The 57,671-nt window shown below is 70.4% G+C and carries 45 protein-coding genes and 3 pseudogenes (1 of these 48 running past the window's edge); 27 read left to right on the top strand and 21 right to left on the bottom strand.

Features of this window, described 5'->3' with window-relative positions; translation table 11 throughout:
- Positions 1-270: 270 nt before the first annotated feature.
- Positions 271-501 carry a hypothetical protein gene (locus AC4IHM_RS00005; protein ID WP_490864998.1) on the bottom strand — a complete coding sequence of 77 codons (231 nt, stop codon included), beginning with the start codon at positions 499-501 and terminating at the stop codon, positions 271-273.
- Positions 502-504: 3 nt separating this feature from the next.
- On the opposite strand from AC4IHM_RS00005, the gene AC4IHM_RS00010 reads away from it, so the two are divergent.
- The 6 genes from AC4IHM_RS00010 (at position 505) to AC4IHM_RS00035 (ending at position 7,067) form a co-directional block, all read left to right on the top strand.
- Entirely contained in the window at positions 505-1,917 is a 1,413-nt protein-coding gene (locus tag AC4IHM_RS00010; protein WP_490864999.1) for a hypothetical protein, read from the top strand.
- A gap of 14 nt (positions 1,918-1,931) precedes the next feature.
- Positions 1,932-2,141 carry a hypothetical protein gene (locus AC4IHM_RS00015; protein WP_490865000.1) on the top strand — a complete coding sequence of 70 codons (210 nt, stop codon included), beginning with the start codon at positions 1,932-1,934 and terminating at the stop codon, positions 2,139-2,141.
- Between the two features lie 19 nt (positions 2,142-2,160).
- Positions 2,161-2,922 carry a hypothetical protein gene (locus AC4IHM_RS00020; RefSeq protein WP_490865001.1) on the top strand — a complete coding sequence of 254 codons (762 nt, stop codon included), beginning with the start codon at positions 2,161-2,163 and terminating at the stop codon, positions 2,920-2,922.
- The gene (locus AC4IHM_RS00025) at positions 2,922-3,371 is read left to right on the top strand and encodes a hypothetical protein (protein ID WP_490865002.1); all 450 of its coding nucleotides are present in this window, start codon (positions 2,922-2,924) and stop codon (positions 3,369-3,371) included. The genes AC4IHM_RS00020 and AC4IHM_RS00025 overlap by 1 nt, the downstream gene beginning before the upstream one ends.
- Positions 3,372-3,660: 289 nt before the next feature.
- The gene (locus tag AC4IHM_RS00030) at positions 3,661-5,604 is read left to right on the top strand and encodes a hypothetical protein (protein WP_490865003.1); all 1,944 of its coding nucleotides are present in this window, start codon (positions 3,661-3,663) and stop codon (positions 5,602-5,604) included.
- A gap of 623 nt (positions 5,605-6,227) precedes the next feature.
- The gene (locus AC4IHM_RS00035) at positions 6,228-7,067 is read left to right on the top strand and encodes a DUF8608 domain-containing protein (RefSeq protein WP_490865004.1); all 840 of its coding nucleotides are present in this window, start codon (positions 6,228-6,230) and stop codon (positions 7,065-7,067) included.
- 603 nt (positions 7,068-7,670) lie between these two features.
- Here the strand turns inward: AC4IHM_RS00035 and AC4IHM_RS00040 are convergent.
- Both AC4IHM_RS00040 and AC4IHM_RS00045 read right to left on the bottom strand, forming a co-directional pair.
- Complete coding sequence (locus AC4IHM_RS00040; RefSeq protein WP_490865005.1) at positions 7,671-9,707, bottom strand: SsgA family sporulation/cell division regulator; 2,037 nt, start codon at positions 9,705-9,707, stop codon at positions 7,671-7,673.
- A complete protein-coding gene (locus AC4IHM_RS00045; RefSeq protein WP_490865006.1) occupies positions 9,704-10,531 on the bottom strand; it encodes a hypothetical protein in 828 nt (275 codons plus the stop codon). Before AC4IHM_RS00045 ends, AC4IHM_RS00040 begins: the two co-directional genes overlap by 4 nt.
- Before the next feature lie 216 nt (positions 10,532-10,747).
- On the opposite strand from AC4IHM_RS00045, the gene AC4IHM_RS00050 reads away from it, so the two are divergent.
- Positions 10,748-10,936, top strand: coding sequence for a hypothetical protein (locus tag AC4IHM_RS00050; RefSeq protein ID WP_406490310.1), 189 nt, complete (start codon positions 10,748-10,750; stop codon positions 10,934-10,936).
- Between the two features lie 356 nt (positions 10,937-11,292).
- Here the strand turns inward: AC4IHM_RS00050 and AC4IHM_RS00055 are convergent.
- Together AC4IHM_RS00055 and AC4IHM_RS00060 are read right to left on the bottom strand one after the other, a co-directional pair.
- A pseudogene (locus AC4IHM_RS00055) lies at positions 11,293-11,415 on the bottom strand (DUF6207 family protein); the annotation flags it as partial.
- Positions 11,416-11,685: 270 nt separating this feature from the next.
- Positions 11,686-11,838: a hypothetical protein gene (locus AC4IHM_RS00060; protein ID WP_490865007.1), complete on the bottom strand. Its 153-nt coding sequence runs from the start codon at positions 11,836-11,838 to the stop codon at positions 11,686-11,688.
- A gap of 13 nt (positions 11,839-11,851) precedes the next feature.
- On the opposite strand from AC4IHM_RS00060, the pseudogene AC4IHM_RS00065 reads away from it, so the two are divergent.
- Positions 11,852-12,297 (top strand): annotated as a pseudogene (locus AC4IHM_RS00065) (RraA family protein); the annotation flags it as partial.
- A gap of 156 nt (positions 12,298-12,453) precedes the next feature.
- On the opposite strand, the gene AC4IHM_RS00070 reads toward AC4IHM_RS00065, so the two are convergent.
- Complete coding sequence (locus AC4IHM_RS00070; protein WP_490865008.1) at positions 12,454-13,848, bottom strand: pyridoxal phosphate-dependent aminotransferase; 1,395 nt, start codon at positions 13,846-13,848, stop codon at positions 12,454-12,456.
- A gap of 523 nt (positions 13,849-14,371) precedes the next feature.
- On the opposite strand from AC4IHM_RS00070, the pseudogene AC4IHM_RS00075 reads away from it, so the two are divergent.
- Positions 14,372-14,712: pseudogene (locus tag AC4IHM_RS00075) on the top strand (DUF6417 family protein).
- Positions 14,713-14,749: 37 nt separating this feature from the next.
- Here the strand turns inward: AC4IHM_RS00075 and AC4IHM_RS00080 are convergent.
- The 4 genes from AC4IHM_RS00080 to AC4IHM_RS00095 all read right to left on the bottom strand — a co-directional run bounded on the left by AC4IHM_RS00080 (position 14,750) and on the right by AC4IHM_RS00095 (position 18,011).
- Complete coding sequence (locus tag AC4IHM_RS00080) at positions 14,750-16,243, bottom strand: UvrD-helicase domain-containing protein (RefSeq protein WP_490865009.1); 1,494 nt, start codon at positions 16,241-16,243, stop codon at positions 14,750-14,752.
- Positions 16,240-16,716, bottom strand: a complete 477-nt coding sequence (locus AC4IHM_RS00085) for a hypothetical protein (RefSeq protein ID WP_490865010.1) — start codon at positions 16,714-16,716, stop codon at positions 16,240-16,242. Before AC4IHM_RS00085 ends, AC4IHM_RS00080 begins: the two co-directional genes overlap by 4 nt.
- Before the next feature lie 2 nt (positions 16,717-16,718).
- Positions 16,719-17,579 carry a DUF6083 domain-containing protein gene (locus AC4IHM_RS00090; protein WP_490865011.1) on the bottom strand — a complete coding sequence of 287 codons (861 nt, stop codon included), beginning with the start codon at positions 17,577-17,579 and terminating at the stop codon, positions 16,719-16,721.
- 168 nt (positions 17,580-17,747) lie between these two features.
- The gene (locus AC4IHM_RS00095) at positions 17,748-18,011 is read right to left on the bottom strand and encodes a helix-turn-helix transcriptional regulator (protein ID WP_490865012.1); all 264 of its coding nucleotides are present in this window, start codon (positions 18,009-18,011) and stop codon (positions 17,748-17,750) included.
- 180 nt (positions 18,012-18,191) lie between these two features.
- Here AC4IHM_RS00095 and AC4IHM_RS00100 point away from each other — a divergent pair, with 180 nt between their 5' ends.
- Entirely contained in the window at positions 18,192-19,325 is a 1,134-nt protein-coding gene (locus AC4IHM_RS00100) for a hypothetical protein (RefSeq protein ID WP_490865013.1), read from the top strand.
- A 165-nt stretch (positions 19,326-19,490) separates the two neighbouring features.
- Positions 19,491-20,084 carry a BlaI/MecI/CopY family transcriptional regulator gene (locus tag AC4IHM_RS00105; RefSeq protein WP_490865014.1) on the top strand — a complete coding sequence of 198 codons (594 nt, stop codon included), beginning with the start codon at positions 19,491-19,493 and terminating at the stop codon, positions 20,082-20,084.
- 710 nt (positions 20,085-20,794) lie between these two features.
- Here the strand turns inward: AC4IHM_RS00105 and AC4IHM_RS00110 are convergent.
- The 6 genes from AC4IHM_RS00110 to tpg form a co-directional block, all read right to left on the bottom strand.
- Positions 20,795-21,064: a helix-turn-helix domain-containing protein gene (locus AC4IHM_RS00110; RefSeq protein ID WP_490865015.1), complete on the bottom strand. Its 270-nt coding sequence runs from the start codon at positions 21,062-21,064 to the stop codon at positions 20,795-20,797.
- A 73-nt stretch (positions 21,065-21,137) separates the two neighbouring features.
- Entirely contained in the window at positions 21,138-21,860 is a 723-nt protein-coding gene (locus tag AC4IHM_RS00115; protein WP_490865016.1) for a helix-turn-helix domain containing protein, read from the bottom strand.
- The gene (locus AC4IHM_RS00120) at positions 21,860-23,947 is read right to left on the bottom strand and encodes a hypothetical protein (RefSeq protein ID WP_490865017.1); all 2,088 of its coding nucleotides are present in this window, start codon (positions 23,945-23,947) and stop codon (positions 21,860-21,862) included. Before AC4IHM_RS00120 ends, AC4IHM_RS00115 begins: the two co-directional genes overlap by 1 nt.
- Positions 23,948-23,969: 22 nt before the next feature.
- Positions 23,970-24,566, bottom strand: coding sequence for a helix-turn-helix domain-containing protein (locus AC4IHM_RS00125; protein ID WP_490865018.1), 597 nt, complete (start codon positions 24,564-24,566; stop codon positions 23,970-23,972).
- A gap of 134 nt (positions 24,567-24,700) precedes the next feature.
- The gene (locus AC4IHM_RS00130; RefSeq protein WP_490865019.1) at positions 24,701-25,675 is read right to left on the bottom strand and encodes a hypothetical protein; all 975 of its coding nucleotides are present in this window, start codon (positions 25,673-25,675) and stop codon (positions 24,701-24,703) included.
- A gap of 43 nt (positions 25,676-25,718) precedes the next feature.
- Positions 25,719-26,288 (bottom strand): telomere-protecting terminal protein Tpg, encoded by a 570-nt coding sequence (gene tpg, locus AC4IHM_RS00135; protein WP_490865020.1) that lies wholly within the window; start codon positions 26,286-26,288, stop codon positions 25,719-25,721.
- A 102-nt stretch (positions 26,289-26,390) separates the two neighbouring features.
- Here tpg and AC4IHM_RS00140 point away from each other — a divergent pair, with 102 nt between their 5' ends.
- Entirely contained in the window at positions 26,391-27,440 is a 1,050-nt protein-coding gene (locus AC4IHM_RS00140; protein ID WP_490865021.1) for a TniQ family protein, read from the top strand.
- A 59-nt stretch (positions 27,441-27,499) separates the two neighbouring features.
- On the opposite strand, the gene AC4IHM_RS00145 is transcribed toward AC4IHM_RS00140, so the two are convergent.
- A complete protein-coding gene (locus tag AC4IHM_RS00145) occupies positions 27,500-29,665 on the bottom strand; it encodes a helix-turn-helix domain-containing protein (RefSeq protein WP_490865022.1) in 2,166 nt (721 codons plus the stop codon).
- Positions 29,666-30,140: 475 nt separating this feature from the next.
- Here AC4IHM_RS00145 and AC4IHM_RS00150 point away from each other — a divergent pair, with 475 nt between their 5' ends.
- From AC4IHM_RS00150 to AC4IHM_RS00205, 12 genes are all read left to right on the top strand, one after another.
- On the top strand, positions 30,141-30,857 hold the full coding sequence (locus AC4IHM_RS00150; protein ID WP_490865023.1) for a TnsA-like heteromeric transposase endonuclease subunit: 717 nt from the start codon (positions 30,141-30,143) through the stop codon (positions 30,855-30,857).
- A complete protein-coding gene (locus AC4IHM_RS00155) occupies positions 30,857-33,082 on the top strand; it encodes a transposase (RefSeq protein ID WP_490865024.1) in 2,226 nt (741 codons plus the stop codon). The genes AC4IHM_RS00150 and AC4IHM_RS00155 overlap by 1 nt, the downstream gene beginning before the upstream one ends.
- Positions 33,083-33,172: 90 nt before the next feature.
- Positions 33,173-34,201 carry an ATP/GTP-binding protein gene (locus AC4IHM_RS00160; protein WP_490865025.1) on the top strand — a complete coding sequence of 343 codons (1,029 nt, stop codon included), beginning with the start codon at positions 33,173-33,175 and terminating at the stop codon, positions 34,199-34,201.
- Positions 34,202-34,414: 213 nt separating this feature from the next.
- Positions 34,415-35,272, top strand: coding sequence for a hypothetical protein (locus tag AC4IHM_RS00165; protein ID WP_490865026.1), 858 nt, complete (start codon positions 34,415-34,417; stop codon positions 35,270-35,272).
- Entirely contained in the window at positions 35,269-35,985 is a 717-nt protein-coding gene (locus AC4IHM_RS00170; protein WP_490865027.1) for a hypothetical protein, read from the top strand. The genes AC4IHM_RS00165 and AC4IHM_RS00170 overlap by 4 nt, the downstream gene beginning before the upstream one ends.
- Positions 35,986-36,368: 383 nt before the next feature.
- Complete coding sequence (locus AC4IHM_RS00175; RefSeq protein ID WP_490865028.1) at positions 36,369-37,970, top strand: hypothetical protein; 1,602 nt, start codon at positions 36,369-36,371, stop codon at positions 37,968-37,970.
- Positions 37,967-38,722, top strand: a complete 756-nt coding sequence (locus AC4IHM_RS00180) for a hypothetical protein (protein WP_490865029.1) — start codon at positions 37,967-37,969, stop codon at positions 38,720-38,722. Before AC4IHM_RS00175 ends, AC4IHM_RS00180 begins: the two co-directional genes overlap by 4 nt.
- Position 38,723: 1 nt before the next feature.
- On the top strand, positions 38,724-39,227 hold the full coding sequence (locus tag AC4IHM_RS00185; RefSeq protein WP_490865030.1) for a hypothetical protein: 504 nt from the start codon (positions 38,724-38,726) through the stop codon (positions 39,225-39,227).
- Entirely contained in the window at positions 39,121-43,398 is a 4,278-nt protein-coding gene (locus AC4IHM_RS00190; RefSeq protein ID WP_490865031.1) for a coiled-coil domain-containing protein, read from the top strand. The genes AC4IHM_RS00185 and AC4IHM_RS00190 overlap by 107 nt, the downstream gene beginning before the upstream one ends.
- Positions 43,395-44,585 (top strand): hypothetical protein, encoded by a 1,191-nt coding sequence (locus tag AC4IHM_RS00195; RefSeq protein ID WP_490865032.1) that lies wholly within the window; start codon positions 43,395-43,397, stop codon positions 44,583-44,585. The genes AC4IHM_RS00190 and AC4IHM_RS00195 overlap by 4 nt, the downstream gene beginning before the upstream one ends.
- 15 nt (positions 44,586-44,600) lie before the next feature.
- On the top strand, positions 44,601-44,993 hold the full coding sequence (locus AC4IHM_RS00200) for a hypothetical protein (protein ID WP_490865033.1): 393 nt from the start codon (positions 44,601-44,603) through the stop codon (positions 44,991-44,993).
- A gap of 179 nt (positions 44,994-45,172) precedes the next feature.
- Positions 45,173-45,451 (top strand): hypothetical protein, encoded by a 279-nt coding sequence (locus tag AC4IHM_RS00205; RefSeq protein WP_490865034.1) that lies wholly within the window; start codon positions 45,173-45,175, stop codon positions 45,449-45,451.
- A gap of 417 nt (positions 45,452-45,868) precedes the next feature.
- Here the strand turns inward: AC4IHM_RS00205 and AC4IHM_RS00210 are convergent, their stop codons facing one another.
- Positions 45,869-47,221, bottom strand: a complete 1,353-nt coding sequence (locus AC4IHM_RS00210) for a hypothetical protein (RefSeq protein WP_490865035.1) — start codon at positions 47,219-47,221, stop codon at positions 45,869-45,871.
- A 289-nt stretch (positions 47,222-47,510) separates the two neighbouring features.
- On the opposite strand from AC4IHM_RS00210, the gene AC4IHM_RS00215 reads away from it, so the two are divergent.
- The 3 genes from AC4IHM_RS00215 to AC4IHM_RS00225 all read left to right on the top strand — a co-directional run bounded on the left by AC4IHM_RS00215 (position 47,511) and on the right by AC4IHM_RS00225 (position 53,771).
- Positions 47,511-48,473: a YecA family protein gene (locus AC4IHM_RS00215; protein ID WP_490865036.1), complete on the top strand. Its 963-nt coding sequence runs from the start codon at positions 47,511-47,513 to the stop codon at positions 48,471-48,473.
- 582 nt (positions 48,474-49,055) lie between these two features.
- Complete coding sequence (locus AC4IHM_RS00220) at positions 49,056-50,492, top strand: hypothetical protein (RefSeq protein WP_490865037.1); 1,437 nt, start codon at positions 49,056-49,058, stop codon at positions 50,490-50,492.
- A gap of 114 nt (positions 50,493-50,606) precedes the next feature.
- Positions 50,607-53,771 carry a DEAD/DEAH box helicase gene (locus tag AC4IHM_RS00225; RefSeq protein WP_490865038.1) on the top strand — a complete coding sequence of 1,055 codons (3,165 nt, stop codon included), beginning with the start codon at positions 50,607-50,609 and terminating at the stop codon, positions 53,769-53,771.
- Positions 53,772-53,974: 203 nt separating this feature from the next.
- Here the strand turns inward: AC4IHM_RS00225 and AC4IHM_RS00230 are convergent, their stop codons facing one another.
- The 3 genes in view from AC4IHM_RS00230 to AC4IHM_RS00240 are tightly spaced (at most 40 nt apart) and all read right to left on the bottom strand, a layout consistent with a single transcriptional unit that may run on beyond the window.
- On the bottom strand, positions 53,975-55,933 hold the full coding sequence (locus AC4IHM_RS00230; RefSeq protein WP_490865039.1) for a DUF3732 domain-containing protein: 1,959 nt from the start codon (positions 55,931-55,933) through the stop codon (positions 53,975-53,977).
- Between the two features lie 40 nt (positions 55,934-55,973).
- Positions 55,974-56,453: a three component ABC system middle component gene (locus AC4IHM_RS00235; RefSeq protein WP_364986982.1), complete on the bottom strand. Its 480-nt coding sequence runs from the start codon at positions 56,451-56,453 to the stop codon at positions 55,974-55,976.
- A 2-nt stretch (positions 56,454-56,455) separates the two neighbouring features.
- A protein-coding gene (locus AC4IHM_RS00240) for an ABC-three component system protein (RefSeq protein ID WP_490865040.1) crosses the window boundary here: on the bottom strand, positions 56,456-57,671 show its 3' portion. The gene runs 41 nt beyond the window's last position; the window shows 1,216 of its 1,257 coding nt (coding positions 42-1,257); the start codon falls outside the window, past its right edge — the gene reads right to left on this strand; the stop codon is at positions 56,456-56,458.

Consider the following 57,671-nt stretch of genomic DNA (forward strand, 5'->3'; position numbering starts at 1 on the left):
CATGTGGTGGTGCCAGCGGCCGTGTCTGGCGCCGTCCCAGCTGGGGGTGGGCGTTGTGGGAGAGCTGGGCGGCTACGGTGAGCCGGTGTCCGATCCTCTCTCTGCGGTGAACAGGCCGAGTCGTCGGCGGTGTGCGGGGTGTGTCCGAGCTCGTCTCGGCGTTGCAGGCTCAAGGCAGCAACGGGCAGCGGGCGTTAGTTGAGGTTGCTGGATGCCTCTCACGTCCTGAACCATCCTGCGGAGTTCCGGGCGCCTTATGAGGTGGCGCAGTCATGTCTGCGGGGTGCGCTGGACGGTGTTCTCAGCATCGCGGGTGAGGACTTCCCTGGGCTGCGGAGCGCCACCAAGGCGGTCACTGAGGCGGCTCGGGCCGTGGCTGATGCCTGACGGCAGCAGGGCGGGGTAGGTGCCGGGGATCTTGATGTCCTCGTGGGGGCGGTCGAGGGGCTGCGTGCCGAGCAGGCGGACCGCGGCGGGTTCCGTACCCGGCAGATCGGGCATCTGGTGGTCGAGCAGACCCGGCAGGAGATGGGGCTGGCCGAGATGGAGGCGGCCCGCAGTTGGAGCGCTTTCTACAGCAGCGCCTCGGGTGTGCTGCATGGTTCCAGCAGTGATGCCGATGAGGCGCGCCGCCAGTTCCACGATGTCGCGGCCGCCATGGAGCGGCTGTTTTTGGGTCTGCCGGAGCGGGCGGACGGACGGTTGCGGGAGCTGGCCCGGCTGCAGGTGCCGGTGCAGCAGGACCCGGATGAGGTTGCGCGGATGACCGACCCGCGGGCGGGAGCGTACTTCTTCAGTGCTGCGGTGAGCGGGCGCTGGCTTGAGCTGCTGCCGCTGTACCGGCTGCTGCCCGAGGGAGAGCGCTGGCCGACCGGGCCGTATCTGCGGCGGCTGCTGGTCCAGGAGCCTGAGCGGGTGTGTGCCTGGGTGGAGGAGCACCTGGACGCGATCCGTGCGCAGGGGCCCGGTGCGCTGTCGCAGGCGGTCGCCGTGGTAAGCGAGGCGGGCATGGCGGCGTGCGCACTGCTGACGAGGATTGTGCGGGCGCAGCCGGACTGGTTCGTCCTGCTGCGTGTCGCGTACTGGGCCGTGGACATTCCTGTCGCCGAGCGCACCGGGCCGTGGGTTGTCGTGCTCGTAAGCATCTTGCGGGCGCGGGAGTTCACGTCGTGCGAGTCGTGGGAGAGCGGGCTGGTGCTGCGGGTGCTCGTGGATACCGCCCACCCCGGCGGTCGGCTGCGCAGCGGTGAGGATCGGCTCGGCGTGATCATCCGCTTCGCGCTCGCCGGCGTGCTGGCCGATCATCTCGGCGATGAGGACGTGCGTTTTCAGGTCGAGATCGTCAACGATCTCGGTGAGGTCGCGTTGGCCGACCCGCCGCATGTTGTCGTCGTGACACTGATGCGGGCCGTGCTCGATCTCGCCCTGAGTGAGGCGCGGCTGGGCGTGCCGGTCGTGCAGCGGCTGCGGGGCGTGTACGGCAAGCTGCCTGCCACCGAGCACCGGGCGCGGTTGGTGGCCGTGCACCTGGCCGAGTCCTGGCTCTTCGACGGCGAACATCCCGAGGCTGCGGCTGGATGGTGGCAGGTGGCGATCGATGCCGCGCGGGAGGTGGGTGGCGGGACGTGGCCGAGCGCGGACGTTGCTGACTTCCTCGCGCTGCTTGACGCCCGCTGCCCCCAGGAGCTGCGGGCTGAGCTTGAGGCGGCGCTCACCGAGGGCCTGGGCGCACCGCCTCTGCGGAAGAGATGGGTGCGTGGGCTGACGCCTTCCCTGGGCCGGTGCCCCGCCGGTGGCGCATCGTGCGGGGTCTGTCTCCCGTGCTGCCCGAGGCCGTGCGCGCGCCCTGGCAACCGGTCCTGGCCCTGCTGGAGGAGAAGTACGGGCTGCCCGCTGAGCGGCCCGAGCCCGTTGTGAAGATCACCAGTTAGGTGGAGTCCTATGGCGGGTTGTCCCCGGAGGTCTTCGCCGCGCGTGTGCAGGCCGATGGAGTGGTGGCAGCCGTCGCCGAACTCGCCGCTACTCCCGTGCCCCGGGACAACGAAGACGATGACGGGGATGGCGGGGATGGCGGGAATGGTGCGCGCGCCGGGCTGCTCGGCGAGTTCGTCGCCCAGGACCCCGGATGCCTGGGCCGCTGACCCGGCCGCGGTAGCCGCGGTGGCCGCGCGCCCGGCCCTGCAGAGTGCCTACTTCAACGCCCTTCACCACGCCGCCGCGAGCAACCGCCTCGGCCCTGGTGTGCTGGGCCCTCTCGCCGCGGCCGCCTTCGCGGTACGCCCGCAGGAGGCCGGCGTGCCGCAGGCGGCTCGGCTGCAGCTGGTCATCTCCAATCTCCTGCACCGGCTCTGGGACAGCGGCGCATCTCTGGGGGCGGCGGAGGCGGACGCCGTGGCCTGGCTGCGTGCTCTCATCAGCGGCTGGTCCATGCCTCGTCTGGACACCTCCTCGCCGCTGGGCGCGGCCACGACGGCGCCCGGTGGCAGTGCCCTGCTGTCTTTGACCGCCTGGGGCATCCAGCACGCGGCGCGCACCGGAGAGGGTCTGCCCGGGCGGCTGACGGCGGTACTGGAGGAGTTGCTGGGCGCCGAGCCGGACGACCAGGCCCTCGCTGTCATCGGGTTCGGCCTTGGCCAGCTGCATCACTGCGACCCCGGCTGGGTCACCGACCATGCCGACGCGCTGCTGTCCCTGGATCCGGCGTGGCGCCCCGCGCGCAGCTGGCTCACCCGCGGCCGACCCGTCCCGGTCCTGCTGGCCCGGCTGGACAGGGCCGGTCTGTGGCAGGCCTTGTGCACGCCGAGGGCGCTCTCGACCGGGTCTTTCTGGCCTTCCTGGATGAGGCCGAACCCCTCGGCCCTGCTGGTGAGTTCCTCGCCGGGCTCGCCGGCTGCCCGGGCGGAGGCGAAGCCGTCTCGGTGATGCTGTCCCGGCTTGCCACCTACACCGCCCGCGCCGACAGCGGCGAGGTGGCCGAGCGGGCCGCCGTCATCTGGCGCGCCACTCTCGATGCCGGTGTGCCGGCTGCCGCGCTGCGCGGGGTGGGGCACTTCGCCTTCGCCGACGGCCTCGCCCAGGACACCTGGCTGGAGCTCACCGCCGCCACCATCGCCCGGCAACCGGACCTGGAAGACGCCGACCACGTCGCCGAACGTGCCGCCTGCACCCCCGCGTCCCCTGCCGCCCAGCTCATCGCCGCCGCCGCTCTCGACCACGGACCAACCGCCGGTTACCGCCGCACCGAGACGATCCGCCACGCAGCCAGCCTCTACGCCCACGCCCACGCCCCCGCCGAGAACACCCCCGCGCGCGAAGCACTACGCGTCGCTTTGATCAACGCCGGCGCCATCGAGGACGCCTACGGAAACTGACCCCTCGCCTGGCGTCGTCGAGCGAGCCTCGACCATGAGCAGGGGCTGTGTACTGTGCTGTGGCCAGCGCTCGTCTGCGTCTGCACCGGCCGGGTGTCCCGGCGGAAGGGAAGGGCACATGGCTGCGGCAGGTCCTCGATCCTCCGGCCGGCGTGCAGCAGCGGATCGGATGGAGCCCTACCTCGGGGCTGGGACATCTTTCATGGCCCCGGTCGTCGACGGAGGTCTTCGTCGCTTCCGGCGGCCCGAGGGACCGTCCGGGACCGGTCTCCGGCAAGCGTGGCAGGAGATGGAGGCAGCCAAACAGCGGCTGCCTCAGCTGCTCTCCGAAATCTCCACGACAGCGCTGACAGCCGATCCGCTCATGCTCTACAACAGCCTCCATGTGCTGGATGCGATGCGCCGGTCGTCTCTGGCGGCCAGTGTGGTGTTCGGGAGCGATGCGCTGGTGGAGTTCTACGGAGGTCTGGTCACCGCGATGCCGACGGAGCAGGTTCTCCAGCGGCTCGGTGCCGACGTTCACCCGCACGTGCTGTTCGACATGGACCGGTTGCTGCGCGAGTACGCAAGAGCGGAGAACCTGGCGCATCAGGCCAAGGTACTCAGCGAAGGCGCCATGGACCAGCAGACGAGTGTTCTGCACATGCTGCAGCTCGAGCAGCGCTTTGACCGGATGCAGGGTTACGCGGCGCAACTGCGCCCGATCTTCGAGGAGATCACGACTCCGCTGGCCGACCAGTCCAGAGCGGTCCTCGGTTTCGCGCTGCACCAGGCCCTGGAGGCCGCTGATGCCTATCAGGCCCTGATGGCCACGCGGATGAACGAGGCCATGGATGCATTCGCGGAAGCCTCCGCAGCCTTCCCCCCGTCCACGGACAGGGGACACCACCTGCAGGTTGCCGCCGTCCTTGCTGCTGGTGTGGCAAAGTTCGGGGCCGCCCCCGTCGAGGACGACCTGCCCGGTGTGCTGGCCGAGCGCCTTGGGGCTCCCCGCGATGAGATGGTCCGCTTGGTCGCTGCGCTGACGACACCACTGGGTGGCCAACCGGCGCTGAGTGAACTGGGCGACACCAACACACTGCGCCGTCGTCCGGTCATCGGCCTGAACGGCACGCGCGGTCTGTGGGCACGTCCCGGCGACTTCATCCACGAGGCGCTCGACTGGGCCGCAGACGCCTGCCGCGAGCATCCGGACTTGCTGAAGCGCTTCGACAAACGCCGCCAGGACCTCTGCGAAGAACACGCCCAGTGCACCCTGGCCACGGTGTTCGGGGACGCCTGTGTCCACGTCGGCGCCACCTATCCGGAGCCAGGCAATCCAGACATCGACGTTCTCGTCGCCATGCCCGGCGCCGTCCTCACCGTCGAAGCCAAGGGCGGTCGTTTCACCGACCCTGCCCGCAGAGCTGCGCCGGACCGGGTGACCAGGAAGACGCGCGAGTTCGTCGACAAGGCCCTGGAACAGAACGCGCGCGCCATCACCTACCTCGACGGCGGCGGAAGAGACCTGCGAGAGCGCAATAGGCGCCGTCTGGTCCTGCCGGACCACCTCCCGCCCGCCGTGTCAGTGATCGTCACACTCGACCGCGTGGACCCATTCGCCACGCACCTTCCCGACAGCGGCAAACGCCGCGCACAACCGCAGGACGGCACCTGGCTGGTCACGCTGGCCGACCTGGTGATGGTGGGCGACATCCTGCGCCACCCGGCCGAGTTCTACGCCTACGCCCGCACCCGCGCCGCCACCGCCAAGGCCGGGGGACCCCGGGTGTTCGTCGAAGCTGACGCACTGGCGGGCTGGCTCGAACACCGCATCCAACCCGTCCCACCCCCACCGGGCGAGCTCGTCTTCCTCGACACCAGCAACGAGGCTGTCAACAGCTACTACACGCACACTGCCACACCAGACTCCCCCTCCCCCGCCCGTCCCACCTCCGGCGTCCTTCCCGAGGTCCTGCACGCCCTCGACCTCGTCCAACAAGACCGTCCGCAGGACTGGCACGACGTGGCGATCGCCGCGCTGGCAGTGAAGCCCGCAGACTGGCGGCCCGTCCGCAAGGCACTGCAGCCCGCCCGGCCGGGCGCCAGCACCCGCCGCGACCGCAAACGGGCCCGCCGTGCGACGGACGGCATCCGCCTCTCCCCCCACCTCACCGTCTACATCCGCGACAGCGCGCATGAGACCTCTCCCCCGCCCCTGGGGCCGACAACTCTCCTGCTCCGCACCCCGTAAGGCCCCGCACCACCTCCGGAGCGGCCCAAGGCACTCCTGTCGTTGCGCAGGTCCTGGTGCAGTCGTGTGCGAGCGGCCGTGATGTCGAAGACGTCCTTGCCCAGATGCAGGGATGTGACGGGCAGCCCGGCCTCGAGGAGTCGGGTGTGTTCTTGCTCCAGAGCGACGGACTTGCCGCATCCCCGCTCCCCCAGAACCACGACCGGTTCTGTTCACGAGTTCCGACGGCAGATGTGCACGACTTCGGGAGGCGCCCCGCCCGGGCCGTGGTCGATGTTCACGAGAACGGGAGGCACCTCGTCGTCGCTCCCCCGACCGGGCAGAGGTGGGTGTCGGCCGGGCCACGCGCCGACTTCAGCGCGCCCCATAGGGTGGGAGATCCAGGTATCGCCGCCGGGACCCCGGCTCGCTGCCCAGTTGCGTTCTGGGTCAACGGCGAGGACGTGATCGAAGGGGCGGCCGACGAGGACAGCCGTGGGCCGTTCGCGGCTGACGTGCTGCCTGCTGGCCGGCCCCGGGCGTGAGTAGTTCCGGTACAGAAATTGCCAGTGAGAACGATCATGCCCTTGCGGCTCAGCTACCACCCTGCGAGTCGCTTTCGACCTACTCAAGAATCTTTCCCCGTGGCGTCGTTGACGCTGGCAAGATTCGACACCATGGCAAACTTCTTGATTAAGGATCTACGGGAAATCGCCAAGGGCTTCCCCGAGAACCTGGATGACTGGCCCCACATCCCGTGCCCCACGTGCACGCGAGGAGCCTTGCTCCCGGTCCCCGACTCGTTCGTGGCAGAGGAGTCGGTCACCAGTAGGTCCATGCACAACCATGATGCGTGGGAACCCGAGTGGATTCAGGGTGCCTTCCACTGCGTGCTCACGTGCAGGAAAGAGACCTGCGACCACGTGCGCGTCATCGGGGAGATGACCGTCGGCTGGACAGGCCGGGACGACGTCCAGTACGAGCAGTACCTGACGCCGACCATGTTCTTCCCGGCGCTGCCCCTGCTCGAAAGCCGCGGCCTCTGCCCCCCGGAGGTCGGGGAGCGAGTGGACGCCGCAGCCAAGATCCTTTGGCTCGACCCCAACGCTGCCGCGAACAGGATCCGGGCGGCGGTCGAGGCCCTGATGGACGACCGGGGAGTCATCCGTACGAAGCTCAATCGCGCGGGGAAAGCCGTCAGGCTTAGCCTCGACAACCGGATCGCAACTTTCAAGACAGCGCTGCCGCAGCACGCGGACGCCGCTGACCTGCTCCTGGCCGTCAAGTGGATCGGAAACGTGGGCAGCCACGAGGACGTTCTCCGCATCCCTGACGTTCCTGGAGGGAGTCGAGTTCTTGGACCACGCCCTGTCCTTGATCTACGACACAAACCGCGACGACATGAAGAAGAGGGCATCCGAAGTCACAGCCCGGCAAGGACGGCCCGGCACCTTCTCCATCAAGGTCCCGTTCTGAATCAGTGACCGAGTACAAGCACGAGGCGTGTGGGCTTCTGCCGTTCCTGTGCCGGCCGCCCGCGCTATACCTTCGCCGAGGGGTGGAACAGGACTGGGGGTGTGATCACGGGCGGATGTTCAACCGCCCATGATCAACTCCGGTGGCACTCCGGGCCTCGCGTGCGACGCACCCGTGCGATTCGTCAGCCTGCGAGTCAAGCCCCTGCCTGGCTGCGGACTCTTACCGTCGCCGAGTCCCTGGCCAAAGGGGAACGCCTCCAGCCGGCCGGGCGCTGTCGAAACTCGTGAACATTCCGACCAGGCCGAGGCGGCCAACCGCCTCCTGAACCGACGTTGAAGTGCTGTCCGTTCTCGTGAACAGAGCCACACGACGGCAGGCGTGTGCCGCATGTCGTCCAGGTGGGGCAGGCGGGTCCGGTGCGGCCTGCCTTCGAAACGTTCACGAACCTGCCTGCCGTCGGCGGCCACCGGCAGCAAGGACCGTCCAGGCGTATCGCACCATCTCATTCTCGCCCGGCGATTGAGGATGCCCGCACGTGTGGCTCCTTGCGGCTGCGTGTCCGGCCAGGTCTTGAGTCTTGCAATATTCCGCCGGGTGCCACAGTCAGATCAGTGTCGGTGGGCATCGCTCAGCCGTTCCTCAAAGGGGGCGTCACGGGTGGACGGCATACGGTGAAGTTCGTTTTGGCTGTCGTTGTTCTCCCGCGTGTTGTCCAGGAACCGAGAGAGGTGTGTCTGCTTCAGCTGCAGCACAGCTTCGCCCTCAGTCGTGTTCCCCTGAATGTCCATGCAGGTATCTACCTGATCGCCGAGCCGTCTGTCCGCCGTCCCTGCACATGCGTTGCTGTGGCCCGAGGAGCCCTGCTGCATCCCTGCAACAAGCAGGTCGCGGGCAAAAGTCCATACGGTCTGTTCTCTTGGCGGCTCTTCAGAGACCGCATGCACGGCGTATGGATCGCCGCAGTGGCTGGCGAGAGTCGCGGGGATGGCAATCCGGCAATTGTCTGCCAGGAGGATCAGTCTGGTTTCCCATGTAGTTGTTGCTTCCTGTGTTGTCTCGATGCGGCAGGCTCTACTCGTCAAGTCTGTGCTGCCATCGGCGGGGAGCAGTAGTTCCAGTGTCAGGGGAAGCAGGAGGGTCACCTGTTCCCGGCAGGTCCAGCTCAGACCGGTCCGCAGAAGTTCTGTCGTACGCGTGGCCATGACGAATTCCGGAGGGAGTGCGAGCATACGGTCATCCGGCCGGGGATACGTGCTGTCAGTCATTCTTCCCAGTGGCCGGTACTGGTGAGCGGGACAGCGTTCGCTGAACCCATGAACTCGGCCGGCTGCAGCGCCGGTTGTTTCCGGTGCCTGTCGCTCTTCCAACGAGGCACGCATGCCACGCCAATAGTTTTGCGCTGTCAGGAAGCCGTGCGGTCCAGGAGCCGGCCGCTCAAGGAGCCCGTACACGAGTTGTTCCCGCGCGGTCTGCGGCACAGCGTGGGATCGCGCCTGTGCTCCCGACCCGGACACGACGAGGAAGCAGTCCAGCCAGGGGCGCCTGTCGTTCCCGCTGTTGGTCCTCTGCCTGCCAAAGCTGCGACTGCTTTCTTGGCTGCCCCGGCCAGAGAGCCAGACGGCAGCCAGCCAGTCGCGCAACCCGGCATCAGCGTCAGTCTCCGACGGCCACCACTGATCGCGTCGTTGTGTCCGCTGCGCAGTGGCCGTGCCGAACAGATGACTCGTTGCCCAGGCGCTGCCTTGCCCCATCTGCGTGCTCATACCGCGTGCGCTGGGGTCGGATGCATACGGCCACAGAACGAGCCAGTACCCAAGGCCCCCCGGCAGGACTGCACTGGAAACCGCGGCAGCGACATGTTGTGCCGCATCGGGATCCCGTAGCCTCCAGACTTCATGGGGCACGTTGTGGCCATAGCCGTGCGGCCATCCTGCGCGCACCCGACGATTCCCGTCCGTGCGCCCGCATTGCCCCTTGTCGAGGTCTCCGGACGAAGTGCCGGAATGCCACATCTCCTCACGGATGAGGGCGGAGGCCAGCGCGATCTTCGCTCCCATGCCGTAGCGCCCGATCTGGCTATACCTGCCGTCCTGTTCAGCGAAAAAGAGTTGCTTGAGCAACGTCGTTTCCGTTGGCACCTCGGTAGCTTTTAGAGCTTCCTTCGAACAGCTCAAAAAGCTGTCAACAAACACGTGCGCAAGAATTCTTTCCGTCCGATCCCCAAAGCCCTCCGCCAGACGATTGACGTGATTCAGAATGTTCTCGTACGGGGTGGGATAAAATTCCAAAAGACGTTTTCCGACTGTGCCAGAATCGCTTTTAATATGCGTTTGATGGTATGACCCGCTGCCATATTGTGGCGCGTGCTGAGGCTCCTGTTCTTCCCTGGAGTGCTGCAACAGGGACTGTGTGCACTCCGTGACCTGCTCAGGCCGCGGGGCGGGCTGCGCTGGGGCGTCTGCGGCCGGGAGGTTGCGGCGGGTGAGGCGGGAGGCGAGCAGGTCACGGACAGCCGCAGGCGTGTGGCGGCGCACCGCCCGCACGCGCGGAGCTCCCAGGCTGGAGGCGTCCAGCAGGGCGTCGAAGGCGTCGTGGCTGCTGGCCACCGGGTTGGCATCCATGGCTCCTCCTGTCTGGGTGGTCATCGCGCTCCCCCTTCGCTGTGCTGCTCGCGGGCCTTGGTGCGTACGCGGGCGAGGCGGCCCTCCAGCGCCTTCACGCTCAGTCCCGCGAGCTCGGCGGCTTCCTCCTGGGTACAGCCCGCCCCGCGCCAGGCGACGGCCACGCGCAGTTCGGGGGCGGTCAGCAGCGGCAGGACGCGGTCGATCGTGTCGTGGACGACGGCGGTGTGGCAGGGATCCGCGGCACGCTGGTCGGGAAGGGCGACGACGGGATCGCCGTCGAGCCCGGTATAGGTCTGCGCGGCCCGGGCTGCGGCGTACTGCCTGCTCCAGGCCTCGTAGACCTTGCGGAAGGCGAAGACGCAGGCGCCCACGTAGTAGGTCGTCAGCGCCGCGCCTTTGGCGGGGTTCCATCTGCCGCCCGCCAGGGCGTTGTCGCGGAAGGCGTCCAGGCCGTCCAGGACCGAGTCGGCCACCACCTCGTAGCGGTCGTCCTGGCTCCACTGCGGGATGATCAGACGGGCGGGGACGGGGCATCCGACCCGGCGGGTCTGGCGGAAGATCTCCCCGGTGCCGGTCCAGTCGAGCAGGACGGGCCAGGCGTACTCCATCAGCCGGCCGGCGAACTTCTCGAACAGCGGGCCGACGAAGTCCTGCCCGCGCAGGATCTCCACCACCTCGGCGTCCCTGGCACGGCGGGCGGCACGCTCGGTTGCGCTCTCGTCGGGGACACCGGGCGCCAGCAGCCGTTCGAGCCGGGCGAGTTCACCGTCCAACAGGAGCAGTGCGGCTCCACCGGCCGGGGGCGAGTCGGGGTGCCGGGGAGTGCCCGCTGCCTCGTCAGACATGTGCACTCCTTTGCGCTGCGGCCGGCTCGTCGGTTGCCTGGTTTTGCCTCACACCCACCTCATAGGACCGCGCTGCACCTCTCCCCTCGCCTTCCACACGGACTTCTCTTGTGACATGGATCACGCGAGGGCATCGCGGGGCACACCGGCTACAGCATCAGCGACCAGACCGGCAGCGTCCGAGCCGCCGGCCCTCTTATTTTTCGCGGAGCTGATGTGCGCAACAACGACCGTGACCCTCTGCTCGACCAACGCGCCGCTCTCATCCTCCTGTTCGGCGCGCTGAGCGCGATCGGCGCCGGCGCGCTGACCGTCCTCAACGGCGGCGCTCTCGCTGGAGCCGGCCTCGCCGGGGGCGGAGCCTTCGCGGCCGCGGTGTACTTCTTCCACAAGATCATCCGCTGACGCACCGCCTACCCGGCCGCGCATGGGCGCCGGCCGGCATCCGGCATAGCGGATCCGCGTCTGGGCCGGCAGGGCTGCCGTGCGCGCCATGGCCCGGCTCGACCGCAGCCTCTTGGCCAGGGTGGCCAGCGAGCGGACCTTCCCGCTCTCGGGGTCCTGGCGCGGTGTGTACCGGAGTTGAGGGTTCTCCTCGCTGGCCGGGGCGGGCTCCGTCCGTCTCTCCGGCCGCCCCGGCAAAAGCGCCGGCGCACATGCCGACGGACAGGACGTCACCCCAGGGCGCGCCCCACGGCCGTGCGGTGCATCCCGCCCCCGGGGCGGGCCGTCACGGCCCGCCCCGGGGCATGGCCGACGGTCTATGAACCGAGCGGCTGGTGCAGATCCAGGTAGCAGCGCGTCCGTACGCCTGGTTGGCCCGGATCGCGCGTGACACGGTCTGCTGTCGCCGTAACCCACTGCGCAGCGAGAGCCTCCTGGAGGGCGAGCCTCGTGACAGTCCCGGGATCGACCTCGTCGCGACCGAATACGGGTTCACCGCAGTGCCCCCGATGGGCACCAGGTCGGTGCGCGTGGCGCCGACAGCCGTACCCGGGGGACGGGGTGGCCGTGTCCGCGGACGTGCTCCATCACCTCCCCCTCTGCAGCCGCGTCCCCGTGCCGCGCACAACGTCCGCGACGTCCCCTCGCCGCGATCGTGCTCGTCCTAGGCGGCTTCGCCCTCTACACGTGGCGGCACGCGCGAGGGGGGTCTACGTGGCGACCGAGCACGCCCGCTTCATCTTCGCCACCAGCGCGGCCACCATCACCGGCATCGTCTTGCTGATCGGCGCCATCGGGGCCCGTGACCTGCGGCGTCCCCGGGAGCGGGCGGCTCCCCGGCTGTCGCGGTTCGGCCGCTTCACCTTCGGCGTCTACATGTACCAGTGGCCCCTGCTGTTGGCGTCGGGATCCATCCGCTGCCCCGGCCGGTCCCGGCCTGATCGAACCGTTGCGTGCTCTGGCCGTCTCGCTGCTCAGCGACGACATGTCGGCCTACGCCCATGGCACGAGAGCGCGCCGATAACCGGGACCGCCGTCACCGTGCGCACCCGCGCCGGGGACAACCTCGCGATCTACCGGGCGTTCGACTACTGCCGGCCTGGCGACGTGCTGGTCGTCGACGGTGGCGGCGCTCTCGACCAGGCTCTGATGGGCGACATCATGACGAGTTACGCGGAACACCTCGGCCTGGCCGGTGTCGTGGTCGATGGTGCGATCCGTGACGTGTCCGCCATTCGGCGGCGGCGCTTCCCGGTCTATGCCGCGGCGTGACGCACCGTGGGCCACACAAGAACGGCCCAGGCGAGATCAACGTTCCGGTGTCGATCGGCGGCATGGTCGTCAGTCCTGGCGACATCGTCGTCGGCGACGACGACGGCCTGCTGGCCATACCGGTCGCCGACGCTCCCGGCGTGATCACGGGGGCCCAGGCGCAGCGGGGAAGGAAGCCAAGTTGCTCGCCGCCATCGCCGAGGCGGCTACGACCTTTCGTGGGTGATCCCGCACGAGGATCGCGCGATGAAAGGCTGACGACCCGAACATCCGCAAACCCGCCGGACCGCCGCCCGCCCACGCCGCCTTCCTGCGGCGTGGGACCAGCGAACGCCGCGCCGTCGGGCGCCCGGGCAGCTGCCCACGTAGGCGACGTGCGCGACGACCTCCTGCTGCCTCGTACGTGTCGCGGCTGTGTGTCCGCGGGCGAGCCCGCTCACCGGCACACCACCTTCTCGACGACGTCGGCAAACCGTCGGAGGCCTTCGAAGGAGAGATGCCTCGTCGGTGGCGAACGAGATGCGGACGTGTCCGGCTCCCGACGGCCCGAACTCACCTCCGGCCCGGACGAGGACACCCCCCTCTTGGAACCGGGCGGCGAGTTCCTCGGACGACAGGTTCGTGTCAATGCGCGGGAAGGCATAGAACGCCCCCTGCGGAGTGTCGACGGTGACGCCCCGCATGGCCGCGAACGCCTCGACGACGAGGTCGCGTCGGCGCTGGTAACCGGCGGTCTGTGCGTCGAGTGCGGCGGCCATCGTGTCGAGCGCGGCGAGTCCGGCGTCCTGGACGAAGGTGTTGAGAGCGCCGTTGAGCGTGCGGTGCACGAGGTTGATCTCGTCGGCGGGTCCGGCCGTCACGGCATATCCGAGTCGCCACCCGGTCATGGCGTAGCCCTTCGAGAACGTGCCGACGACGATCACCTGCTTCTGCACGGCGTGGAGCGCGAGCGCCGAGCGGAAGGGGCGGTCGACGAACACGATGTCGCAGTACGCCTCGTCCGAGAGCATATACAGGTCGGGGTTCGCCAAAAGCAGCTGCCCGAGTCCGTCGAGCTCTTCGTCGCAGAGGACGAGGCCGGTCGGGTTCGCCGGGTTGCACGTGATGGCCATCCCTGCACCCGGCGCGAGTTCCGCAAGTGCTTCGAGGTCGAGGCGGCCGTCGGGACGCGGGGGGACCCAGACGGTCTCGGCGCCGACCATGGCGATGTGGTCGGCGTAGAGCGAGTAGGTCGGCTCCGGGACGAGGACGCGATCGCCGGGCTGCACGAGGGCGAGGACGGTGGCGGCGACGGCGGCGCTGGCACCATGGGTCAGCACAACGTCGCGGGCCGGCGTGACCCTGCCGGTCGTGGACTCGAGGTGGTCCGCAAGGCGCGAGCGGAGGTTCGGCGCGCCGGTGAGGGGCGCGTAGCGGGTCCGGCCTGCGTGGAGCGCGGCGACCGCAGCGTCGACAACGTGCCGCGGGGTGCCGTCGTCCGGTTCCCCCATCGCGAGGGAGATCGCGCCGTCGACGGTGGCACCGAGTCCGGCGGGGCGTCGTGAGGCGGCAGTGATCCGGCCCGGCAGAGCCAGGGTCCGCGTGGTGTCCGGGATAGGCATCGTGAGGCTTTCCTGTTCGTCGTGCTGGATGGTGGTGATCGAGGTGGTGGTGCCGCTCGGGCGGTGGCGTCTGTGGACCCGGGCATGGGCAGGCGATACCGGGTCGGGCCGGGGTGAGTTCTCGTCCGAACGGCGGCGTGCGAACTCCCGCGCGGCCGGCCCGGAGCTGGCTCGGCTGCCTTCGTCACCCCCGAGGGGATCGACGGCGTCGCGCGCCGCTGTTGCCGGGGCGGTGGGCAGGAGGTTTCTTTCGTGGTGGGTGGTGCGGAGCGATCACCCGAGGAGAACCGAGACCGCCATGAGGACGGGAATGGAGACGACAGTGGTCACGAGGGCGATGTCGCGGGCGATGCTCTCGCCGCGCACGTACCAGTTGGCGTAGGTCATGACGTTCTGCGCGGTGGGCTCGCCTCATCACACATGGCGGCGACGCCCCGGTGTACACGAAAGCCCGTCCAATGGACTAACCAGGTCGGGAAGAGCCGGCCTCCGGAGCGCAGTTGGTGAATCTGCGGCCCGCCAGATGGCCGCGCTGCGCGTCTTCGTCAGCATCGCCGAAGAGCTGGCTGCTCCACCGGCAGAAGGACTCGCCGCGCATGTACGCACTGCGGGCTTCACCTGCGTGGACACCCGTTGGTGCCTGTACCTGACCGAAGACAGATCGAGTCAGTGGCATACGGGCTCTATCTGCACACACAGGAGGCGTCCTCTGCCGAAGTCAACAGCTTCGCCCGCGACTACGGCGTGACTTACCGGCCCACTCCAGTGGCAAGCACACCGGTAGTCACCCGTGCGCTGTGGGGTCGGCTCAACCCATGCGCGAGAATTGATCAGGCCAGTGCCAGAGACCGAGGTTCGGGATAGCACGGCCGAAGCTCTGAGCTTGTCCTACCCCGTTTTCCTACGTGTGCCCGTGCTGTGCCGACGGTGACGGTGACAGTGATGCGGCGGGGTGATCCTCGATCCAGGACAGGCCTCCGATGTCGAGGCGGTGGCGGGTGCGGGTGACGGCGACGTAGGCGAGGCGGGCTTCGCCGTCGTCGATCGGGCCGGGCACCGCGCGGCCGGTGTCGTCCAGCTGGTCACTGTCTTTGGGCGGGGTGAAATCGTCGGCGATTCTCACGCGAGGCCATTCGCGGCCCTTGGCCTTGTGGGCGGTGGAGACGGTGACCTCGGCCTGTTGCTCGGGGATGAGTTGAGCAACGGCGGACAGGATGGCGTCGGTGCCGTGGGTGTCGACGAGGTCGACGAGTGGCTGCAGGTCACGGCCGGCCGGGTCGTGGGCGGCGTAGTCCTGCAGGTCGCCCCAGGAGGGGAACAGGACCAGTTCGGGGTGGGTGGTGCGGCGGCCTTCCTTCAGGTCGTGCGCGGCCAGGGCCAGGGCGCGCAAGTTGTCTCCTCCCCCGACCAGGGCCACGCGGTGTCCGGTGGTCAGCAGGTGCATGACCTGGGCCATGGCGCCGACGTTGGTGCGGCACAGCACCGCGTCGGGCCGGGTGACGGGGCCGAGTTCGGTGGGCACGCTCTCGGTGCCGGTGAGGCGGATCGGGGCGTCGGCGATGGCCAGCCACCGGTTGGCCTCGTCGGCGAGGTGGGGGCCGAAGCGGAAGGACTGAGACAAAGCGAGCTGGGTGCCGTCGAAGCCGGTCATGACGTCTTTGGCGCCGCGCCAGTCGTAGATGGCCTGGGCGGAGTCGCCGACCATGACCAGCTGGGCGTGGTCGCGCTGGTCGAGAAAGATCTGTTCGACGACGGGGTTGGTGTCCTGGGCCTCGTCGAGCAGGAGGAAGTCGGTGTCGATCTTCGGCTGGCTGAGGGCCCAGATCTTCAGGTAGTGGTCGTGGTCGAAGCGCACGACGCCGTCGTCCGGGTGTTGCAGGTCGGTCCACGCCTTGCGGGCGAACGGCACGACGTGGGAGGCGAGTTGGGCGTGCAGGTCACGCTCTTCCAGGCCGCGCAGGCGCGGGACGTGGTGGCGGGTGATCGCCGGGTCGGCAGTGTGGCAGAAGCGGGCCACGGTGCGCAGAGTGGCGTTGGACAGGGTCCTTTGGGACAGGTCGCGTTCGCCGATGCGGACGGCTTTGGTGATGCCGAGGGATTGCCCGGTCTGCCAGGCCGGGCGGCGGGGCGCGTTGAGGCGTTGGGTGTAGCGGTGGCCGACGGCGGCGTAGGCCAGGGCGTGGGCGGTCTTGCAGATGACGTTGCGGGGGAAGCGGGTGGTGGCGTCCTGGGCGATGGCCCGGTTGAAGGCGAGGTAGCGGCCACGGCGCTTGGTGGCCTGGGCGAGCAGGGCCAGCGTGGTGGTCTTCCCGGTGCCGGCGCCTGCCTGCAGGGCGAGGTGGTTTCCGGCGTGGAAGGCGTCGGCTGCTGCCGCCTGTTCGTCGGTCGGTTTCATGGCGTGGGCCTTTCGGGAAGCCGGGTGAGCGCGTGCCCGACGGCGGACAGCAGGTAGGCGGGGGTGGTGTGGGCCAGCAGCTGGCCTACCGCCCGGTCGAGGCGGTCGGTCTCCTGGTCGGCGTGCTCGGCCAGGGCCCGGTGCAGGGCCAGTTCCACGAAGCGCTCCGGGGCCTGCTGCGCACGGCGGGCGGCGGCCTTGAGGACAGCGTGCGTGGTCGGCGGGAAGGCGACATTGAGCAGCACCTTGTGGTCTGCGTCCGGGTAGTGCGTGGTGATCACGTCGATCGGCAGCCGTCCGCCCATCTGGCGGCGCAGCCGTTTGAGGGCCTTGCCCGGGGTCCGGGCGCCCACGACAGCCATGAGATGGGTGGCGTCGTGGTTGGCCGCGAGCGGCATCGTGCGGGTGGCCCGGTGGAGTTCGGCCGGGGTGAGGGGCCGGGTCAGGGTGATGTCCAGGGCGTGGTGCGGCATCGTCACGCCTTCCCGCGACGGCGTGGCGTGGGGTGCGGCAGACGGGTGTGGATGTGTGCCGTGTGCAGGAGGGGGTCGAAGACCTGCCATCCGGCCAAGGCGAGATCGGCGGCGCCCGGAGTGGCGGCATGGCCGGTACAGCGCTGGGTGCGCCAGCGCAACTGCTCGGCGTAGGGCAGGCGGCTGAGGTCGTAGACGGCCATCAGAGCGGCGGGCAGAGCGAGTTGGCCGCGTTGCGGGCTCGCGGGCAGCAGCGTCCACACGCCGTGAGGGGTGTTGGGGGCGAGCACGGGATGCGGACAGCGGCGGCGCTGACGGGTCTGGGCCACACACCGGAGTTCCTCAATGGCGGTCTCGGCAAGGTAGCGGCCCAGCAGCAGTTGCACGACCGCGCGAGCGGGGCGGCCGGTGTCGGTGGGCGGCTCACAGGCGGCGGCCGGGGCGGGGGTGAAGACGCCGGTGTCGATGAGGCGGCGGGTGCGGACGGCGAGTTGGCGGCGTACCCCTTCGAGGTGTCGGCCGACCGGGGCGGCGGGAGTGCGCTCCGGGCAGAGCACGGTGTGCGGGATGCGGCACCAAGCACTGCCGTCACCGTGCGGGTGGGCGATACCGCAGCTCAGGTGCCAGCGACAGGACGCCGGGACCTGGGTGACGGCCAGTTCCGCCGGGTGCAGGGCGATGGGCCGCTGGTTAGCGCGCGGGTAGAAGTCGATGCGGTTGCCGCACCCGCGGCAGCGGCCGCTCTGCCCGGTGCGCAGCAGGCGGCTGGGGTTGGCGGCGGCCACCCGCAGTGGGCGGCGGGGGTACGTGGTGCAGGGGCTGCCGTCCCAGTGGCAGCCGGTGGAGAGGGTGTTGGAGTGCATAGCGGGGACCGTGCCAGGCGACATGCCGCGATGACGGGGACCGGCCGGGTGGTGTCCCACGGACAGCCCAGCGGCCTCGAACGCACGTCCGCTCAGGCGGGCGTGCGTTCTACGCCTGCTCGCCGGTTCGGGTGATTTGTGCGGCGCGCCAGGCCGGGTGCGACCGGGTCAGGAGTCCGTGGATCCGGGCGGAGTGTGGTCGTTGCAGAGCGGGCCCAGCAGGTGCTCGATGGGGACGTCGAAGGCGTGGGCGAGGGCGTGCCAGGTGGTGACGCTGCCGGTGGTGCGGCCGTGTTCGAGGTCGATGAGGGTGCGCCGGGCCAGACCGCTGCGGCGGGCGAGTTCGTCGAAGGTCCATCCGCGTCCGTTCCTCAGCCGTGCGAGCGTCAGGCGCAGCGCGGTGAGGTCGGGGTCGGGCGGCAAGATCGTCACCCCACCATCCGACGGTGCAGGACCCTGCCCCGTCAGTGCAGACATCTGCACTATTTGCTAGGGAAGGGGTGACATCGAGCGGTGCAGGATCAGCGCCGCAGGGTGCCTGGCTCCCGTTTCCAGATCTCTGGGACCCCGGGGGCTCAGCGGTATGGACCAGATCGGAGGACGACGAGCCGGATGAGGCTCTCCACGCATGACACGGTGCAGCGCATCTGGACCGTACGGCTGGACTCGCAGCCGGGTGGACCGCTGTTGAGCTGCCCTCACTGCACGCTGCCCGGCTACCGGGTGCAGGCCTCCTCCGCGCGCTCGGCCGCGCTGACCCATCTGGCCCGCCATGCCCAACGCGACGCACTGCCGGGGCATTTGCGGACCTGCCAGTGCCGGGCGCGGGGCTGCTCCTGGCATCCGCGCCGCCGCGGCTGCGCCGGCCCGGTGCTGCTGGCGCTGACCTGTGACCGCAGCGGGCGCATGTGGCGTCTTGCGGATGCCTGTGCCGCCTGCGCGGCCGCCACCCGTTACACCGCCGTCGTGCCCGACACACTGCCCGGTCCGGCGCCCGCACAGGCGGCGAGCCGGACAGCCCGGCGCAGCCATCGCCCGCACGGGCCGGGCGAGCGGCTGCGCGTGAGGGAAACGCTCACCTACCTTGCGGTGGCCCTGCCTCGCTATTCCTCCCCCGCTGCCCGCCTGCTGGCCCTGCAGTGCGCGCTGCGCGCTGACCATCAGGGGCATGTCCGGCTCGCCCACGGCTTTCTGCGCGGCATGCGGCTGCGGGGTCGTACCGAACTGTGGAGCGAACTCGAACACGCCGGATGGCTGGCCTGCCCTGCTCCGCGGAACTCCCCCTTGCAGGCCCGCCTGCTCGATGCGGCTATGCAGAGCCAAACGTCCGGCCGCAGCGCCCGCGCTCGCGCGGCCCACTGGGCACTGCGCCCCACTCCCTTGGCCACGCCGCGCGGAATGGCTCCCTCGGTGCAGCTCACCGCGCTCACCCTCGCGGCCCACACCTGTGACGGCACCGGGGGCGCGGAACTCGACGTACTCACCCGCCTGTGCAGCCAGTCCCCGCAGCAGCTGGAGGATCTCCTCGACCAACTGGTCCGCTCCCGCCTCCTGGCCGACTGGCGGCACATCAGCGACGAAGAGATCTCCTGGCGCCTGTCACCTCAGATCGGGAGTGGGCCGAGGGCCGGTTCAACAGCGCCGGCACGACTGCCCGCTAACGGGTGGTGCACCCCGTATCTGCTGACTGCCTTGCCTTCACACTCAGCAGGAACAACTGATTCCACCCGTGCGTACTATCTCTAAACTCCTGCAGGCTGCCGCAGCGGCGTCCCACAGGCCATCCGGTCACCACAGACGGGATACCTCCCCCCATCGACTGGCGCATACGGTTCCTGCATATCCACCGCCGTGCTCACGCACTGCAGAAAGGCCCATCTCATGCCTCAAAGCCAGGCCAGCGGTACAGAATTGACGTCGCAGTACGTCACGCAGATCACGGGTGATCTGGAGCGCAACGCCAAGGAGCAGGAACGCATCGGAGCGGAAGCCGAAGCCCTGCAGGAGCAGCTGCGTGCTCTGCAGCATGACCACACCGTCTTGGTGAGTATGCAGCAGGCGCTCGGCAACGCGGGTCCCGCCGCCGAGGCGGACACCAAGGCCACTGCGTCCGTGCCCCGCCAAGCTGCCGCCGAGCCCAAGCGCAGCAGGCCGAAGAAGACAGCCGCCGCGGGTGCGGGCAAGGCGACGCCCAAGAAGCCCGCCGCCACGGCCGCCTCCGCACAGACATCCAAGGCAGCCGGCAAACCGTCCCTCGTCGAGCTGGTCCGTAACCACCTGGAACAGCAGAACGAGCCGCGGTCGGCTGCCGAGATTTCCTCTGCACTCACCCAGGACCACCCTGACCGCGCCATCAAGACGACCGTGGTGCGGACCACGGTCGAAGGGCTGGTCGCCAAGGGCCACGTCCACCGCACCAAGCAGGGCTCATCCGTCTTCTACACCGCCGCAGCCGCCCCGCAGTCCGCTGAGGCCGTGCCGCAGCCGGAGACAGCCGCCAGCTGAGCAGGCGCGGGAGCACCCACGGCACGACCACTGGGCCCGGTTCGGGTTCCCGCCGGGCCGCAGCGTGCAGGGGCCAGGAGGCGGTCCGACTGGCTAACGGCCCGGCCGGGACGTGCTGCCCGCGGTGGTGGCGTCGGTACGGGCCACCGCGGCGGAGTTGTCGGGCTGACGTGCGGTGCGATCGGCGAGTGGGACGGCACGCCGGCCGCATTCCCTCCCCGTTCGAGTACTCTCACCAGTCCTGCTTGACGGCCGTCACCGGTACGCCTGGTCCAGCGGCTGGAAGAACGCGTTCGGCCGTCGTTCCGGTCCAACACCGCAAGACGCAGCTGAGGTGAGGGCCGAGCAGGATCGTCTCATCGGATCACGTGGAACCGGTCGACCAAGAACCCCAGTTCCCCTCCCGAGAAAGGACCGGAACACACCCTGACAGCAACGGTCCTCCCGGCACACAGCAGACCACCGCATCCGTCCTTGGCGCTCACTCACACTCACCGGAAGTCACTCCTGCTCGGTACACCGGCAGCAGTTCCAAACCCCTCTCGTCGGCCTCCGGCACGTAGCAGGTATGCGGCCGGTGGCCGGATGGAAAGACCACCGCAGCGCCCGGCGCCGCGTTCAAAGTCTTGAGGACGCTCGGGAACTCGCCCCCGCAGAGGGTGCGCGGCACATGCGGCCGCGGATATCGCATCGATTGGGGAACAGAGGGGCTACTGGCGTTGAGGTGTGCGTCGGCGCGCCGGCGGGAGACCTTCACACGCACGCGCGGGGCCGGCCAGGAGATCGAGGACGTCGATTTTGTAGTGCGCGGCCACGCGGTCGCAGTCGTTCAGGGGCCATGCCGCGCTTCCGGACTGGCGACGGCTGACCTGTGCCTGGCTCACACCCAGCGCTACCGCGAGGTCGGCTTGCGACTCGCCCGTCAATTGCATGAGCGCGGCAATCGCCGCCCGCACCCGGTCCCCCAACGACAGCACCATGGGATTCAACCTACCGCTCCGCCTGCGGGACTTGACGCTTATGGACTGCGCGGGGAGCTGCGTGCGCGTGTGATCAGCGCGGCCGCCAGGTGCGCACCTCGAGGTGGGTGATCTGGGCGTCCGGGCGGATGCGGCCGGTTTCCACCAGCCATTGGTGCACGGCCGCGGTGACGTCGCCGCCTGCGGCATCGACGCGGCGGGCGAAGCCGACGGCGTCGTGGCCGCCGGTGGCGGAGGAGCCGTAGGAGCGTTCTTCGGTGTGGTCGGCGCGCTGGATGACGTTGCGGCGGATGCCGGGTGAGTCGGTGCGGCTGCCGGAGGGGTGCAGGTAGCCGGTCTTGGCGAGGCGGACGGTGAAGGCCAGGCGCAGCCTGCGGCGGGCGGCTTCGGCGATCAGGGGGCGCAGGCGGGAGGAGCCGGAGGCGATCGCCTGGGCGCCGACGCGGCCGGTGCCGGAGCCGACGGGGGTGATGAGGACGGCTTTGCCGCGCACGCGGGCTTGTGCGCCGGAGGCGGTGGTGCGGCGGGTGGTGTGCCGGCTTGCGAGGGCGGCCAGTTCGGTCGGGTCGGTGATACCGCCGCTCTGGACGGCGGCCAGGACGTGTTGGAGGGCGGGGACGAAGGCGGCGCCTTTGTTCTTTGTGTAGAACTGGGAGACGAGGGAGGGGTCGCGGTTGATGATGCGGGCGATGTCGCGCTTGGTGTAGCCGGCTGCCTGGAGTTGGTCGGCCAGTTGGGCTGCTTCGTTCCGCTCGCCCTGGTCGCCGGGGCTGGTGCGGCGGTTGCGGGGTGGCATCAGGCTTCCCTGGCAGGCTGGGTGAGGGCGGTGCGTCCGGTATCGCGCAGCGCGAGGAGTTCTTCCTCGGTGGTGGGTGCGGGGATGGGGCCGGTGAGGTGGCCGCGCAGGAGGTAGTCGCCGGGCTGGTTGTGGTGGGGCCAGTTCTGCGGCTGGGTGAGGTAGAGGGCGTCGGTGCGGAAGGCGACGACGCTTCCGGGTTCGGTGTGCAGGGCTCCGGCGTAGGTGTCCTCGTCGCGGTGGCGCTGGGTGAGCAGGGCGGCGCGGGCGCCGGACCAGATGGTAGCGGCCCATTCGGGGTGGGCGTGGGGGTCGCGGCTGAAGCCTCGGGGCCGCTGCCAGGTGATCAGTTCGTCGTCGAAGCCGATGATTTCGGCATCCGGTGGCACATCGCGCTCCAGGGTGCGGGGGGTGGTGCCGGTGACCATGCGGGGGCGCTGGGCGAAGGAACCGATGCCGTACAGGAGGATGGCGCGCACGGCGCGGGAGGCGAGGTGGGCGGCCCTGGCTTGTTGGGCGTCGCCCTGGAAGTGGGCCTGGGTGCAGAGGTTGGTCCAGGTGTCTTTGAGTTTCTTGGCCCAGTCGTCGAGGGGTTTTCCGCTGTCCCACAGGATGCCGTCGAGGATTTCGATCTTCCATGGGTTGACGGGGTTGGTCAGGGCGGTGTGGACCTCGGGGCCGCCGGCCCAGGTGGTGAAGGTGGTGCCGGGGTTGGCCGGGTAGTGCCAGGCGCGCTCGCCCGGGGCGGGCGCCGGGAGGAGGCCGACGTGGTTCCAGGTGTCGGGGACCGTCACGCGGACCTGCCAGTGCCCGCAGCCGTAGAGGGCCTGCTGCTGTTCCTTCTGCGGCCAGGAGGCGAAGGTGGCGGCGGTGACGCGGCGGGGGGTGCCGACCGGGGACTTCCAGGTGTGTTTGGCGTAGGCGAAGGTGCGGTCGTACTCGACGAGTTGGGGCAGTTGTTCGGGCACCCGCGGAGGGGTGAGCAGTTCGTTGCGGCCCTGCCCGGCGGTGGCGTGGAGCAGGCCGCGCAGTTCTTCGGACAGGACCGGGAAGCCCTCGGCGTGGTGGCCGCGTTGCGGGATGGTGCGGGTCCACAGGTCGCGGCCGGTCTGGGAGGGGGAGCCCATGAGGACCGCGTCGTTCCAGTGGTGGCGCAGTGCCTGCCACAGCAGGACGAAAGCGTCGCGGATGGTGGCCGGGGCGTCGCCGTCGAGGTCGAACCATTCGCCCACCGAGCGGATCTCGACATGCTGGTCGCCGTTCTCGCGCTGGTAGCGGCCGACGGGGTTGCGGACGTGGACGAAGTGTCCGGCCATCCGGTCCTTGCCGCGGCCGGTGTCGGTGCGCCAGCCCGGGGTGGGGGCGTTGAGCCAGGCGGCGACGGCGTCGCGCAGGTAGGGGTAGCGGTCGGCGCCTGCGTGCCAGGGGTCGCCGGCGGTGATGTAGATCCGTTCCACGCCCTCGGGGACCGCATGGAAGACAGCGGTGAGGAGGTCGTGGGCCGACCGGTTGCCGAGGTCCAGGCGGTGGGTCTGGCTGCGGTGGACCAGGACGCCGGTGGTGGTGTCGAGGAAGACGGTGGAGCGGGCCTGCTGGGTGAAGTTCGGGCGTTGCGAGGCGAGGGCTCGGGTGTGCGTGAACCAGGCGTCGCCGGTGTTTCCCTGGGGGATGGAGGGCAGGGTCCGGGGTGCCTGCGTGGGCGTCGCGGGTGTGGCCCCGGCCGGGCCCGGGGCGGGTGAGGGAACGGCCGGCCCGGGGGCGGCGGCTTCCGGGTGGGTGTCCGGTGCGGACTCGGCCGTGCCGGTGGTGGGCGGCCCGGTCGTCTCTGGGGGTGCGGGCTGCGGCGGGGCCTCGCCTGCGGTCAGGCTGTGGGGGGCCAGGCCGGGGGCCAGGGCGACGATGTCCGCCACGCTCAGTCCGGCGGCCGGGGCGATCCGTTCTGCCTTCGCCTTCTCGTGGCGGGCCAGTTGGGTGATGCGCTGGTCGCGGTCGGCCTCGAGCTTCGCCAGCGCGGCACGGGCCTTCTTGATGTCGTCCCGCACGCCGCGCAGTTCGGTGAGAGCGGTGTTGTAGCTCTGTGCGTCCATCGGGGTTCCTTCTGCGGGCGGTTCAGTTGGCGGAGTTCGTGGGGACGTAGGCGATGGCTCCGCCGGAGTGGGAGGGGAGCCGGGTGCCCAGCAGCAGTTCGGCGAGGTGCCGGTCTTGGTCCGTGCGGGAGGTCAGGGTGATCTGGGGGGTGATCAGGTCGGTGACGTAGCCGGCCAGGCGGGCGTCGGGGAAGGCGTGGCGACCCTCGGTGTTCTTCTCCCATCGCTGAAGGCCGGTCAGTACGGCCACCACGTAGCCGGACAGGGTCACGGGCAGGACTCCCCCGGTGGCGACGCTGGCCGCGTCGCATCGCCACCAGCCGCGCAGTGCCTTGAGGAGTTCGTCGGGCGCGAGCGAGGCGGCGAAACCGATCCAGTGGCGGTCCGGCTCGTCGACTCGCTGGGCGGTGTCTACCCGCAGGACGGCGATCTCTTCGGCGTCGAGCCCCTCCAGCGCTGCGTGCCGGCGCCCGCCGAGGGCCTGCACGCTGTCGAGGGGGATCATGACGCGCACGCCGCGGCGGGAGGTGTCGGGGAGGAGTCCGGCGTGCACCAGGCGCCTGAACGTGGTGACGGCGCAGCCGAGTTCTCCGGCTGCCTGGCCGGTTGTCAGCAGCACCGTCGCGCCCCCTTCGTACATGCGAACTCTGATATCTGATTTGGCATTGATTCTAGGGTATGTCGGTGGGCACGTCAAAGAGCGCCGCCGGTTCGGCCCTGCGGGGCCGGACCGGGGCATCGGGGGCGGGGTGATCACAGGATGGCGAGCCGGGCCTCGTCCGCGGCGGGGCCGGTGGCATCGATCTTCAGCAGCCGTGCTTCGATGGCTGTCTTGCTGCGGCCGAACTCCTCGGAGAGCTCGGCGCTCGTGGCGCCTTCGGCGCAGCGCTGGGACAGCTGCTGGTCGTCTTCGTCGGTCCAGCGGGCGTGCGAGTTGCGGTGGATGAGTCGGCGCTCCTTGAGGATCGGTGAGGTGGTGGGGGCCGGCTCCTGGTGGGGGACGGCGCTGCGCTGCTGGTAGGGGGCGCAGACCAGTTGCTGGCGTTTGAGTTCGTCGAAGACCTCGCCGCGGCGGCGGCCGAACTCGACGGACAGGACGCCGAAGTCGCGTTCCTGGCGGAAGCGGGCGGCAAGCCGGGCGCTGTCCTCGGGTGTCCATGGGGCACCGGTGCGCGGTGAGGGGACGGAGGCGGTGTGCGCGCTCAGGGCGCGGGAGGCGGCGTCCAGGAGGCGTGCCAGGTGCTGGAGGTCGTTGTCGCTCACCGCGCCGCAGAGTTCCGCGCGGACCTCGCCCTGGTCGCCGCTGACGGTGACTTCCACGGCGAGCTGTCCGTTGTCGCAGCGGACGCCGGTCAGGACGTAGCGGCTGTTGTTGTCCGTGAACGCGGTTTCCAGACAGGGAGTCTGCTCGCGCGTGTCGGGAAGGTCCTGGTGCGCGAGGGCCGCCCCGCGGGGGGCTGCGAGCAGGGTGTGGACGTGCCAGGAGGCCGGGAAGCGTCCGCCGGTGTCGAGTTGGTAGGTGACGGGGCCCGTTTCGAGGTCGACGACGCCGTACAGGACTGTGAGGGTCTGTCCGGCGAACGGGCTGCTCGTTTCGGGGGTGCCGGGCACGGGGTGATAGGTGAGCTGTCCGAGCCCTGGCTCTTCGGCGGGGTTGAGCAGGGGGACGTCGGCGTCGCCGTGCCAGCGGCCGTTGTTGTCCCGGAAGGCGTAGATGAGAAGGGCCATGAGGAGTTCCTGGAAGGGCGGTGGTGGTCGGGGGCAGGGGCGGTCAGTAGTGGAAGTGGACGTGGTGGAGGTCGGTGAGGGTCACGGCGGCCTGCTGCTGGTCGGGGGGCAGGGCGCGGAAGAAATAGGCTTCGCCGATGCCGTCGGCGAGGATGCGGCGCAGGTCCGCCTCGTCGGCGTCGCGGTGGCGGGCCTTGAAGAGGCGCCAGGCGTGCAGGGTGGGCAGGTCCTCGGTCAGGCGGTACAGGCGGGGGTCGTGGAACTCGCCGCTGGCGGTGGTGAAGCTGAAGCGGGCGTGGAGTTGGACGGTGACGCAGCCGTCGTGCTCGACGATCTGCTGGTGGGCCCGGCGGCGTACCTCGGGCTGCCAGGTGCGGTAGATCTCGTGCTCGATCAGGGTGGCGTGGGCGGGGGTGAGGTCGCTGGTGTCGCCGTCGGCCCAGCGGGTGAGGGCCTGTGGGTAGGCGAACAGGCTGGGGGCCAGGAGTGGGGCCGCTTGCGTCTGCAGGAGGTGGCGCAGGCGGGCGGCGGGGCGGGCCGGCGGGCGGCGGGTCCAGTGCCGCTCGTCGGCGAGGTCGAGTGCATGGGCGACCGCGGTGTTCGTCGGGGGCACGGCGGTGGGGGTCTCCTGGGAGGTGGGTCCGCGTTGCCGGCGGGGTTCCTGTGTCGTTGTCCTGGCGGGAGACGGGTGTACGCGGGTGGGAAGGGGCGAGGGGTGGAGGACGCAGCGCCGAGGCCGGTGGGGCTGGAGCCGGTGCCGGGCGAGTCGACGGGGTCGTTCGTCCGGCGGCTGGCGCAGGTCAACGCGGCGGCGGTGGCCGACGTGCTGGGCGAGGCGGGGGGACGGGCGCGGCCGCAGGAGCTGGATCCGTGCGTGCAGGAGGTGTTCTTGCACGAGCAGGCGGTGGACCGGCTGGCTGTCATGGCGTGGCAGACGCCGCAGGATCTGCGCCGGGCGCTGCCCACGCTGGCGTGGTCGACAGGCTGCAGCACGCGGCAGTTGGTACGGGTCGCTGCGTGGGACGGGCCGTGGACGGTGCTGGAGCCGTGTGCGTTGTGCCTGGCACGCCGCGACGATGTGGTGGCGCCCGTGTGGCTGGCCAGCGGCGAGCGCTGGCAGGTGTGTGTGCGCCACGGGCGCTGGCTGCGTGATGCCTCCGGCGGCGGCCCGGCGCAGGTTTCTCTGGCCGGGCTGGAGCCGGTGGTGCGGGCGCACCGGCGGTGGGTGCGCCTGCGGCAGGGGGTGGGCCCCTACGCGCGGGCGCTGCTGGCCGACGCCATGCAGGTGAGCGCCTGCTGGTGGCAGAGCCGCCGGATGGGGGCGGAAACCGTGTGGGCGCAGCGCGAGGACATCCTCGGGCAGGGGCGTCAGCTGTGGTCGGTCCCGCTGGTGGTCTACCCGGAGGCCGTCGTCGTCGCCGAGGCGATGGCCGTGTACGAGCGGCAGCGGCGGTGGGGCCGGGACTTCGGCAACGGCGCGCCGGGCTGGGTGTCGCGGCACTGGATTTCCTTCGTCGGTGAGCGGCTGGGCATGCCGGAGGAGATGCAGCAGGGCGGCTACCGGATGCTGCGCGAGTGGACGCTGCTGCACCGCGTCAGCGCGCCGGTGGTGGCCCGGCTCGCGCAGCAGCCCCCGCCGCCCGACTACCTCTCGCAGCAGCTGCCTGCCCTGCCGCCGCACCGTGCGCTGCCCGCGCAGGGAACCCTGGAGGACGCCTCGTGTCTGCAGTGGAGGCTGGGGCAGGCGGTGACCGCTGTGGAGTGAGCGGCCAGGCGGCCGCGGCCGGGGTCCGCTCGGGCGCGGGGGCGCGGGGCGGACGAGGGTCACCATGACGGGCAGGTGTCCTTCAGCAGCTGGGCGGCGTTGATGCCTTCGGCGCAGCGGTCCGTCAGCCACTGCACGGGGTGGGCGGCGACAGGCCTCACATGGCCGGGGGCGATGCCGATCGTGAAACCGCTGTTGGGCTGTTCGGTGATCTCGCTGAGGTGCGGGGTGTGGGTGGCGTACAGGACGTGGTCGCCGGCGACGGCGAGCGGGAAGTAGCCGTCCCGGGCGGTGAGAGCCAGCTTGCGGTGCAGGTTGGCGCGGGCGTTGGCGACGACGGCGGCGCGCAGGTCGGGGCGCCAGGTGGGCAGATCGGGGGTGGTCCAGGAGGCCGGGGCCAGCTGGTCGGGCTGGGTGGGGGGCTGGGCCAGTGCGGTGAAGGCGTCTTCGGCGGTGGCGTGGAGGGCGTGCAGCAGGGCCCGCTGGCCGGCATCGGCGTGCGGCAGGTCGCGCAGGGCCGCCAGGAGGTCGGGGGTGTCCATGTGCTCGGTGATGCCCAGGCGTTCGAGGGCGGCGAGCCGGGCCAGCCGGATGCGCTTGTACCAGGGGTCGAGGTAGGGGACGGCCGGAGCGGGGCGCAGCCAGCCTTCCAGGGGACGGAACTGCACTTTGCGGTCGTCGGCGTAGGCGAGCGCGGCGGTGGTGTGCCAGGCCGGGCCTTTGCCGGCGAAGGGCGGGGGCAGCAGCCGGTGGTGAGGCGCGGCGGAGAGGTCGACGAGCCAGCTGCCGGGCATTTTACGGTCGAACGCGGGATAACTCATCTGTTCTGCAGGCCCGTTGGCGACGCGGATCGAGTTGCTGCCAGCCAGGTGCAGCAGGTTCACGGCCAGGCACACCACGTACCCGCGTTCGGCTTCCTGTTCGGTGGGCGGCCGCCACCAGTGGATGTCGCTGTCGGCGGGCGGATCCTGCGCGGCGCCGTCGGCGAGGTGGTGGCCGGGCGGGGCTTCGCAGGGGGCCGGGTCGACGACCTGGGTCAGTGCACCGCGGACGCCCGAGGCCACCAGGGCGCGGGTGGCGGTGTGGCGGTGCGGGGCCGGGCGCAGGTCGCTCATGAGCTGGTGCCCGCAGGCACCCGGCGGGCCCAGCGGGGTGCGCAGCAGGGAGGTGTACTGGCCCAGTAGCCGGGCGAGTTGGCCGGCGTCCAGGCCGGTGGGCAGGTTCCAGGCGTCGTGGTGGAGAGCGCCCCAGCCGGTGAGGGCGAGGTGGATGCTGTCGCAGGCCGGGTCGCCGGCGCTGGGGTGCAGGCGCATCCAGGGGCCCAGCCCCTCCTGGTCGCTCTGCCAGCCGACGGTACGGACCTGGCGCAGGAGCGGGTGGTCGCTGCGGGGGTGGCGTTGCGGGGCGCTCGGTGCGGCGGCGGGCAGGCCCAGGTGGGCCAGGGCCGAGGGCGTGAGGACCAGCAGCGGTCCGGCGGGCAGGGCTTCGGGGCGCAGGGGTGCTGCGCCCAGGTTCTGGCTCAGGGTCCAGGCCAGCAGGGCGGGCAGGTCACCGGCCGCGCAGGAGCGGGTGTTGCCGTCGGCGAGATGTGCCGTCAGCCCCTGGGGGGCGGCTTCGAGCACCGTGAGGGGGCCGTCGGTGGTGCTCCGGCGGCTCGGGGGCGGGTACACCAGGCGCGCCCGAGCCGGGGCCGGGGCCGGCGGCTGCGGGCTGCGGGGCCCGGGCAGCGGGAGGGACGGCCGGGCCGCGGGCGCTGCGGCCGGCTGCGGGGCTGCGGCCGGCGCGGGCCGAGGTGTGGCGGGGGCCGGGCAGCGGGTGCCCAGATGCTGGGGGCGCTCTCCCACGCGTTGGGCCGTGGGCTGCCGGCAGCGCCAGCACTCGGCCTCGTCCGCCGCCTGGGTGGGCAGCTCGTGCCGCAGGGCGCCCAGGGCCGCCCAGTCGGGCGCCTCGGCGACCGGCGGCCGGGGCATCGGCGTGGCGGTCAGCCGTCCGCTCAGGGCGGTGAGGAGGTGGCAGTAGGTGACGGCGTTCGGTCCGCGCGGTGTGCTGCTGCCCTGCTCCCAGGCCCGGACCGTGGCTTCGCTGACACCGCAGGAATCAGCGACCTGGTGCAGGGAGAGCTTGGATCTGCGCCGCAGCCTGCCCCGTTCGGCGGGATCCGGCAGGCCTCCGGAGGGCTGCCCTGTGCCGCCGGTGAGGTCGTTGAGATCGAACAGCCCGTCCACGTGCCTGGCTCCCCCGGTGGTTTGTGTTCTGCCATGGGATGCGCCCTGCTCGACTCCTGGCGGGTGCGCTTGACAGCGCAGCATGCCTTAAGCGTGAGTCCCTTTCGGATAGCGCAGTAGCGTTTCGCCGGTGCGTCACAGGGAGTTGACCTGCTGCGATATGACCGGCGACACGCACAGATGTGCAGCCGTTCGAGGGAGGCGCACGCGGGGTGTTGTCTTACGCCCCTGCACACACCTCTCCGGTCACCCATTGACACAGGTGGAGTGGCTGCCGGAGCGCTCTTCGCTCTGACGATCGAGGGGCGCGCGGACCCGTGTCGCGCTCACTCGTTCGAGCGCGTTCGACGTGAATCGCTTCTCCGGATGAGGGCCGGCCCGCCAGGGTGTTCGGACATCGCCTGCATCGTCCGTGCTTCAGCTGCATGAGGCCGGAGGAGGCGGTGTCCGTGCTGTCCTGAGATGGGTTGTTGTCGTGAGTGATCGTGTGTGGGCGCAGGTGCGTTCCCGGGCCGGCCGGCTGCTGGAACGGCCGGTGGGTGCGCTGCGCGGGGAACGGCTGGAGGACCTCGAGCCGGTGTGGCAGCCGCAGCGCTATCAGGGCAGGCAGGCGATCGCCACCTGGTGGCGGCCGGCCGGTCAGGCCCGGCATGCCGGGTGCGCCACCCTGGGCGCCCTGGAAGCGGCGCTGGCGCTGGAGGCCGACCCGGAGGTGGTGACCTTCGCGGCCTGGCCGGTGCGGCTGGGCCGGCCGGACGCTGAGGGCTATGTGCCGGACTTCTTCGCCCGGCTCGGCGACGGGCAGGGCCGGCTGGTGGTGTGCCGGCCCGGCGAGGGCACCTCGCACCGGTGGGCGGCGACGCTGCAGCTGCTGGAGGCGGCCGGGCAGCAGGCGGGCTGGCAGGTGCGGGTGCACGAGAGCCCGGCGGATGCGGTGGCGGCCCGCAATCTCCAGCGGCTGTCGCGCTGGCGGCATACCCGGCTGGCCGACGCGGACACCGCGCAGCTGCTGCGCCAGGTGTTCGCCCGGCCGCGGCCGCTGACGGCCGGGGTGAGGGCCAGCGGGCTGCCCGAACTGCCCACCGTGGCCCGGGCACTCCATCTGGTCTGGACGCGCGAGCTGCTCATCGACTGGACCAGGCCGTTCATCCCCGCCCGCTCCCCGGTGTGGTCGCCTGAGGAGGCGTGCTGATGGCGGGACACGCACCAGCACGGCCGGCCGTCGTGGCCGTGGGCAACGCCGTGCACTGGCGCGGTGAGACCTACCTGGTCACGGCGCTGCAGGGCACCAGCGTGCACCTGCTCAGCCAGCACGCCGACGGCGAGGACGCCGTCGTGTTCCTGGACACGCTGTCCCGCTCCCCCGGCTTCGCGGTGCTGGGCACGCCTCACGCCGCGTCGGATGACACCGCTTTGGCCGCACCGCAGGCGGCCGGGCACCAGGGCCTGGGCGGCGCGGCGCTGCTGGAGGGACTGCCCGAATCGGCCCGCGAGAAGGCCGAGTTCTGGCTGGACCACGTGCTGGAAGTGCACACCGGGCTGCCCGGCTTCGCCGCGCCCGGCACCGCGCCGCGCGCGTGCTACGACCCCGCGCGCACCACCTTGCGGCAGCGCTACCAGACCAAGGCCGCCGAGCTGTGCGCGGCGCATCACCGGGTGTCGGCCGCCACGGTGGAGCGCAAGCGGCTGGCCTGGCTCGCACAGGGCGTGTGGGGGCTGGTCGACAAGCGGCGGGTGCGCGGCCCCAGTACGCGCGGCCGCGTCGACGAACAGGTGGTGAAGCTGCTGCGGAAGATCCATCAGCGGCACAAGAAGCGGTCCGTGGGAACCAGATCACGGTTGTTTGAGCTGCTGAGGAGAGCGTGCGTGCGCAAGTTCAAAAAGAAGAAGACAGCACAGCTGATGCCTTCCCGGGCGACGTTCTACCGGCTGCTGGACCGGCTGGGGATCCTGTGCGGGAAGGAGACCGCCCACCGCGACGGCAGCCATCGTCCCGAGCCGCCGTTCACCCTGGCCATGGCGACCACACCGGGCGAGCAGGTGCAGATCGACACCACCGCGCTGGACGTGCTCGCGCTGGATGAGACCGGACGCGTCGCCTCACTGGAACTGACCGCGGCCATCGACGTGGTCAGCCGTTCCGTTCTCGCCGCGGTCGTCCGCCCCAAGTCCAGCGGCACCAAGACCGGGCGCAGCTCCCGCCGCCACGGCGGGCGGGCCACCAAGGCCGTGGACGCGCTGCTGCTGCTCGCCGAGATGTGCACGCCGCAGCCGATGCGCCCGCACTGGTCGCCCAAGGCCGCCGCGGAGGGATCCGACCTGCCGTACGCGCAGCTCGTCGAGGCCGACGAGCGCATGCAGGGCGCGGCGGCCCGGCCGGTGATCATTCCGGAGATGATCGTCATGGACAACGGCAAGGTGTTCGCCGGGCGAGCCTTCATGGACGCCTGCGCCCAGCTGGGCATCTCCGTGCGCCCGGCCTGCGCCAACTCCCCCACCCACAAGGCGATCATCGAGCGGACCTTCGGGTCGGTCAAAAGCCTCTTCAGCCAGTTCCTGCCCGGCTACACCGGCAAGGATCTTCAGCAGCGCGGCAAGAACGTCGCCGCCGAGCGGCTGTGGCGGGTGGACCAGATCAACGACTTCCTGCAGCAGTGGCTCGCCCTGGGCTGGCAACAGCGCCCGCACAGCGAACTGCGCAACCCGTTCCTGCCATCGATGCCGCCGCGCACCCCCAACCAGGTGTTCGCCGCCCACGTCGCCAACAGCGGCTACGTTCCCGTCCGCCTGAGCGCCGAGGACCGGCTACGGCTGCTGCCCACCGCCTGGGTGAAGGTCACCGAGAAGGGGATCCGGCTCAACAACCGCACCTACGACAGCCGCGCCCTCAACGGCTACCGCAACACCCGCTCGAGCTGGCCCGGCAAGGGACAGCGCTGGCCCGTGCGCTACCACCCCCACCAGCCGGAGAAGGTGTGGCTTGAGGACCACCGCAACGGCACCTGGGCGGAGGCGGATTACGTCTACCAGCGGCTGATCGGCGACGCGTGGAGCGAGCACGTCTGGGACCAGGCCACCGCCGCCCATCTGGAGAAGGGCGGCAGCACCCGGGACGAGGCCGCCATCGCCCGCACGGTGCGCTCCCTGCTGGAGCACGCCGGCCGCGGCCCCTCCCGTACCGCGGCGCCCGAGCCGGCGCCCGTCGACCGCGGGATGAGCGTCGGCCCGCTGCCCGCCGAGGACCCCTACCGCGGCATCCCTGCACCCGACTACCAGCACATCGCAAGCCTGCCCAGCATGGACACCGGCCTGCACCAGCTGTGCCTGCCGCCCGCCCGTCCCCGGCAGGCAGATGTCACCGGGCCGGGCACCGGTGCCCGGCCCGGTGACATCTGCGGTCCGCAGACGGCCACCTGACCCTCGCCATCTCTCTCTTTTTCCGTTTCTCCTGTCCGCCGACGAAGCCCCCTCTCGTCGGCGGACAGCATCCCGCCAAGGACACCGCCTATGTACCCGCCTGTCGGCCCCGACCCCGACCTGATCTTTCTGCCAGCAACGACCCGTATCGGCTGGCAGGTTCAGCTGGACCGTGTCGTCGTGCCGCCCGACCTGGCCGCCTGCCCTCCGGCCGGCGCTGAGCCTGACCAAAACGATCCACGCATCTGCTACCACGCCACCATGCACACCGTGCAGACCCCGGCCCTGAAGAAGGCCGTCGCCGTCGCCCGACGCCTGTGGCTGGCCGGCAGTCGGCGCAGCGAAGGCCCTCTGCACCTGGCCATCGACGGGCCGGGCGAGACCGGGATGACCACCGTCCTGCGCCAGATCGGCCGCATCTTCGAAGGCATCCTCCGCGACCAACTGCCGTACGACCCAAAGCGGATCCCGGTCATCCACATCAACACCCCGCTGGCCCCGAGCAGCAAGCTGGACATGTCGATCCCGTTCGCCGAGTTCCTGGGCCACAAGCACACCAAAGACCCCGAGAGCGGCCAGCGCAGCATCGACATGAGCGGGCCCATCTGCCACGTCATGAAGACCTGCGGCACCCGGCTGGTCCTGGTCGACGGCATCGACCGGCTGGACACCTCCGAACTCAAAACGGCCTTCGACTACTTCGGCTACCTCGCCGCCGAGTGCAACGTCTCCTTCGTCTACTGCGGGCCCGGCTCCCGCGAACTCGTCAACGAGGCCCGGCGGGGAAAACGACCCGTCCCGCCCGGCCAGGGATCCGGCGGCATCCCCACCCTCGCGGTCCTGCCGATCCCCTACAGCGCCGACGACTACGGCCTGTTCCACGAAGTGGTCAAGTCCTTCGACGACGGGCTGCGCCTGCACCAGCACACACCGGGCGACCTCCTCAAACTCGCCACGCACCTGCACCGGCGCACCGGCGGCTACATGAAACCGCTGTCCTACCTCGTCTGCCAGAGCGCCCAGGAAGCCATCGAAACCGGCACCGAAGCCATCACCCCCGAACTCCTCGACAGCCAGCTGGTGGGCTGCTTCGACGACGATCCGCTGCTGGGCGGCTGACCCGCCCCCCTATGCACCAGCTGGCCGCCGCGCGCGGCGCGCCCGGCCCCGCGGCCGGACTCAACGGACAGACCCGGCTCCCTGCCGCAGTCCCTCACCCGCCCGCCGCCCGCGCCCACCCGAAACCCTCCCGAAAGCCGCATGGATGCCGCAGCTGCGCGGCTCATATGCCTGTTCACGGAAAGAGAGCCCATGCCTGATTACGCATGCTGGATGGAGACCAGAACGGCGCCCGACGCCGAGTGGCAGCCGTGGGAGCACCTGGACCCGGACGCTGAGCCGCCAGGCGTCTTCCTCGACTACGGCGAGACACCCGAGGACGCCGACCGCCTCGCGCAGAACATGCTGGACGACCATCTCCCCTCCGTGCTGCGCGAGAACGCCGACCAGCCGGCCCTGCAGGTCCGCGCCTGGCTCCAGATCGACGACCAGACCGCCGTCAGCCCGGCAACAGCCCGCGAAGCATCGTGTGAGGAGCTCACCGAAGCCCGTGAAGCGCTGCGCCGGCAGGCGGCTGCCGGCGCCCTGTGGGCTGCCAGCTGCGGCATGTGGAACGCCCACGCGGGGCTCCGCAAGGCCGTCGTGAAGGCCTACGACGACGGACTGGACCTGGCCACCATCACCGGCGCCGTGGCCTCGCATCTGGACGCACCAACCGTCACCCGGTTCATCGACTCCCACCTGCTTCAAGGGGAGCTGCACGGCCTCCTTCGCACCCACCCGGACCTGGCCCGGCGCACCAAGGTCCGCACCCACAAATCCGGCACGGCCCAGGTCGAACTCCTATGGACGCACGCCGAACACGATGCCGAACAGCGGCGGGAGAGCGGCTGGAACGAAACCATCGAAGACTACGACCGCAACCTCGCTTCGGCTCTGCTCACACAGGCCCACGACGCCGCCACCCAGCTCCTGGCTCTCCTGCCCGCCCACCTCGAGGCGCTCACCGCCGGTGGCAGGCCCGCCACCGCCGAGCACATGGCGCCGCGGGCCCTTGAGTACCAGCCCGTCACCGTACGACGCCTGGCACCGTCCGCCCTCAGGACCGAGGAAGCAGGAACAGCCGCATGAGCAAGCGCAAAAAGACCAGCCCCCGCTCGCGCGCCGGCGCTGCCGGGCGCCGTACCGTCGTCGTGAGCACGCTTGAGATCGGTTCGTCCCACGGCAACCTGACGCTGCGGGCCGGACATGGCACCGGACAGCTCCTCTGTATCGCGCTGCCCGCCGCGGTGCTTTCGAGCTTTGTCACCAACCTCGAACAGGCCCGACTGGACGCCGAGGAGGACTACTGGAGCGTGATCCACCACGTGGTGAGCACCGCCTCCGGCAACAACCCCGTGGACGTGCCGCAGGCCATGGAACGGTGGCTGCTCGCACAGAACTGGAGCAAGGTGCTCGGCGCCGTCCCCGACGACCACGCGCACTCCCTGCCCTTGCTCAGCTATGCCGGACACATCGGTTTTCGTCTGGCACCCCCGTACACCACGGGCCGGGTACTGGCCATCTTCGACCCCCAGCAACTCCACCGCCTGCAACCGGCGTTGCTGCACCACTGCGCTGCAGCCCAGCACCAAGCGGCGAACTCCCCCGTGCACCCACGCGACGCCGTCGCCCTCGCACTGCACCACCTCTCCCGCCAGGCCTGGCCGCCGACTTCTCCTCCCGAGCCGTCCTCCGAGGAAGCCGTCCGCTACATGCAAGCCCGCTACGAGACGTTCCAACGCCGCTCCCCCTACATCCGTGCGGACGAGAACACCCTCGACCTGGGGCCGGCCGTGTCCTGAGCCCGCGCCACCACCGCTCCGCCGGCCGCCCCTTCCACCCGGCTGGCATCACATCCACCACCAGCCGGTGCCCAGGCACCGGCTGGTGGTGCCGCGAAGCGGCGGAAGGCCGCTGCCTGCACGTGAACCGCCCGCCGCCTGGCCACGGGCGGGCGCAGTCCGAACCTGGAGCGACACGCCGAGGAGCGGACCCGTCCGAGGCATCGCCGCCCGCTTTTCGCAGCAGACGGTAAAACGCCTGGTGAAAGCGGGTGCCCGGTGGCAGGTTTCACTCGCCCGGCGGTCGGCCGACCTGATGAACATATGAACCGGCAGGCGGCCTGATTGTCGGAGCGGGGTGCTGCACTCCGTGCATGACAAAAGATCACGAAGCGCCCGTTTCCGTGGCGGAGCTTCCGGATGCCGGCGACCCGGCGGTGCTGGCGCTCCTGGACAGTGAGGAGCGTCGGCTCCTGGCGGAGGCTCCCGAGCAGGAGGCCGGGGCCGGCACCTGGCTCACGCTGGTCGCCGATCCCGGGTTCGTCCGGCGTAGCACGGTTTTGGCCCGCTCCAGTCCCCTGCACCGGCTCGATCTGCGGCAGGCCTGGCAGCAGTTCCCCGCCGGGGTGTACGACCCGCGGACCCTGGCACTGGCAGCCCTGGAAGCGGTGATGCATCACCAGGGTCTGGAGCAGGAGGCCACGACCGAGGCGGTGGTGGAGTTCCTCAGCGGTCTGGCCCGGATGGCGGCACCCCGGCGGGATGCGGACGAGCACCTGGCCGTGGCGCGGTTCGTCCTGCGGGAGCTGCTCAACGACCAGGACGGGGGCACCGAGTTCGCCATCGCCTACAGCGACTACCGGGACGGTCACAGCCGGCAGGAACTGCCGTTGCGGCTGCTGAGCGAGGAGATCGGCCGGAGCGGGCAGGCGGTGCTGACGGCAAGCGTGCCGGCGATCAACTTGCTGCTGGCCGGGATGGACCACGATGTGGAGGACCAGCAGGCGGCCCGGGACGAACTGCTGCGCCGTCAGGTGCGCTCGGGGCGATGGGGGCGGGCCGAGGAGAGTGCTGGGGAGAGCCTGAAGCTGTCCCTGGCGTACGCCGAGCAGATCCGGGCTCTGCTGCGGGAGACCGAACGCGATGTACGCGCGGTCGACTGGGCCAGGCAGGTTCCGGGCCTGCTGACGTCCTCCCGCGGCCACCTCGTCGAGCGGCAACGGGTGGAGCTCGACCTGCTCGAGCTGATGCGGCAGACCCGCAACGGCATGGACGACGTCGATGTGCGCCGTACCTGTGTACGCATCCTGCATCTGCTGGAGCGGGCCCACCATCGGCACACGCAGCTGCTGCAGCAGGTCATCGGTGCCCGCTCCACCTTCTTGCGTTCCCAGGCTCAGCAGCGCTTTCGGCCGATGGCCAGCCTGGCCTTGGTCGCGCTGCAGGAGGACGTTTTGGCCCCGCTGCTGGAACTCGACGCCGAACAGGCCCAGGAGGTGGCCGGCCTGTTCACCGACGCGGTGTGCGGACCGGTGGTCACCCGGCTGCCGCGCCTGCGGGACTGGTGGGGGCTGCTGCTGTCTCCGGTGCGGGAGGTGGGGGGCACCTTTCCCGATGACGAGGAGATCCAGCTCATCGACGACGGCCTGCTCGAGGAAGCCGCACACAGCGAGCACGACTATGCACAGGCGCGGACGGTCCTGACGCGGGCCCTGATCGGCCCGGTGCGGCTGTCTGAACTGGTCCGTGACGCGCTCGAATTCAGCCCGGCGGTCGCCGACGTAGTGGCGCTGTCCGTGCTCGGGGCGTTCGCGCCCGACCCCGACAGCGACGAGAGCTCCGTGCACGACCTGTCCGATCTGCTGGGCGAGCGCCTGGTGGTCCTCGACGACGGTCGCGCTTTCGATCACGACCGCTACGGCGGCAGCGACCTGCTGGTCGTGCCTGCCCTTGCGCTGATTCCCGACCCCGTCACCGTCCCGTCCCGCCAGGAGGTCCCCGCATGACGACCACCGTTTCGGCCTCGACCGGCCTCAGTGATGCCGCAGAGCTGGTGCGCTTCGGCTGCCGTCCGCGGCTTCGCCCGCTGACCGACCCCCGCTACCGCGACTTGCTGCAGCGCTACCGGCTCGAGAGCGGCTTGCGTGAGCACGTCGATGCCATGGCCCAGGGTCTGGGCCTGGACGTGATTGCCGCCCATCCCCAAGAGGGTCTCGTGCTGCATGCGCAGGAGGGCGGCCTGTTCAGCTACCGGCTCAAGGACGATATCCGCCGGCCGGCCGAACAGCGGCTGGTGGTCGGGCTGGTCCATGTGGCCGTCGCCGCCCGCGCATACCCCACCACCGCCGACCTGGAGGAGGAGACGGTCAAGCGGGTCTCGGTGGGTGAGGTGGACAGCTTCATGCGCCACCTGATCGGCCGGCTGCGCGAAGCCTGTCAGGGCGAGGACGGCCTGGCCGTGCCGCACGCCGAACTCGATGCGGCCTGGCGGCTGTATGCGAAACGTCCCTCCGGCAGACCGACGGCCAGCGGTCGGCGGGTGACCGACCTGAGCACGCAAGGGGTGATCCGGGACGTCCTGGAGTGGCTGGTGCACCAGGGCATGGCCACGCCCGCGGCTGAACTCGGGGCCGGACAGTACCGGCTCCTGCACCGCTTCCGCCTGCAGGTCCGCGAAGCGGCCGCGCTGCCCGCGTACGAGGTGCTGTGCGACATCCGGCGCACCCAGCTTGCCGACACCGACGCTGAGGAGCTGTGACATGCTGCGACTGCGGCGTCTTCGCCTGGAGAACGTGGGCCATTCGGCGGCCGGGTTCAAATCCCTGATCCTGGATCTGACCGGCGGTGACAGCCGCATCGACGGCGTTGTCACCCCGGCCGTGGATGTGATCCTGTGGCTGCGCAACGGCGGCGGCAAATCGAGCCTACTGTCCCTGTTCTTCAGCCTCTTCCTGCCCGCCAAGGTCGATTTCATCGGCCACGGCAAGGACAAGTCGCTGGCCGACTACGTGCCCGACGGGCAGGTCTCGCACGTCATCGCCGAGTGGGAGGACGTTCTCGCTGCCGCGGGGCGGGCCCGCCCTCGTCACCGGCGGCGTCTACCAGTGGCAGGACGGGCACAGACCCGCCGACCCCGGCACCGGGTGGGAACGACTCGTGCGGCGCTGGTACGCCTTCAGGCCGCTGCCCGGTGTCCTTGGTCTGGAGTCGCTGCCCGTCCGCCGCGCCGACGGGCAGCTCACCCAGGCCTCCTACCTCAGTGAACTCGCCGCCGCGCACAAGGCCCAGCGCCGTCTGGAGCTGGGCATCGCGACGGACCAGACCGAGTGGCGCGACCTGCTCGCCGACCTCGGGCTCGACCCGGCGGTCTTCCGTATCCAGCGCGACATGAACCGCGAGGAGGGCGGGATCACCGACCTGTTCCACTTCTCGACCTGCGAGGAGTTCGTCGACTTCCTCATCGATCTGATCTGTGAGCCGAAGCAGCCCGCCGCGGTGCGCTCCTCCCTGGAGGAACAGGCCGCCAAGCTGGCCCAGCGGCCCGCGCGGGAACGCGAGCAGCAGTTTCTGGCGCAGGCCGCGCTGGCCCTGCGGCCGGTGCAGCAGCACGGCGCCGAGCTGAGCGGTCAGGAGGAAGAACTGGCGCAGAACGTGGCCCTGGCCCGGCGGGCACACGTGCATCTTGATGCGCGAGCCCAGGACCTCGCCCGCGAGGCCGCGCAGGCACAGGAACAGGCGACGGCGGCGGACGAGGAAAGTGAGAGCGTCCAGCGGCGGGCCGCAGCCCAGGACCGCCGTGTCGTGATCGTGAGGGAAGCGGCGGCCCGGCGAGCGGTCGACGACAGCCGGCGGGAGTTCGCTGCCTGCGAGCGGGCCGAGAGCGCGGCGTCCGTGGTCCAGGAGGCATGGGAGTCGGTGGACACCGTGCTCGCACTCGACGCGCAGGAGCGGGAGCTGGCGGGGCTGCGGACGCTGCTGGCCCGGCAGGACGTGCACGAGGCGCCGCTGCGCGAAGCCATGGAGACGGCCGGCGCGGCGCTGCGGGACAAACTGGCGTCCGCCATCGAACAGATGCGCCAGGAGGAGGCGCGGGCCCAGGCGGAACGCGAGGAGGCCACCTGCCAGGTTGCCGAGGCGGAAGCCGGTCAGCTGGCCGCAGCCGAGGCCATCGGTCAGGCCACGATCCGGCTGGAGACGGCCTCCCGCCTGCTCGCCGCCGCCGAAGCAGAGGTGCAGGCCGCCCGCGCCGAAGATCTGGTCGGCCGGCGGGAAGACGTTGCGCAGGCGGTGCAGCGGCTGGAGCAGGAGGAGACGGCCGGCCGTGACCAGCTGGCGCGCTGCGGGCAGGAGGCGGCCACGGTGCAGGCCGAACTGGCCGACGTGGGCGCGCAGCGGGTGCGCTGCGGGGTGCGTCTGAGCGAGGTCCGCGAGCGGCACACGGCGGCCTGGGACCGGCTGAGTGTCCTGCGGGCAGAGCGGCGTGAACTGGCGGGTGCCGGGCGGCTTTTGGAGCTGGCCTGCACACAGGACGATGCCCTGACGGATCTGGACCAGGTCGGTGAGGACCTGGTGGAGCTGCTGGCCGAAGCGGCCCGCCAGTGGGACGCAGCCCTGGCCGGTGAGCAGGCGGGGGCGGCAGAAGACCAGCGCTGCCTGAAGGCGCTGGAGGAGGTCGGGTTCCTGCCCGCCTCCCGGGATGTGGAGCAGGCCGTTGCCGACCTGCGGGCCCTGGGGGTTCCGGCGGTGTCCGGGCTGCAGTTCCTGCGCGAGGCGTTCCCTGTCGACCAGCACGAACAGGTCGTGGCGGCTGCCCCTCATCTGATCGGCGGGGTGGTGGTGTGCGGGCCGGTGCCCGGAGGGGATCTGGCGGCCCTGGCGCGGCGGGCGAAGGTGACCCGGGCCGTCGTCGCGGTCGGTCTCGATGACCAGGCGCGGCAGATCGTGGCCGAAGTGGCGGACGGCCGGGGCACGGTCGTACTGCCGGTTCACCGGGCGCTGCTGGAGCCGGACGCCGCCGAACAGGAACGAGAGCGCCTCGCCCGCCGAATGGCGGGCCTGGCATCGCGCACCGCGCAGCTGATGCAGCGGCGGGAGGACGACGCCGCACTGGCGCGCAGGCTGAGAGTCCATCTGGAGCAGTTCGGTGCCGCCGCGCGCGTCGAGCTGGAGCAGACGGTGGACCGTCTGGATGCCGCAATGGACGCGCTGCACACGCAGGAGCAGCAGCACACGGACCGCGTCAGCGAACTGCACACCCGTGAGGCGGCCGCCCGGGCCCAGACGGTCCAGACCACCGCGCAGCTGCTCCGTGTGGCCGGGTGTCTGCCGCGGCTGCGTGCGCTGGCCGAACACCTCGACACGGTGGTGCCCGCCTGCCGACTGGATGCGGAGCGGGCCGGACAGGCTCTGGCCGAGCACCAGGCTGCGGCGCACCGGTATGCCCAGCAGCAGCGCACGGCCGCCTCACGCCAGGACGCCGCGGTGCAGCAGGTCCAGCAGTGCGCGGAGGCGCTGAAACGGCGGGAGCGGGAGGCCGCGGCACTGGCCGCGGTCCTGCCCGCAACGGCCCGGCACGGCCTGACGGCCGGCCAGTTGAACCACGCCCCGCTGGAGGTCCTGCACGGGCGGTGGGATCAGACGCGCAAGGACTGGCGGGAGCAGATCGGCGACGACGCGCTGCGCGCCCGCGCCGAGGCATGCGCCGAGCGGATCGAAACGCTGACGCTCACGCTCGCCGAGGCCAGTGAGATGGTGCGGGCCAAAGCCACCGCCCTGGCCCGGGAGCAGGCCGGCACCGACGTGCAGGGCCGCAGGACCGCCGCACGCAAGGCCAAGCAGTCCGCCAGGAACGCCCTGCAGCGACTGGGCGTTGCCCAGGACTGCCACGGCCGGGCCATCGCAGAGTGGCACAAGGCGCAGCAGGCCGTCGCCGCGCTCCGGCCGCCCTGCCGGGACGACGAGGCCCTGGCGGAGTTCGACGATGCGGCAGCCGCACAGCAGGCACTGGAGACGGCCGAATCCGATGCCCGGCAGGCACACGACCAGGTGCACGCGCAGCGGCTGGACCTGGCGCGGCGCAAGGCCGCGGTCGAGACCGCACACGGCCATGCCCGGCATCTGGCGCGCTGTCTGCGGTCACTGGAGAGCGCGGTGACCCGGCACGCCCCGGCAGCGCCCCCGCACGAAGCAGCGGACACGGGGCAGACGGCCCACCTCGACGCCCTGCTCCTGGAACGCCACCAGGTCAGCGCCGAGAGCGCCCGTATGCTGATGCCCGATCAGGTCACCGCCTGGGAAGACGCATTGATCGGCGCGATGGACAACGCGGGACAGGCCTGCGACACGGCGCGCCGACGGCTCGACAAGTCGGTGCGGCAGGTGCAGAACCTGGCCCAGGACCGCGCCTACGCGGAAGTAGTCGATGGGCAGCTGCTGGAGCGGCTGCGCTGTGATCTCACCGTCCCCAAGCGGCTGGCCGAGCTGATCGACGATGTCGTCCTGCGTGAACAGGTCGTCGCGGGTGAACTGGCCGAACTCGCCGAGGACCAGCTGCTGGTCGTCCAGGCCTGCCTGGGCCTGGTCAAAACGGTCCTGGACGACCTGCGGGAAGTCTCCCGGCACTCCCGGCTGCCGCAAGGGCTCGGCAGTTGGTCGGGACAGCAGTTCCTCGGCCTGGAGATCCGTCACCTGCCCGACGACGAGGTCCTCGCGCGACGCCTGTCGGCCGAGGTCGACCGGATGACGCTGGCGGTGGCCGAGGCGACCACGGCCCGCGCCAGCGCCTTGCCGGAGCCCATGACGCTGGCCAAGAAGCTGGTCCTGGCGGCGCTGGGAGGCCGCGGCAACGTCGTCGCGAAGATCATCAAACCGACGCAGTCCCTGGACAGCGTCGAACGGGACTCGGTGACCCAGATCCAGAAGTTCAGCGGCGGCGAACTGCTCACCGTCTCCGTCCTGTTGTACTGCACGCTGGCGCGGCTGCGGGCCGCCAAGCAGGACCGCACGACGGGCGGCGGGGTGGGCACACTGGTCCTGGACAACCCGTTCGGCAAGGCGAACTACACACCGTTCATCGGCCTGCAGCGCCGGGTCGCCGAGGCCCACGGCATCCAGCTCGTCTACACCACCGGCTCCAACGACCTGCCGGCCCTGGAACGGTTCCCGCTGATCGTCCGGCTGCGCAACGGAATCGACGCGCGTACCCGGGCACGCTACGTACAGGTCGCCGAACGGTACGGCGATGTGGTGGCCCGGGGCCTGGAGCACGCCGGGCGGGACGGCATCACCTCCGCACACCTGCGACGCCGCCCTCCGGAGCCGGCCGGCCTTCCGATGCCGGATCTGCCCCGGTCCGCGGCTGACGCCGACCGGCCCGTCGCCGGCGACGCGGACGGCCCCGCCGCCGGCGATCCCTCCGGTGGGGAGGGACGGTGACACCTGCGGCTCGGATGGCCGCCTGTCTTACGGCACAGCCCCGCAAGCGCGTCGACTTCGACGTGCTTGCGGGGGCCGCCGATGACGGCGACGCGAGCCTGCCCACCTCCCCGATGCGGCGCCGTGTCCTGGCCGCGGCCGCCCGCGAACTGGCCACCACCGGCCTGGTACGGCTGCCCACCGGGGACCGCGGCTGGGACCGCAGCGCCCACCCCCCGCTGCCCCGCTGGGTCGAGCGCGCGACACCGAGCCGCGTCCGGGCGCCCCGCCCCGGACCCCGGGCCTGGGTCACAGCCCTGTCGTTCGCCACCCGCACCGCCCTGAGCAAAGCCGATCTGGCGCTGCTCGACCCGATCAACGCCTTCCTGCGTGACCGCCCCGACGCGGAACCCGTTCCGCTCGCAGAACGCTTCTACGAGCTCTACGGGGACGAGAAATATCTGTCCCGGCCCGACACGCACCACCTGGTCGCCGCCGACCTGCTGAGCATCCCTGCGCACCTGCGGGCCTTCGCCGCCCCCGCACCGCTGGCCATGTTCGAACTCGGGCCCGCCCCCTGGATGCTGATCGTGGAGAACAGCGCCGCCTTCACCAGCCTGCGCCGCATCCTGGCCGCCTGGCCCGCTGCTGAGGACGTCGGCTGGCTGGCCTACGGCGGCGGCGATCACCTCATCGCCTCGCTCACCACCTGCGCCGAGGCGTTCACCGAACGCCGCCACCCGGTCACCGACTTGCTGCTGTACACCGACCTCGACGTCGACGGACTCGAGTGCGCGCAGCTGACGGCCGCCCGGGCCCGGCGGGCCGGCCTGCCGGAGCTCGTCCCGGCGGCCGGCCTCTACCACGCCCTGATGCACCAAAGCCCTCGACCCTGGCCGCCAGCCGCGCCCGAAAGGATCCGGGCAGCCGTGTCATGGCTGCCCCCTTGCCTGGCCCGGCAGGCCGAGCAACTCCTGCTCGACGGCCACGTCCTGCGCCAGGAGGCCCTCCCCCTGGACCGCCTGCGCACTCATCTCACCGCCGGCGCCCCGCTGCTGCCCCAGCTGCTGGGCTCCTCGTCGAACGTCCGGCCGGCGCTGACAAAAGGGCAGGAAGCCGCTGGCGGCGGGCCGGGCCACCCGCCCGCCGCCAGCCCTTTCTCCACCACTCCCTCACCATCCTCCATCTTGCTCAATCTCCTCAGTTGAGGTATCCTCGTCCTCATGCCCGACCAGTACGCCGTTCCACTCGACCGCACCACCCACGCGAAGCTCGCCCTGCTCGCCGACGCCTGGGACGCCTCACCGTCCGAGGCGGTAGGCCGCCTGATCGAGCACTTCTGGGACTCCCCCGCCACCCAGCCCGCCCCGGACGACCCCGTCGCGGTACACGCCCTCTACGAGGGACAGCGCATCAGCGGGCGTTTCGATCCCGCCAGCCGGAGCCTGACCATCCCGGAGGGCCCCGGAGCCGGGCACCACAGGACACCGAGCGGGGCGGCAAGCGCGGTCCTGCACGCCCTGAAGCCTGGCATCCGAACCAACAGGAATGGCTGGTCCTTCTGGACCGTTGATGCCACCGGTCAGCCCCTGCAGTCTCTCCGACTCTCCAGCTGAGCATATTTGAGCACTCCAATATCAGCGGAGAGGCACCTGCAGGAAATGCGCGCCCCGCTCGGGGACCCGCGGCGCCGGCGCACCGCCGGGCTGGCGTCCGCAACCCTCGTCACCGCCCGCCGTCAGCCACCTCATGCCTGCATGCACGGCTCACACAAGGACTGGGAGGACCAACGGGGATGCCCCTGCTACGCGGCGTGGCCGCGGGCGCCGTTTCGCCTGCCCTGTTCGACGTCCCCTGGTGGGTCATCGCGCTGTGCACCCTGGTCCTGCTGGCCGAACCGGTACGCCGCGCGCTGCGGGACCGGGCCCAGCGCAGGCTCGATTCGTTCATGATGAAGAAGGTCGACGAACTGCCGGATCCTGAGCGCAAGGTCCAGGCCCTGATCGACTACCGGCGCGCGGACACCGGACAGGATCCAGGCGACCCGTCAGCGGTGCCAGCCGACCAGGCGTAGACGCGCCGCGTCCAGCGGCATCGGCTACCCCTGGTGGGCCAGTCATGGCACCCGCCGGAAGCGGCATGCGACACAGGCCCGACCGGCCAACCCGCCGCGCCTCGGTGAACCCACAGCCGCCTCCCGCCGTGGCGTCACGCTCGCCCAGGGTTCCACGCCCCGGTCTCCCGGGCCCCTCCCGTCCCGCCGGGAGCAGGCCCCCCTTTTCTGCGTGCTGGCGCAACGGAAGGCGGCGCTCCGGAGCAGAACAGCGGCAAGCCCGCTGAGCGTCTGCCCGACCGCTTCCCGCCAGCCGTTTCGGGGGTGCGCAGCGGCCTGCGCGTTTCCGGCACCCGGGGCAGGTGTCCAGCCCGCACTCCTCAAGGACACTGCCTTTCGTCTGCCGCCGTGTCTCTTGGGTCATGCCAAAGCTGGTCCTCAGGGGGCGGCCGTTCGCGGGCTGTCGGCCGTGACGCTGAGATAGTGGGTGTACTGCTCCTGGGTCAGGCGCTGTCCCGACCAGCCGCTGCAGAACGAGCACATGGGTCCGTTCCACTGCCAGAACTCTTCCAGGGACAGCAGCTGCGCGAGGGAGATCCGCTCCAGGCGCGGGCTCAGCGACCTTGCGTGCTGGCAGGCGTCGCCGACCCCGTGGGAGCGGCCGGTGTACGTGCCGTGCAGGTTCGATCCGTAGACCCACACGGTCGCCAGCGGCCCGAGCAGGCTGGGGTCCTTGCGGAAGCGGCTGGTGCTGAAGGAATCGGCGGAGAAGGTGACCGCGTCGGCGAAGGCCTTCTGCAGTCCGTGGTGGACGTCGCGGATCTGGGCGCCCAGCTCACGCAGGTCGGTCTCGCTGGTCACGTCAGTGGTGAGGGCGAGCGCTGTTGCCTTGTCGCGGCTGTCCCACCCGGCCTGCCCGCAGCGGCCCCGCAGGTACGGCAGCGTGTCGTCGTCCCGCAGGCTCCCGATGGTCTCCAACCAGCCCTCCGTGGAACCTTGTTGCTGTTGCGTCGCGGGGGCTTTCCGCGACGCAACAGCCTTCGGCTGCGAAACGGCCGGGGGTGAAGCGGCTGCCGGACGGTATGCCTGCGAGAGCTGGTGCAGCTCCTGCCGCCGCTGGGCGAGCCGGTCTGCAGGTTCCCGCAAGGCGGGGTCCAGCAGGTACACCCCCTTCTGGAAGGGGGTGAACCCGATGCTCTCCCACAGGGCAGCGATCTTGCGGCGGGCCTGTTGCCGGTAGGCCTCGGACACCTTCTCCCGGTCGTCGGGCCACTCGGCCATGTTGGGTTCGGCGGCCACCGCGCAGCAGCCGCCGGACAGGCGGCGGATCGCCTCGGCCGCGAAGACGGGTCCGAGCCCGAAACCGCGCCATGGTTTATCCAGGACGACGCGGTCGAGGATCAGCAGGTCGCCGACCGGGCATTCGATGGCCTCGTCGAAGGCGTCCGTGTACTTTCCCGTCCGGGGATCGAGGACGGTGGAGGCGATGGACTCCAGATCACCCGATTCTGCGTCGGCGGCCTCCCACCGGTTGTCCCCGGTGTAGTCGCGCAGCCGGCACAGGCTCAGATAACCGATCTGTATGCCCTCCTCGAGGGCCTGCTCGCAGGCCGCGCTGCACCCCTGGGGGCACTCCTGGCCCTCCTCGTGGAAGGTGCGCACCGAGACGTGCCACCACTCCAGGGTGTCCTCGAAGTCGTAGGGCTCGGCGGGCTGGTCATGGGTGTAGACCAGGCGTAACCGGGCTGGGTCAGCTGGCAGTTCGCTCGCCGGGCGGCGGGGTGCAGTCATGTCTGGGGACAGTAGCGGGCGGGTCTGACACTGCGCAGAAAGTGCCCTCAGGATGAGAGACCCGACCCGGCCGATCCCGGCCTGTCCGTTGTGACGGGCGGGGCGGAGGCGTCCGGTGTGCACTGTTGCGCCGCGGTGCGCAGATCATGCTTTCATGTGACGTTTCTCCGAGCGCCCGTGCATGATGATGTCCTGTTCGTGGAGGGGGCGCCCGATCAGGGATCGGGCCGGTTGCAGGGGGTTGGATTTGAGGCATACACCGCAGGGCACCGTCGCTTTGCCCCGCAGGATGGCGCATCTGGCGGTCGACCGCCGCGGCTACCCGGTGATCGCGACGGTGGAGCGCAGTCCCGAGGAGGTGAACTTCGGTGCCATCAACGAGCGGCGGAAGCTGGCGCTGGCGGCGTTCGACTGGTGTGCCGTGTGCGGTCTGCCCTTCGCCGACGAGTTGCGCTGGCAGACGGTGTTCCAGGAGGGGCCGTTGCCGAACGGCGTGATCAGCGGGGAGGCTCCGGTCCACGAGGTGTGCGCGCTGTATGCGGCGCAGGTGTGCCCGTACCTGTTCTCTCCCAACTCGCGCCTGGGGGATGAGGCCCGCAAGGGAACGGTGCGATACCCGGTGGTGCGGTTCGTGGGATTCGAGTCCACCAGCGCGGTGACCGCCCACGAGTCGGGGCTGCAGCCCGGTACCTACACGCTGCACTTCGAACACTGCGGCCAGGCGGACGAGTTCTCCTACCGCACGCCTGAAGAGATCCGGGAACGGTTCGCCGATGTCCTGGTGCGGGAGAAGGATCTGCCGGTCAGCGATGCGGAGGGCGTGCTCGTGCGGCTGTTCAACCGGCTTGATGACGAAGACGAGGGGGACGTGGTCACCGGCGCGGCGCTGGCTGCGGGCGCCGCCTTCGCCAAGGACGTCTTCAAAGTGCAGGGCCTCGGTGCTTTTGAGGGCAAGCAGTACCCGGCGGTCGCCGGGCTGCTGCTGAAGGGCACCGAAGAGGAGATCCGTGAGTTCTCCGCGGGTTCGCGGGATGAGGCCTACAGCGTCATCGGCCCCTGGGTGCTCGATCGCGCCGGCAGCTTTCCGGTGCCGCTGCAGCGCTGGCGGACCCGTGGAGAGAGCATGGTCCGCCGCCCTGCACCGCGCCCGCCGGAAGGGCCCGGCCGCAACGTCGCCAAGAACGCGCCCTGCCCCTGCGGTTCCGGCCGCAAGGCCCGCCGCTGCCATCCCTCCGGGCTTCCCGCCAACTGAACAGCACCGCAGAAACAGCGGGTTAGCGCGAGCCCCAACGAGGTTATGGTCCAGTCCCGTCACTTGCCCGGGCGCGCGGCCTCCGCAGCGGAGCGACTGCGAGGGATATGCTCCGCCGACCTTCGTGTGGGAAGCAGATCGGAGTCCACGGACACGGGCTGCGGTAGGTGCCAACTTGCGTCCGTGGCGGCTCCGATGGGCTCGGTGGATTGTTTCCTGTCTTCCCGTTGGGCACACGCTGCGTAGCGCCGGATCGGTGCGCGCCGCGTCCTTGGGGGTGCACCGTCCACGCAAACGCGCAGGCCGCTGCCGGAGCGGGAATCGCGCCGCTGGCCTGGGAGTTCAGGAACTTCCCAGTGAGGGGTTGATCGTCTGGGTGCGGGCATTGTCCGTAAATACCTGCGCATGCGCGAATCGACACGTTAGGGTCTGCCCTCAGACCCGGGTCGTCGCTCGTACCGACGACACCAGTCGCACCACGCTTCCAGGCTGTCCGGAGATGCGGCTGCACCGCGCCTACCAGCAGCTTTCCTTCCGTATAGCGGTCGGCTGCGGCTGGCCGTGTATCGCTGGAGCACTCCTATGACAGCCTCCATGGTTTCAGCTGCCCCCCGCGACTTCTTCTGCGAGCACTCGAGCAGCAAGAGCCGGGTCCTTGTCCTGCTGGTTCATCCGGAGGGGCCCCCGTGTGCGCAGGCCGTGTTCACCTGCCGGGACGCGCACCTGGCCCAGCATGCCGTCCGCCTGCTCTCCTCCGCTGCCCTCAACGGGGCCCTCACCGAGCAGCAGCAGGTCACGGCTCACAAGGTCGTTGCCGCGCTGCCGGACGCCCCGGCCGCATCCTTCCGTCAGGCCCTCGAGCGGGCCCATGCCGGCGTATGGCCCAGCGCTGCCCCCACCTTGTTCTCGTGGCCCACCGACGACCCGCTCGACGGGCCGCTGGAGGGCCGTACACAGCCCGAGCCTCCTGTCTCTGCGACCCGTTCACCGAAGGACGCCCGGCTGGCCGATCTGCCAGGCCCGGTGGTCCGGGTGCTGCAGTTGCGTGAGTTCCACGTGTACGACCAGGCCAAGGTGCTCGCGGCCGCGACGGCCGGCGGCTGGGAACCGATGCCGGACGAGGAACTGGGCGAGGACGATCCGGACGACCTGGTGGGCGCGGTCATGTTCGCCGCGGAGACCACGGGGGAACTGCCCGGCATGGACTGGCTGACTGATGCGCAGGAAGGCCGACTTCTGCTGTCTGCGAGGGGAGATGAGGTCGCCGACTGGTCGACCGAGGCCATCCGCGTCAACTTCGGTACCGGCTGGCGGCTCCACCAGGCCGCCAACCCGTATGCCGCTCCCCCGCATCCGGGCGCAGTTCCGCCTGCGCCCGAGGAGCCGCAGCCGGACTTCGCCTCTCTCTTCGCGCTGCCCGCGGCCTGCGTTTGTGAGGAGGAGAACTGTCAGAAGTGCGGCTGGACGCTCACACCGCGCACGGCCGACCTGCTGTACAGCGCACTGGTCGAGCTCGCTGAGGCGGCCTACGACGATGCCGCCGAGTTGGGGGACCGTCCCGTCACGGAAGACGATGACGGCGCGTGGGGCTTCTTCTCCCGTCTGCCGCCGGTGACGTGGCGCCAGAACATGCAATGGCGGCGCGGCCTGGCCCAGGCCTGCGACGATCTGGCAGGCGACCTCAAGCGCGGCAGGCAGCCTCAGCCCACCTGCGCGGCCGAGGAGATGGTCCTGCATCTTGCCCTCGGCGATGCCCCCGACCACCTGGAATCCGGTGAAGACAGCCCTCACGCGGCGCTGCCCAGGCACCGTGACGACTACGACTTCGACTCCTGCTCGGACCTCTTCTTCCAGGACCACGACGTGCTGTGGCTGTACGACAGCAAGTACAGCGAGGTCCCGGACGCGGCGGACGGCAAGGACTCCTCTCCCATCCCGCCTGTACTACAGCCGGACAACTGGTTCGAGGACTTCCTCAACGTCACCCCGCGCTCCCCCGAACGCGGACATATCCGCTGAACCGCCGGCCCCTTCAGCTTCCGTGAGCCCGGCCCGGACGCCGTCGCGTGTCTGGCCCGGACTCTGCAGCTGGCCCAGCATCCGCACCCGTAGCAGAAAGCACCGTGCATGAACGTGAACACGCAGTCCGTGTGGGCTGACGAAGGCAGATTCGAGAACAACAAGGTCCGCCAGCTGCTGGTGCCCACCGGGGAGTTGGAGGTCTTGGAGGACGGCGACACGATGCGTGTGTCCAGCGTCCACGGCATCTGGCCCGCCGCCCGCGCCGCCGATGAGACGCAACTGCTGACGGCTGTGCTGCCGCGCCGGGCCGCCGGCCGGGTCACCTGGCAGGGCAGCCGGTCTCCTGCCGGGCCGGGCGCGGTGGTGCGGTCGTATCGGGGGGCCATCGGTTTCCGTCCGCACGAGGAGCCGCACAGCCTGCGACGGCCGCAGATCGGCGCCCTGCACGCGGTGATGGGGCACTGGGCCTCGGGGCTGCCCGAGCCGGGCATCGTGGTGATGCCCACCGGCACCGGCAAGACCGAGACCATGCTGGCCCTGCTCGTCGCCGCGCGCCTGGAGCGGCTGCTGGTGCTGGTGCCCAGCGCGGCGCTGCGAGACCAGATCGCCGGGAAGTTCGAGAGCCTGGGCATCCTGCAACAGGAGCAGATCGTCGCGGCCACCGCGCTGCGACCGTGCGTGGGCCGGCTCGAGCACGCTTTCAAGGACCCCGCCGAGGCAGCCCATTTCGCAGAGTCCTGCAATGTCGTCGTGGCCACCCCGCACATCCTCAACACCTGCACGCAACCGGTACGGGCGGCGCTGCTGGCGTCCTTCTCCCATCTGATCGTGGACGAGGCCCACCACGCCCCCGCCGCCACGTGGGCGAGCGTCATCGACGAGTTCTCGGACCGGTCGGTCCTGCTATTCACCGCCACCCCGTTTCGGGAGGACGGCCGCCGGCTGCCCGGCCGTACCGTCTTCCGCTTCCCGCTGCGGGAGGCCCAGCAGGACGGCTACTTCCGGCGCATCACCTACCGGGCCGTCCTCGGCGCGCAGGACGTTGACGAGGAGCTGGCCGAAAGCGCGGTCGGCCAGCTGCGCGAGGATCTGGCCGCCGGTCACGACCATCTGCTGATGGCGCGGGCCGACACCATCGCCAAAGCGGAAGAGATCGGCAAGATCTACCAGCGGCTGGCGCCCGAGTTCGCCCCCACGGTGGTGCACCAGAATATCGGCGTCACCCGCCGCAAGGCTGCCGTGGAAGCCTTGCGGACGCGCGCCTGCCGCATCATCATCTGCGTCGACATGCTCGGCGAGGGCTTCGACGAGCCCGCACTGAAGATCGCCGCCATGCACGCGGCGCGCAAGACACTGAGCCCGATGATCCAGTTCATCGGCCGGTTCACCCGCGCCGCAGACGGGCTGGGCGAAGCCACCGTATTCGTCGCCCAGGAAGCCCACACCGGTGCCTCACCGCTGCGCCGGCTGCTACGCGAAGACGCCGACTGGAATCTGCTGCTGCGCGACCTCACCGACAACGCCACCCTGGCCGCGGAAGAGACCAGCACCTTCGACGCCACATTCGACGGCGCACCGGATGAGGTGGCGGTCAGTGTGCTGGAGCCGAAGATGAGTGCCATCGCCTACCGTGCGGCCACCGATCGCTGGGCACCGGAAGCCGCGCTGCCCCTCTTCCACGGCCATGAGCGTGTCCTGGACGACACCATCGCCCTGGGCGGCGAGGACTCGCCGGTGGCCTGGTTCGTCGTGGAGCGCCGCACCCCGGTGCGCTGGGGCGCGCCGCAGGCGCTGGAGCAGGTCGTATACGAGCTGATCGTGCTGTACTTCGACACCACGCGGCGGCTGCTGTACATCCACGGCTCGGAGAAGTCGAGCATCTACAAGGAGCTGGCCGAAGCGGTGCTGGGCCAGGACAGCGAGCTGATCAACGGGCCGCGCACCTACCGGGTGCTGGCCCGCCTGGACCGGCTCGTCCCCACCAACGTCGGCCTCAAGGACGCCCGGGACCACTTCACCCGGTTCTCCTTGCACGTCGGCAGCGACGTTTCCCAGGGCTTCAACACCGCTCAGGAGCACAAGAGCCAGACCCATATCGCCGCGTCCGGCTTCGACAACGGCGACAACGTCTCTGTCAGCGCCGCGTCTTCCGGACGCTTCTGGTCCCCCACCACCGCGCCGAGCCTGAAGGCCTGGACCGACTGGTGCGACCGGCAGGGCACCAAGCTGCTGGACGGCACAATCAACCTGGAGCGGATCTTCGACGGGTTCATCATCCCCGAAGACCTCACCGAACGGCCGCCCCACGTGCTGCTGGGGGTGCAGTGGCCCTGGCACGTCTACACCGGCTCCCGCGACCGGCTCACCCTCCGCTACGAGGACACCGGTTACACGCTCACCGACGTCGAGTTCGATGTCGACGACTACTCCCCCACCGGCCCGTTTCTGTTTTCTCTGGTCACCAGTGCCTGGCGGGTCGCCTACCAGGCCGACTACGACGCCAAGGGACTCGTCTACCGCCCGCGCGGCCAGGATGCCGTCGTCGTCAGCAGCGGCCCGAACGCCCAGCCGCGGGCGCTCGAGGAGTGGCTGAACGCCCACAAGCCCGACCTGTTCCTGGAGGGCGACCGGCTCATCGACTCTGAAGGCAAACTGCTCAACCCCCGCTACCAGCGCCGCCCGTTCGACGCGGCCCTGCTCAGACCGCTGGACTGGCAGGGGGTGGACTTCACCAAGGAGTCCCAGGGCCCCGAACGTCTCACCGATTCCATCCAGTACTACGTATCGGCGCACCTGCAGGCCACCGGCTCGTTCGACATCCTCATCGACGACGACGGTGCCGGCGAGGCCGCCGACCTCGTCGGCCTCAAGGTCAACGGCCCGTACCTGGACGTGACGCTCGTGCACTGCAAGTACTCCAAATCCACCGCCGGCAAGCGGGTCAAGGACCTGTACGAGGTGTGCGGCCAGGCCGTGCGCGGCGCCAAATGGCGGCGCGGCGACGTGCTGCCCCTGCTGCAGCGGCTGCACGACCGCGCCCTCAAGTACGCCCGCCGCCACGGGGGCGTGTCCCCGTACGACGTCGGCGAGGCCAAGAACCTGTTCGCCATCCGCGACCAGGCCCGCATGCTCCGCCCCCGCTTTCACACGATCATCGCCCAGCCCGGTCTCCAAGCCGGCATCGCCACCGACGACCAGCTGCTCCTCCTGGCGGGCGCGGAGAAGTACGTCCGGGACACCACCGCCGGCGACTTCACCGTCTACTGCAGCCCGTAGGGGTGGAGCGGGCGCGATCAGGCCGCGCCCGCGGTTGTCTCCTCGATCAGGGCGCCCAGGGTCTTGGTGGCTTTGGATGTCAGCCGGTAGGCACTGCGCCGAAAGGCATCCCAGGCTTCGCTGCGGTCGCCCGAACCCCTCCAGTAGCAACTCGGGGCCTATGCGCGGCAGTCCGCCGAGATCGGTGTCCGGGCAGGTTGAGGCTATGCGGGATCCAGCCAGTCCATGGGGATGAGGGCGTTGCGTTGTCCGTCGCGCGGGCGCCAGTTGTCGATGAGGGCGTCCTGGAACCAGCTTTCCCCCAGGTTGGCGTGGTCGCAGACGATGATCTGCAGGGCGCCTTCGTTGAGTTGGGCCACGTCACGCAGTAGTTCGAAGTAGCGGGTGACCGTGGCCCAGTCGGCGTCCTCGACCGTGGCCGCGTCGTGGATCTTCTCGGGGAAGAACGCCTGGGTGGGCTGGTCGAGCATCAAGAAGGCGGGCACGGGCCGGTCGTGGCGCCGCAGGTAGGTGTGCAGGGCGAGGTGGGCGACGAGGTGGTAGCCGATCCAGTTCTTCGCGCTGCCGATGCGGTTGAGCGGGAGCCTGCCGGTGGGGCGGCGCAGGACGACGTTGAGCTGGGACAGGCTGATGCGGACCTCGTCGGCCACGGCGGCCTGTCCGAGGTCGAGGCGCTGGGCCCAGGGGGTCATCAGGGCTGCGATGTCGGTGAGGCGGCGTTCGGTCTCGGAGGTGACGTCGTCCTCGTCGATCTGTTCCTGGAGGGTTTCCACCCGTTCCTGGATCAGGGTGAGGTTGTTGCGCAACCGGCCCAGGTCGTCGGCGGACAGTGTGTGGGCGGCGGTGAGTTCCTGGGCGATGCGGCCTTGGACATGGGCGATGCGCAGGTGTTGTTCCTGCAGGTTGCGCATGCGTTCGTCGCTGGCGGTGAGCTCTTTGAGTGCCGCGCCGTTGTGGCGCAGGCTCTCGGTGACGGCCTCGAGTTCGGTTTCCAGGCTGCGGCGGTGTTCCTGGCGTACGGGCTGGACGGTTTCGGCGTGGGCGAGTTCCTGTGCCAGGTGCTCGGTGAGTTCCGTGAGGTCCGCGGCGGACGGGTCGGGGTGTTCCAGAGTGCTGGTGCACAGGGGGCAGACGGTGGCGGTCCGGTCGGGCTGCTCGGGCCCCAGCAGGCCGAGGGTGGTGAGCCGGTCGAGCTGCAGGTGGAGTTCGCCGGTGAAGGCCTGTCCTTGTTCCTGCCAGCGTTCCACCAGGGCCAGGGCGTCGTTGAGTTGCTGCCACCGTTCGCGCAGGGCGCGGCGTTCCTCGGTCAGTGTCCGGCGGCGATCGCTCGTGTCGCTGGACTCCGCGAAGGTGGGCGCGGCGGCGAGGGCCCGGTCGAGGAGGCTCTGGGTGAGCGGGACGTCGAGGGTGGAGGGGACGTCGCTCAGGAGTCCTTCGCGTTCGGCCAGGCGTACCAGGGAAGTGCTGCGTTCGTCGGCGCCGGCCTGGCGGCGGGTGGCCTCGTCGAACTTGCGCTGGGCGGCCCGCTGTTCGCGCAGGGCATCGCCGAGTTCGTAGCGGCGCAGTGCCTGTTCGGGCCCTGCGGCGCCCAGGAAGTAGGGCAGGGTGTCTTTGAGGGCCTGGCCGATGCCGTTTTCGGTCTGGCGGTGGAAGAGGGCCTTCTTGTCGGCGATCTCGTTTTGGTTTTGGAAGCACAACAGCGCTGCCTGGGCGATGGAGACGTCGAACGGGGAGCGGGCGGCGCCGGTGGGGGGCTGGAAGCGGAAGTCCTCAATGCCCAGGCGGGCGCTGAGCTGGCTGCGGATGGTGGCAACGTTGGCGTTGGGGACGAGTTCGTCGGCGCGGGGGATGTCGAGGGTGTCGTCGCCGGTGCGGATCATGGCGTGGATGGTGGATGCTCCGGTGGGGCGCGGCCTCGCCAGGACCATGCGGGTGTCGCCGAAGGTGACCAGGAGGGCGTACCAGCCGACCGTCTGGTCGATGGGTTCGTCGGGCAGGCTGGGCTGCCGTCGGCCGAGGCAGTAGTCGACGATGTCGAGGATCTCCGACTTTCCTGTCTCGGATTCGCCGGTGAGGATGTTCAGCGCCCCGGGGCGGAAACGGAGGACCCGGGGAGTGGGCCGGCCGTCTCGGTGGTAGAGGGCCAGGGCGAGTAGCTGCATGACGGGTCTGGAACTCCTTTAAAGTCCAAGTGGGGCGAGGTCAGGGGCGGACGCCGAGGAGGGTGTAGGCGGTGGCCGGTTCGATCACGGCGAGCCAGCGTCCGACCAGCGCGGCGCGTCGGGCGCAGTCGGCGACTTCGTCGCCGGGCGCGGCCGTGGCGGGGCGCGGGGGACGCGGGCAGCTCAGGCCCACCTCGGTGACCTCTATGGCCGCATGGCGCAGGGCGGTGCGCAGGCTGGCGCGGGTGTAACCGGTCAGTTGCGCGGCCCGGCCGGCGAAGGCTGCCTGGTGGTGGGGGTATTCAGTGAGCCAGGCGGCCATCGAGCGGCTGGCTCGGACGGGCAGGTCAGCGCGGGTGTCCTGGGGCAGCACCAGCGGCAGGACGAGGAACGCACTGGGCCACGGCAGCGGCCGGCCGGCGGCTTTGGTCGCGGCGTGGATGCTGCTGGCCAGTAGGTAAGCGCCAAAGGCCGGGTTGAGCAGGGCCTGTGCCTCGGGCACACGGCGGGTGGGGGCCATGGTCACTGTTCCTGCTCGTCCTGCTCGTCGTCGGGATGCTGACACCGGGAGCTGTAGTCGGGGTGCCAGCCCACGGGGTCTTCGGCTTTCGCGGCGCGGTCGGCGAGGCTGTGCATGGTGCCGCGGCCGATCCAGCCCGCGGTGGTGCTGCCGGGGCGGGCGGGTTTGTCGGCGACCGCCTCCATGGTTCCGTCCAGCACCATCTGGCCGATGTCCTGCCGCCCCTGCTCGGGCATGTCGTCGGTGACCCGTCGGGTGCGTTTCGCGAAGACGTGGTCCCACTCATGCCACAGCTCCCGCTCGTAGTCCTCCAGTCCCCCTTCGGTGACCTTGAAGGTGCGCAGCCATTCCGAGCGCTGCGCCCGCGCGTAGTGATAGTCACGCAGGTGGGTGGCGATCTCCCGGTCGCTGAGATTGATCCACCGCATCTGCGCGACGACCATCTGGTCGTCGTAGGCGGCGATCTCGGCCTCGGTCAGGCGGCGCAGCGTCTCGGTGATGGGCAGGTTCGCCCCGGCGAACTGCTCGGTGATCTCTTCCAGGCGGCACAGCAGCTCCTGGGCGCTGACGCTGACGCGTCGCTTGGCCTCGTCCTTACGCTCCAGCAGACCGACGGACATCCGATACCACCACCCCTTGACCTGGTCGAGGACGGCGTCGCGGTGCGGGCTCGCCCTGATCGCCAATTCCTTGGCCAGACTAGAGTCGAGGTCTGACATCACCGGGGAACCGTCACAGATCTCGATGGCGTCGACGAGCCGGTAGCGCTCAGCATCGGTCAACTGAAGGAACAGCTGGCGGTCCTTGAGAGTGCCGTCGGGCCCCTCAGCGTCCTTGGCCACCTCGTCCATGCGGGCCAGGGCCCGTTCCACGTTGCGGTGCGCGCCTCGGCGCAGCACGAACGGGAAGGTGCCCTCGGCGGCGATCTGGGTGGTCACCAGACACAGCAGCGGCATCGACTCGGGCAGCGGGTGGGGTGCGCCCAGGAGTTTCAGGGCGTCGATCCACGAGGCCAGCGAGCGCCAGAAGTCCTTGCCCGTCTCGCTGAGTTGGCCTGCTTCCGCGCGGTGTTTGGACTGCAGCAGCTCTTCCGGAGTACCGGTCCCGTGCAGGAACTCGATGTCGTCGAGGACCTCCATGCGCACCTCGGCCGCGGGATCGTGCCAGCTGCGTTCGGCCAGTTCCAGGAGGGCCAGCTCGCACTGGTAGAGGTATCCG

The sequence above is a fragment of the Streptomyces sp. SL06 genome (genome assembly GCF_058244745.1).

Bases quoted from the DNA above. Each gene is read 5' to 3' on its own strand.
- AC4IHM_RS00025 (WP_490865002.1), top strand. From the start codon at position 2,922: ATGCTGTCCCGGCTTGCCACCTACACCGCCCGCGCCGACAGCGGCGAG.
- AC4IHM_RS00130 (WP_490865019.1), bottom strand. From the start codon at position 25,675: ATGGCCCTTCTCATCTACGCCTTCCGGGACAACAACGGCCGCTGGCAC.
- AC4IHM_RS00170 (WP_490865027.1), top strand. From the start codon at position 35,269: ATGAGCAAGCGCAAAAAGACCAGCCCCCGCTCGCGCGCCGGCGCTGCC.
- AC4IHM_RS00230 (WP_490865039.1), bottom strand. From the start codon at position 55,933: ATGCAGCTACTCGCCCTGGCCCTCTACCACCGAGACGGCCGGCCCACT.
- AC4IHM_RS00085 (WP_490865010.1), bottom strand. From the start codon at position 16,716: ATGCCGCACCACGCCCTGGACATCACCCTGACCCGGCCCCTCACCCCG.
- AC4IHM_RS00045 (WP_490865006.1), bottom strand. From the start codon at position 10,531: ATGTCTGACGAGGCAGCGGGCACTCCCCGGCACCCCGACTCGCCCCCG.
- AC4IHM_RS00070 (WP_490865008.1), bottom strand. From the start codon at position 13,848: ATGCCTATCCCGGACACCACGCGGACCCTGGCTCTGCCGGGCCGGATC.
- AC4IHM_RS00160 (WP_490865025.1), top strand. From the start codon at position 33,173: ATGTACCCGCCTGTCGGCCCCGACCCCGACCTGATCTTTCTGCCAGCA.
- AC4IHM_RS00210 (WP_490865035.1), bottom strand. From the start codon at position 47,221: ATGACTGCACCCCGCCGCCCGGCGAGCGAACTGCCAGCTGACCCAGCC.
- AC4IHM_RS00005 (WP_490864998.1), bottom strand. From the start codon at position 501: ATGCCCGATCTGCCGGGTACGGAACCCGCCGCGGTCCGCCTGCTCGGC.
- AC4IHM_RS00120 (WP_490865017.1), bottom strand. From the start codon at position 23,947: ATGGACGCACAGAGCTACAACACCGCTCTCACCGAACTGCGCGGCGTG.
- AC4IHM_RS00110 (WP_490865015.1), bottom strand. From the start codon at position 21,064: ATGGTGCTGTCGTTGGGGGACCGGGTGCGGGCGGCGATTGCCGCGCTC.
- AC4IHM_RS00200 (WP_490865033.1), top strand. From the start codon at position 44,601: ATGCCCGACCAGTACGCCGTTCCACTCGACCGCACCACCCACGCGAAG.
- AC4IHM_RS00215 (WP_490865036.1), top strand. From the start codon at position 47,511: ATGGCGCATCTGGCGGTCGACCGCCGCGGCTACCCGGTGATCGCGACG.
- AC4IHM_RS00155 (WP_490865024.1), top strand. From the start codon at position 30,857: ATGGCGGGACACGCACCAGCACGGCCGGCCGTCGTGGCCGTGGGCAAC.
- AC4IHM_RS00165 (WP_490865026.1), top strand. From the start codon at position 34,415: ATGGAGACCAGAACGGCGCCCGACGCCGAGTGGCAGCCGTGGGAGCAC.
- AC4IHM_RS00080 (WP_490865009.1), bottom strand. From the start codon at position 16,243: ATGAAACCGACCGACGAACAGGCGGCAGCAGCCGACGCCTTCCACGCC.
- AC4IHM_RS00205 (WP_490865034.1), top strand. From the start codon at position 45,173: ATGCCCCTGCTACGCGGCGTGGCCGCGGGCGCCGTTTCGCCTGCCCTG.
- AC4IHM_RS00235 (WP_364986982.1), bottom strand. From the start codon at position 56,453: ATGGCCCCCACCCGCCGTGTGCCCGAGGCACAGGCCCTGCTCAACCCG.
- AC4IHM_RS00100 (WP_490865013.1), top strand. From the start codon at position 18,192: ATGAGGCTCTCCACGCATGACACGGTGCAGCGCATCTGGACCGTACGG.
- AC4IHM_RS00030 (WP_490865003.1), top strand. From the start codon at position 3,661: ATGGAGGCAGCCAAACAGCGGCTGCCTCAGCTGCTCTCCGAAATCTCC.
- AC4IHM_RS00040 (WP_490865005.1), bottom strand. From the start codon at position 9,707: ATGACCACCCAGACAGGAGGAGCCATGGATGCCAACCCGGTGGCCAGC.
- AC4IHM_RS00185 (WP_490865030.1), top strand. From the start codon at position 38,724: ATGCTGCGACTGCGGCGTCTTCGCCTGGAGAACGTGGGCCATTCGGCG.
- AC4IHM_RS00115 (WP_490865016.1), bottom strand. From the start codon at position 21,860: ATGCCACCCCGCAACCGCCGCACCAGCCCCGGCGACCAGGGCGAGCGG.
- AC4IHM_RS00220 (WP_490865037.1), top strand. From the start codon at position 49,056: ATGACAGCCTCCATGGTTTCAGCTGCCCCCCGCGACTTCTTCTGCGAG.
- AC4IHM_RS00180 (WP_490865029.1), top strand. From the start codon at position 37,967: ATGACGACCACCGTTTCGGCCTCGACCGGCCTCAGTGATGCCGCAGAG.
- AC4IHM_RS00090 (WP_490865011.1), bottom strand. From the start codon at position 17,579: ATGCACTCCAACACCCTCTCCACCGGCTGCCACTGGGACGGCAGCCCC.